This window comes from Fructobacillus durionis (assembly GCF_900112405.1).
Classification (GTDB): Bacteria; Bacillota; Bacilli; order Lactobacillales; family Lactobacillaceae; genus Fructobacillus; species Fructobacillus durionis.
This window is the reverse complement of sequence record NZ_FOLI01000004.1, coordinates 1-55,116: the sequence shown is the minus strand read 5'-3', so window position 1 is coordinate 55,116 and position 55,116 is coordinate 1. Positions and strand designations below refer to the sequence as shown.

62 protein-coding genes, 14 tRNA genes and 2 rRNA genes (1 of these 78 only partly in view) are annotated in these 55,116 nt (G+C 45.9%); 4 read left to right on the top strand and 74 right to left on the bottom strand.

Annotated elements, in window-relative coordinates; translation table 11 throughout:
• The 9 genes from BMZ93_RS04350 to rplM all read right to left on the bottom strand — a co-directional run.
• Window positions 1-1,285 carry the 5' portion of a TDT family transporter gene (locus BMZ93_RS04350; protein WP_091502552.1) on the bottom strand. Its footprint begins 95 nt before the window's first position, so 1,285 of the gene's 1,380 nt are visible here — the first part of the coding sequence; its start codon is at window positions 1,283-1,285; the stop codon falls past the left edge of the window.
• Between the two features lie 179 nt (window positions 1,286-1,464).
• On the bottom strand, window positions 1,465-2,802 hold the full coding sequence (locus tag BMZ93_RS04345) for a collagen binding domain-containing protein (protein ID WP_091502550.1): 1,338 nt from the start codon (window positions 2,800-2,802) through the stop codon (window positions 1,465-1,467).
• A 236-nt stretch (window positions 2,803-3,038) separates the two neighbouring features.
• Entirely contained in the window at window positions 3,039-4,484 is a 1,446-nt protein-coding gene (locus tag BMZ93_RS04340; protein WP_091502548.1) for a zinc ribbon domain-containing protein, read from the bottom strand.
• A 4-nt stretch (window positions 4,485-4,488) separates the two neighbouring features.
• Entirely contained in the window at window positions 4,489-5,391 is a 903-nt protein-coding gene (locus tag BMZ93_RS04335) for a hypothetical protein (protein ID WP_091502546.1), read from the bottom strand.
• A 185-nt stretch (window positions 5,392-5,576) separates the two neighbouring features.
• The gene (locus tag BMZ93_RS04330; RefSeq protein ID WP_091502544.1) at window positions 5,577-6,557 is read right to left on the bottom strand and encodes a hypothetical protein; all 981 of its coding nucleotides are present in this window, start codon (window positions 6,555-6,557) and stop codon (window positions 5,577-5,579) included.
• 373 nt (window positions 6,558-6,930) lie between these two features.
• Window positions 6,931-8,232: a Fic family protein gene (locus BMZ93_RS04325; protein WP_091502542.1), complete on the bottom strand. Its 1,302-nt coding sequence runs from the start codon at window positions 8,230-8,232 to the stop codon at window positions 6,931-6,933.
• 210 nt (window positions 8,233-8,442) lie between these two features.
• Window positions 8,443-9,534, bottom strand: a complete 1,092-nt coding sequence (locus BMZ93_RS04320; protein WP_091502541.1) for a zinc ribbon domain-containing protein — start codon at window positions 9,532-9,534, stop codon at window positions 8,443-8,445.
• 205 nt (window positions 9,535-9,739) lie between these two features.
• The gene (gene rpsI / locus BMZ93_RS04315) at window positions 9,740-10,135 is read right to left on the bottom strand and encodes a 30S ribosomal protein S9 (protein WP_091502539.1); all 396 of its coding nucleotides are present in this window, start codon (window positions 10,133-10,135) and stop codon (window positions 9,740-9,742) included.
• A 17-nt stretch (window positions 10,136-10,152) separates the two neighbouring features.
• Window positions 10,153-10,596 (bottom strand): 50S ribosomal protein L13, encoded by a 444-nt coding sequence (rplM, locus tag BMZ93_RS04310; protein ID WP_091502537.1) that lies wholly within the window; start codon window positions 10,594-10,596, stop codon window positions 10,153-10,155.
• Between the two features lie 368 nt (window positions 10,597-10,964).
• On the opposite strand from rplM, the gene BMZ93_RS04305 reads away from it, so the two are divergent.
• Together BMZ93_RS04305 and BMZ93_RS04300 are read left to right on the top strand one after the other, a co-directional pair.
• A complete protein-coding gene (locus BMZ93_RS04305; protein ID WP_091502536.1) occupies window positions 10,965-12,215 on the top strand; it encodes a collagen binding domain-containing protein in 1,251 nt (416 codons plus the stop codon).
• Between the two features lie 162 nt (window positions 12,216-12,377).
• Window positions 12,378-13,688 (top strand): LPXTG cell wall anchor domain-containing protein, encoded by a 1,311-nt coding sequence (locus BMZ93_RS04300; RefSeq protein ID WP_091502534.1) that lies wholly within the window; start codon window positions 12,378-12,380, stop codon window positions 13,686-13,688.
• Between the two features lie 524 nt (window positions 13,689-14,212).
• Here the strand turns inward: BMZ93_RS04300 and BMZ93_RS04295 are convergent.
• The 45 genes from BMZ93_RS04295 to rpsL all read right to left on the bottom strand — a co-directional run bounded on the left by BMZ93_RS04295 (window position 14,213) and on the right by rpsL (window position 43,079).
• On the bottom strand, window positions 14,213-14,872 hold the full coding sequence (locus BMZ93_RS04295; RefSeq protein ID WP_091502532.1) for a CPBP family glutamic-type intramembrane protease: 660 nt from the start codon (window positions 14,870-14,872) through the stop codon (window positions 14,213-14,215).
• Between the two features lie 121 nt (window positions 14,873-14,993).
• On the bottom strand, window positions 14,994-15,404 hold the full coding sequence (locus BMZ93_RS04290) for a pyridoxamine 5'-phosphate oxidase family protein (protein ID WP_091502530.1): 411 nt from the start codon (window positions 15,402-15,404) through the stop codon (window positions 14,994-14,996).
• 12 nt (window positions 15,405-15,416) lie between these two features.
• Window positions 15,417-16,199 carry a tRNA pseudouridine(38-40) synthase TruA gene (gene truA / locus BMZ93_RS04285; protein WP_091502528.1) on the bottom strand — a complete coding sequence of 261 codons (783 nt, stop codon included), beginning with the start codon at window positions 16,197-16,199 and terminating at the stop codon, window positions 15,417-15,419.
• Between the two features lie 64 nt (window positions 16,200-16,263).
• Window positions 16,264-17,064, bottom strand: a complete 801-nt coding sequence (locus BMZ93_RS04280) for an energy-coupling factor transporter transmembrane component T family protein (protein ID WP_091502526.1) — start codon at window positions 17,062-17,064, stop codon at window positions 16,264-16,266.
• Entirely contained in the window at window positions 17,057-17,965 is a 909-nt protein-coding gene (locus BMZ93_RS04275) for an energy-coupling factor transporter ATPase (RefSeq protein WP_091502524.1), read from the bottom strand. Before BMZ93_RS04275 ends, BMZ93_RS04280 begins: the two co-directional genes overlap by 8 nt.
• Window positions 17,941-18,762, bottom strand: coding sequence for an energy-coupling factor transporter ATPase (locus tag BMZ93_RS04270; RefSeq protein ID WP_091502522.1), 822 nt, complete (start codon window positions 18,760-18,762; stop codon window positions 17,941-17,943). The genes BMZ93_RS04275 and BMZ93_RS04270 overlap by 25 nt, the downstream gene beginning before the upstream one ends.
• A 190-nt stretch (window positions 18,763-18,952) precedes the next feature.
• Complete coding sequence (locus BMZ93_RS04265; protein ID WP_159427786.1) at window positions 18,953-19,372, bottom strand: DUF3021 domain-containing protein; 420 nt, start codon at window positions 19,370-19,372, stop codon at window positions 18,953-18,955.
• A gap of 10 nt (window positions 19,373-19,382) precedes the next feature.
• The gene (locus BMZ93_RS04260) at window positions 19,383-19,835 is read right to left on the bottom strand and encodes a LytTR family DNA-binding domain-containing protein (protein WP_091502518.1); all 453 of its coding nucleotides are present in this window, start codon (window positions 19,833-19,835) and stop codon (window positions 19,383-19,385) included.
• Between the two features lie 17 nt (window positions 19,836-19,852).
• Entirely contained in the window at window positions 19,853-20,707 is an 855-nt protein-coding gene (locus BMZ93_RS04255; protein WP_091502516.1) for an ABC transporter permease, read from the bottom strand.
• Window positions 20,707-21,585 (bottom strand): ABC transporter ATP-binding protein, encoded by an 879-nt coding sequence (locus BMZ93_RS04250; protein ID WP_091502515.1) that lies wholly within the window; start codon window positions 21,583-21,585, stop codon window positions 20,707-20,709. The genes BMZ93_RS04255 and BMZ93_RS04250 overlap by 1 nt, the downstream gene beginning before the upstream one ends.
• 152 nt (window positions 21,586-21,737) lie before the next feature.
• The gene (rplQ, locus tag BMZ93_RS04245) at window positions 21,738-22,121 is read right to left on the bottom strand and encodes a 50S ribosomal protein L17 (protein ID WP_091502513.1); all 384 of its coding nucleotides are present in this window, start codon (window positions 22,119-22,121) and stop codon (window positions 21,738-21,740) included.
• A gap of 35 nt (window positions 22,122-22,156) precedes the next feature.
• Window positions 22,157-23,101 carry a DNA-directed RNA polymerase subunit alpha gene (locus BMZ93_RS04240; RefSeq protein ID WP_091502511.1) on the bottom strand — a complete coding sequence of 315 codons (945 nt, stop codon included), beginning with the start codon at window positions 23,099-23,101 and terminating at the stop codon, window positions 22,157-22,159.
• 50 nt (window positions 23,102-23,151) lie between these two features.
• Complete coding sequence (rpsK, locus tag BMZ93_RS04235; RefSeq protein ID WP_091502509.1) at window positions 23,152-23,538, bottom strand: 30S ribosomal protein S11; 387 nt, start codon at window positions 23,536-23,538, stop codon at window positions 23,152-23,154.
• A 152-nt stretch (window positions 23,539-23,690) separates the two neighbouring features.
• Window positions 23,691-24,062 carry a 30S ribosomal protein S13 gene (rpsM, locus tag BMZ93_RS04230; protein WP_091502507.1) on the bottom strand — a complete coding sequence of 124 codons (372 nt, stop codon included), beginning with the start codon at window positions 24,060-24,062 and terminating at the stop codon, window positions 23,691-23,693.
• Window positions 24,063-24,138: 76 nt separating this feature from the next.
• Entirely contained in the window at window positions 24,139-24,258 is a 120-nt protein-coding gene (gene rpmJ, locus BMZ93_RS04225; protein ID WP_010691209.1) for a 50S ribosomal protein L36, read from the bottom strand.
• Window positions 24,259-24,303: 45 nt separating this feature from the next.
• On the bottom strand, window positions 24,304-24,519 hold the full coding sequence (infA, locus tag BMZ93_RS04220) for a translation initiation factor IF-1 (RefSeq protein WP_010691205.1): 216 nt from the start codon (window positions 24,517-24,519) through the stop codon (window positions 24,304-24,306).
• Window positions 24,520-24,614: 95 nt separating this feature from the next.
• A complete protein-coding gene (locus BMZ93_RS04215; RefSeq protein ID WP_091502505.1) occupies window positions 24,615-25,181 on the bottom strand; it encodes an adenylate kinase in 567 nt (188 codons plus the stop codon).
• Window positions 25,182-25,201: 20 nt separating this feature from the next.
• On the bottom strand, window positions 25,202-26,500 hold the full coding sequence (gene secY / locus BMZ93_RS04210) for a preprotein translocase subunit SecY (RefSeq protein WP_091502503.1): 1,299 nt from the start codon (window positions 26,498-26,500) through the stop codon (window positions 25,202-25,204).
• On the bottom strand, window positions 26,500-26,934 hold the full coding sequence (gene rplO, locus BMZ93_RS04205; protein WP_091502500.1) for a 50S ribosomal protein L15: 435 nt from the start codon (window positions 26,932-26,934) through the stop codon (window positions 26,500-26,502). The genes secY and rplO overlap by 1 nt, the downstream gene beginning before the upstream one ends.
• A gap of 27 nt (window positions 26,935-26,961) precedes the next feature.
• Entirely contained in the window at window positions 26,962-27,144 is a 183-nt protein-coding gene (gene rpmD, locus BMZ93_RS04200) for a 50S ribosomal protein L30 (protein ID WP_091502498.1), read from the bottom strand.
• Between the two features lie 11 nt (window positions 27,145-27,155).
• Window positions 27,156-27,662: a 30S ribosomal protein S5 gene (gene rpsE, locus BMZ93_RS04195; RefSeq protein ID WP_091502497.1), complete on the bottom strand. Its 507-nt coding sequence runs from the start codon at window positions 27,660-27,662 to the stop codon at window positions 27,156-27,158.
• A 19-nt stretch (window positions 27,663-27,681) separates the two neighbouring features.
• Window positions 27,682-28,035, bottom strand: coding sequence for a 50S ribosomal protein L18 (gene rplR / locus BMZ93_RS04190; protein WP_010691198.1), 354 nt, complete (start codon window positions 28,033-28,035; stop codon window positions 27,682-27,684).
• Between the two features lie 90 nt (window positions 28,036-28,125).
• The gene (gene rplF, locus BMZ93_RS04185) at window positions 28,126-28,662 is read right to left on the bottom strand and encodes a 50S ribosomal protein L6 (RefSeq protein WP_091502495.1); all 537 of its coding nucleotides are present in this window, start codon (window positions 28,660-28,662) and stop codon (window positions 28,126-28,128) included.
• Window positions 28,663-28,686: 24 nt separating this feature from the next.
• Window positions 28,687-29,085, bottom strand: a complete 399-nt coding sequence (rpsH, locus tag BMZ93_RS04180) for a 30S ribosomal protein S8 (RefSeq protein WP_091502493.1) — start codon at window positions 29,083-29,085, stop codon at window positions 28,687-28,689.
• Window positions 29,086-29,212: 127 nt separating this feature from the next.
• The gene (rplE, locus tag BMZ93_RS04175; protein ID WP_091502491.1) at window positions 29,213-29,755 is read right to left on the bottom strand and encodes a 50S ribosomal protein L5; all 543 of its coding nucleotides are present in this window, start codon (window positions 29,753-29,755) and stop codon (window positions 29,213-29,215) included.
• A gap of 35 nt (window positions 29,756-29,790) precedes the next feature.
• Window positions 29,791-30,099: a 50S ribosomal protein L24 gene (rplX, locus tag BMZ93_RS04170; RefSeq protein ID WP_091502489.1), complete on the bottom strand. Its 309-nt coding sequence runs from the start codon at window positions 30,097-30,099 to the stop codon at window positions 29,791-29,793.
• A gap of 22 nt (window positions 30,100-30,121) precedes the next feature.
• Window positions 30,122-30,490, bottom strand: a complete 369-nt coding sequence (gene rplN, locus BMZ93_RS04165; protein ID WP_010691192.1) for a 50S ribosomal protein L14 — start codon at window positions 30,488-30,490, stop codon at window positions 30,122-30,124.
• 51 nt (window positions 30,491-30,541) lie between these two features.
• Window positions 30,542-30,808 (bottom strand): 30S ribosomal protein S17, encoded by a 267-nt coding sequence (rpsQ, locus tag BMZ93_RS04160; RefSeq protein ID WP_010691191.1) that lies wholly within the window; start codon window positions 30,806-30,808, stop codon window positions 30,542-30,544.
• Between the two features lie 22 nt (window positions 30,809-30,830).
• Window positions 30,831-31,037, bottom strand: a complete 207-nt coding sequence (gene rpmC, locus BMZ93_RS04155) for a 50S ribosomal protein L29 (RefSeq protein WP_047975019.1) — start codon at window positions 31,035-31,037, stop codon at window positions 30,831-30,833.
• Window positions 31,037-31,450 carry a 50S ribosomal protein L16 gene (gene rplP, locus BMZ93_RS04150; RefSeq protein WP_091502487.1) on the bottom strand — a complete coding sequence of 138 codons (414 nt, stop codon included), beginning with the start codon at window positions 31,448-31,450 and terminating at the stop codon, window positions 31,037-31,039. Before rplP ends, rpmC begins: the two co-directional genes overlap by 1 nt.
• 14 nt (window positions 31,451-31,464) lie before the next feature.
• Window positions 31,465-32,133 carry a 30S ribosomal protein S3 gene (rpsC, locus tag BMZ93_RS04145; RefSeq protein WP_091502485.1) on the bottom strand — a complete coding sequence of 223 codons (669 nt, stop codon included), beginning with the start codon at window positions 32,131-32,133 and terminating at the stop codon, window positions 31,465-31,467.
• Window positions 32,133-32,489 (bottom strand): 50S ribosomal protein L22, encoded by a 357-nt coding sequence (rplV, locus tag BMZ93_RS04140; protein ID WP_010691186.1) that lies wholly within the window; start codon window positions 32,487-32,489, stop codon window positions 32,133-32,135. Before rplV ends, rpsC begins: the two co-directional genes overlap by 1 nt.
• Before the next feature lie 14 nt (window positions 32,490-32,503).
• Window positions 32,504-32,779 carry a 30S ribosomal protein S19 gene (gene rpsS, locus BMZ93_RS04135; RefSeq protein WP_091502482.1) on the bottom strand — a complete coding sequence of 92 codons (276 nt, stop codon included), beginning with the start codon at window positions 32,777-32,779 and terminating at the stop codon, window positions 32,504-32,506.
• 17 nt (window positions 32,780-32,796) lie between these two features.
• The gene (gene rplB / locus BMZ93_RS04130; RefSeq protein ID WP_091502480.1) at window positions 32,797-33,633 is read right to left on the bottom strand and encodes a 50S ribosomal protein L2; all 837 of its coding nucleotides are present in this window, start codon (window positions 33,631-33,633) and stop codon (window positions 32,797-32,799) included.
• 21 nt (window positions 33,634-33,654) lie between these two features.
• Entirely contained in the window at window positions 33,655-33,942 is a 288-nt protein-coding gene (rplW, locus tag BMZ93_RS04125) for a 50S ribosomal protein L23 (RefSeq protein WP_091502479.1), read from the bottom strand.
• Window positions 33,942-34,565, bottom strand: coding sequence for a 50S ribosomal protein L4 (gene rplD, locus BMZ93_RS04120; protein ID WP_091502477.1), 624 nt, complete (start codon window positions 34,563-34,565; stop codon window positions 33,942-33,944). The genes rplW and rplD overlap by 1 nt, the downstream gene beginning before the upstream one ends.
• Before the next feature lie 26 nt (window positions 34,566-34,591).
• A complete protein-coding gene (rplC, locus tag BMZ93_RS04115; protein WP_091502475.1) occupies window positions 34,592-35,275 on the bottom strand; it encodes a 50S ribosomal protein L3 in 684 nt (227 codons plus the stop codon).
• A 54-nt stretch (window positions 35,276-35,329) separates the two neighbouring features.
• Window positions 35,330-35,638 carry a 30S ribosomal protein S10 gene (rpsJ, locus tag BMZ93_RS04110; RefSeq protein ID WP_010691177.1) on the bottom strand — a complete coding sequence of 103 codons (309 nt, stop codon included), beginning with the start codon at window positions 35,636-35,638 and terminating at the stop codon, window positions 35,330-35,332.
• Between the two features lie 311 nt (window positions 35,639-35,949).
• A complete protein-coding gene (locus BMZ93_RS04105) occupies window positions 35,950-37,032 on the bottom strand; it encodes an ABC transporter substrate-binding protein (protein WP_091502474.1) in 1,083 nt (360 codons plus the stop codon).
• Window positions 37,029-37,832, bottom strand: coding sequence for an ABC transporter permease (locus tag BMZ93_RS04100; protein WP_091502471.1), 804 nt, complete (start codon window positions 37,830-37,832; stop codon window positions 37,029-37,031). Before BMZ93_RS04100 ends, BMZ93_RS04105 begins: the two co-directional genes overlap by 4 nt.
• A complete protein-coding gene (locus BMZ93_RS04095; RefSeq protein ID WP_091502469.1) occupies window positions 37,829-38,653 on the bottom strand; it encodes an ABC transporter permease in 825 nt (274 codons plus the stop codon). Before BMZ93_RS04095 ends, BMZ93_RS04100 begins: the two co-directional genes overlap by 4 nt.
• Window positions 38,640-39,779, bottom strand: coding sequence for an ABC transporter ATP-binding protein (locus BMZ93_RS04090; RefSeq protein WP_091502467.1), 1,140 nt, complete (start codon window positions 39,777-39,779; stop codon window positions 38,640-38,642). The genes BMZ93_RS04095 and BMZ93_RS04090 overlap by 14 nt, the downstream gene beginning before the upstream one ends.
• A 169-nt stretch (window positions 39,780-39,948) precedes the next feature.
• Window positions 39,949-42,060, bottom strand: a complete 2,112-nt coding sequence (fusA, locus tag BMZ93_RS04085; RefSeq protein ID WP_091502465.1) for an elongation factor G — start codon at window positions 42,058-42,060, stop codon at window positions 39,949-39,951.
• A gap of 117 nt (window positions 42,061-42,177) precedes the next feature.
• Window positions 42,178-42,648, bottom strand: coding sequence for a 30S ribosomal protein S7 (rpsG, locus tag BMZ93_RS04080; protein ID WP_091502463.1), 471 nt, complete (start codon window positions 42,646-42,648; stop codon window positions 42,178-42,180).
• Window positions 42,649-42,665: 17 nt separating this feature from the next.
• Window positions 42,666-43,079, bottom strand: coding sequence for a 30S ribosomal protein S12 (gene rpsL, locus BMZ93_RS04075; protein WP_091502461.1), 414 nt, complete (start codon window positions 43,077-43,079; stop codon window positions 42,666-42,668).
• 277 nt (window positions 43,080-43,356) lie between these two features.
• On the opposite strand from rpsL, the gene BMZ93_RS06705 reads away from it, so the two are divergent.
• Together BMZ93_RS06705 and BMZ93_RS04065 are read left to right on the top strand one after the other, a co-directional pair.
• The gene (locus BMZ93_RS06705) at window positions 43,357-44,025 is read left to right on the top strand and encodes a prepilin peptidase (protein ID WP_091502458.1); all 669 of its coding nucleotides are present in this window, start codon (window positions 43,357-43,359) and stop codon (window positions 44,023-44,025) included.
• A gap of 294 nt (window positions 44,026-44,319) precedes the next feature.
• Window positions 44,320-45,429: a PTS sugar transporter subunit IIC gene (locus tag BMZ93_RS04065; protein WP_091502456.1), complete on the top strand. Its 1,110-nt coding sequence runs from the start codon at window positions 44,320-44,322 to the stop codon at window positions 45,427-45,429.
• 94 nt (window positions 45,430-45,523) lie between these two features.
• Here BMZ93_RS04065 and BMZ93_RS04060 read toward each other — a convergent pair whose 3' ends face one another.
• From BMZ93_RS04060 to BMZ93_RS03965, 20 genes are all read right to left on the bottom strand, one after another.
• Window positions 45,524-47,998, bottom strand: coding sequence for an ATP-dependent Clp protease ATP-binding subunit (locus BMZ93_RS04060; protein ID WP_091502454.1), 2,475 nt, complete (start codon window positions 47,996-47,998; stop codon window positions 45,524-45,526).
• 112 nt (window positions 47,999-48,110) lie between these two features.
• Window positions 48,111-49,229 (bottom strand): peptide chain release factor 2, encoded by a 1,119-nt coding sequence (gene prfB, locus BMZ93_RS04055; protein WP_091502452.1) that lies wholly within the window; start codon window positions 49,227-49,229, stop codon window positions 48,111-48,113.
• 53 nt (window positions 49,230-49,282) lie between these two features.
• On the bottom strand, window positions 49,283-51,694 hold the full coding sequence (secA, locus tag BMZ93_RS04050; RefSeq protein WP_091502450.1) for a preprotein translocase subunit SecA: 2,412 nt from the start codon (window positions 51,692-51,694) through the stop codon (window positions 49,283-49,285).
• 153 nt (window positions 51,695-51,847) lie between these two features.
• The gene (gene serS / locus BMZ93_RS04045; RefSeq protein ID WP_091502447.1) at window positions 51,848-53,158 is read right to left on the bottom strand and encodes a serine--tRNA ligase; all 1,311 of its coding nucleotides are present in this window, start codon (window positions 53,156-53,158) and stop codon (window positions 51,848-51,850) included.
• Between the two features lie 314 nt (window positions 53,159-53,472).
• Window positions 53,473-53,546: transfer RNA gene (locus BMZ93_RS04040), tRNA-Ile, on the bottom strand.
• A gap of 3 nt (window positions 53,547-53,549) precedes the next feature.
• Window positions 53,550-53,620 (bottom strand) — tRNA-Gly (locus BMZ93_RS04035).
• A gap of 27 nt (window positions 53,621-53,647) precedes the next feature.
• A tRNA-Phe gene (locus BMZ93_RS04030) sits at window positions 53,648-53,720 on the bottom strand.
• 25 nt (window positions 53,721-53,745) lie between these two features.
• Window positions 53,746-53,819 (bottom strand) — tRNA-Asp (locus BMZ93_RS04025).
• Window positions 53,820-53,821: 2 nt separating this feature from the next.
• Window positions 53,822-53,895 (bottom strand) — tRNA-Met (locus tag BMZ93_RS04020).
• A gap of 34 nt (window positions 53,896-53,929) precedes the next feature.
• Window positions 53,930-54,019: transfer RNA gene (locus BMZ93_RS04015), tRNA-Ser, on the bottom strand.
• 16 nt (window positions 54,020-54,035) lie between these two features.
• Window positions 54,036-54,109: transfer RNA gene (locus tag BMZ93_RS04010), tRNA-Ile, on the bottom strand.
• Between the two features lie 12 nt (window positions 54,110-54,121).
• A tRNA-Met gene (locus BMZ93_RS04005) sits at window positions 54,122-54,195 on the bottom strand.
• A gap of 19 nt (window positions 54,196-54,214) precedes the next feature.
• Window positions 54,215-54,288 (bottom strand) — tRNA-Pro (locus tag BMZ93_RS04000).
• Between the two features lie 42 nt (window positions 54,289-54,330).
• Window positions 54,331-54,404: transfer RNA gene (locus tag BMZ93_RS03995), tRNA-Arg, on the bottom strand.
• A 6-nt stretch (window positions 54,405-54,410) separates the two neighbouring features.
• A tRNA-Leu gene (locus BMZ93_RS03990) sits at window positions 54,411-54,494 on the bottom strand.
• Between the two features lie 5 nt (window positions 54,495-54,499).
• Window positions 54,500-54,571: transfer RNA gene (locus BMZ93_RS03985), tRNA-Gly, on the bottom strand.
• A gap of 6 nt (window positions 54,572-54,577) precedes the next feature.
• Window positions 54,578-54,650: transfer RNA gene (locus BMZ93_RS03980), tRNA-Thr, on the bottom strand.
• Window positions 54,651-54,688: 38 nt separating this feature from the next.
• Window positions 54,689-54,761: transfer RNA gene (locus tag BMZ93_RS03975), tRNA-Val, on the bottom strand.
• 36 nt (window positions 54,762-54,797) lie between these two features.
• Window positions 54,798-54,914 (bottom strand): 5S ribosomal RNA (gene rrf / locus BMZ93_RS03970).
• Between the two features lie 76 nt (window positions 54,915-54,990).
• A 23S ribosomal RNA gene (locus BMZ93_RS03965) occupies window positions 54,991-55,116 on the bottom strand; the annotation flags it as partial.

Sequence of the window (55,116 nt, the reverse complement as noted above, 5' to 3'; positions counted from 1 at the left end):
TACTTGCTTGAATTTGCTCGGAAGCATCCTTCAAATCACTTTGAACATTTGAGAAACCAGATTGAACTGATATGTCGATTTGAGTTAGATCATCATGCGCTTGTTTTGCATTTTGTGCCATCTGTGCGCCAAGCGTTGCAAGTCCCTCCATCGTTTGCTCTTGATTGTGATGCAATTCTTCCATCAACTCTGTATGATGTTGAGCTTCAACAAAACGGTCTGTCGCTAATTCATTGGCATGCCCCCAGTTAGTGGCTTGCTGACTTTGAATAGCTTCAAGCATCAATTGGTAATATGGCAAAGTTAGACGATACTTGTCCGCCATTGGAAAGGCTTGGGGTAAGCTTTCTTTAATCTTTTCGATGTTTTCAGAAATCTTGACAAGTTCGTGTTCTTTAACATTTTCCATTTGTTCATCAACTTTACTAATAACCTGATCCAATGATTGCAAGTTATTGGTTAGCTTTTGTTGGACACCCTGCAATTCTTCAGTGGCATCTTGGACTTTCTTATCATATTGACGTTGATTTTTATCATTTAATGCTTTTCGTTCATTGGTAAAACGATCATCAACTTTTTGATTTCCACGCTTAATAGCATAAATAGGAAGAAAGAGATGTACTGCAAGCATCCCCCACGTAAGAATTGGATAAATAATAGATCCTTTTCCAGTATATGACGCACCCGATAAAATGATTTCAACAAAAAGAAAAGAATAAACCAGCAATGCTAAACGAGTCCAGTTAACGATAGGTTGAATTGGCAAATAATGATTAACCTTATCAAACATACTGTGATGTTTTTTTAACCAAAAAACAAGGAACCAAGCAACATAAACAGGTAACATCGAAATTATCATGAGGCTCATTGGTGGTGTTGGAATAACCCCGGTTTGTAGGTTTTCTTTCGCTTGACCAATAACAGCCATAGTAATTACTAGATAAATAATTGCAATCGCTGCACCAAGAACGAATAGAGTAGCGAAAATACCATGGCCAATCTTTTTTGATTCTGAAAGATCAACTTGTCCATAGTAAGAAGAATTGCTCCCAAGGAGGCGAGGCTTACTGATATCACCAACATCACCTAACTTAAGACGTCGTGCAATATTATTAATTTGATTGCTTGTTTTTGAGCGCTGACTCTTTAAAGCATCCGCCTTTGAATTTAAAGACCAATATTCATCGGTCAACTTGTCCTTACCATCAACAGCGTCTAAATACGCCCCAACGTACTGCATCTCACCTTTGACTTGATTCAGCATCTTCTCTTGATTCTCGTCCATCATTCTCCTCCAATAATCTGTTATTTTTATAATAACACTTTTATTACTTTTGTTAATATGAGATGTCAATAATTAATATTTTTAAAGTATTTTAATAAAACTGCTATTCCTCTTTTTACCTTCAAAGCACACAAAAAAGCCGCCCGCTCTTTCGAGCCAGCGACTTTTGAAGTTACTTATTAGTGCTTACGTCCAAACAATCCAGTTAAGCCTGCAGCAATTGCTGTTGCCATTGACATGAAGATTAAGCCGGCATGGTTATCCTGCTTAGCAGTTGATGGCAAAGCCGTGTAATTGCGGGTACGGTTCTTGCTTTGGTTCGTAGCCTTCTTGGTATTGGTGTTATCGTTTCCGTTACCACCATTGCCACCGTTGTCGTTATCACCGCCGCCCTTGTTAGGGGTTGGTGCTGGTGTAGGCGTTGGTGTAGGTGTTGGCGTAGGATTTGGCGTTGGGTTAACTGGTGTATCGTTGTTATCAGCGCCACCGCCACCCTTTGTTACAGCCTGCCAAGCATCGGCAGTAGGACCTTGAACACCGTTGTTGGTGAAGGTTGCACCATTACCATAAGCTGGTGAGATACGACCATCCGTGATGCGGGTATCGTATTCAAGGACAACACCTTCATTAGAAGGAAGGTTACCGATGTTAACGGTAAAGCTGTTGGTACCAGTTTGGTGAACCTGGCTAGCTGGAATTTCAGAAACCACGTTGTAGTGCTGTGCACCAGCGGTATAGTTTACCACGTAGGCATGGATTGAACTAGCAACCAAGGAGTGGTTCGTACCATAAACCGTATCGGTCATCGTTCCGTTGGTTGTCGTCATGTTGCTCAAAGCATTGTAACGAACACGCCAGTGGATTAGGTTCTCATCAGTTTGATCGAAGTATGACCACTTGAAGATTTCTTCTGTGGCATCAGGTGTGTCATTTGGATCAATGTGAACTGGTGTTACCCAACCGTTAATTCCCCAGTCGATGTTGTTGTTAGCACCTGGTGTTACCGCACCGCCCTTAAAGGTCAGTGGTAATTCCATGTCACCCTTGACCGCGTGATCCTTGTTGGCGATGGAAGCTGGTTCTTCAAAGGTCAACTTAACGGTTCCAGATTCCTTATCCACGACAACGTGGGCAAAGACGTCACCATTTGGTGACTTAATATCGAAGGAATCATCAGACAAAGGTGTCAATCCGCTAGGGATTGGAAGCGTCAAAGTATCACCGGCCTCGATGTCTTGGTCGGTTGGAATGTTAAAAGTCCACTTTGCTTGCACCGTATCGTAATAACTATAGGTCGTATCAGATGGGTGAGAAAGATCGGACAGTTTAACGCCGCTCACACAGTCATTTGGGTTTAAGGCCTTAGCAGATACCATACTATCCGCATTTGTCAGACCCTTCATCCCCAAAGTGGCCATTGAGAACAGTGCCAAGAGAACAACGACTGGCAAGATAAAGAACTTTGCCATCATCGCCTTCTGTTGGCTCTTATATTGTGAATGTTGATTAACTGTCATAGCAGTGCTCCAAAACGGTTGCTTAATTCTAAGCTGACCTGCCACTCTGTTCCGGTAGCTATTCAGTTTAGTTCCTTAGCACTAGGCTAGGACAACCCTTTTTCTAACTTTATTTTGCACCTTTATTTGGAATATGTCAAAGGTGTTTCGACAAAATCTCGATTATCTCGAATGAAGATTTAACAAAAATAAAAAATCCCCCGGAGAGGGGGATTTTTATATTTAAGAAATATCAATTACTTGGTATTGTCTTGTTCAGAAATCTTCTGTTGATTAGAATCGATGCTATCAATCAACCACTTACCAGCGTCCTTGTCATACTTCATGTGGGCCTTGAGCAAGAATACCTGCGTCAATGTTCCAGAAGTGTGCTTGTCAGGATCAGTGTCTGCCGTGTAGTTGAAGTCTTCTTGCATCTTGAAGGTAGCATCCGCTGTCTTCTTACCAGTTGACTTCACGTCTTGAACGTCGATTGAACCGAAGTTAATGGAATCAGCCGTACGCTTTGACGTCGTCTTGTTGTTCTTAATCATCTCAGTGAAGTCCGTGTAGGCCTTGTTATCAGAACCGTCCGTGAAGACGTCTGATGCGGTCGTTGAACTTGAGCTATCTGAGTCGCTGCTTGCACCGATTGATGAAAGCAAAGAAGCCATTGATTGAAGGGTTTCTGTGGCATCATCCTTCGTCATCTTGTTCTTTGATGAAGAAGATGAACTAGATGATGACTTCTCAGTGTAGATGTAGACACGGGCAGTTGAGCTATCACCCAATTGTTCGCTGTCTGTACCCTTGTATGAGTCACCGTCTGATGTACCAGATGCTGTAAACTCGTAGAGTCCAGGTGCTTGGTGCTTAACCGTAATCACGCTGTCTGAATCCGAGTCGTTGTCCAAGACTTTACCGTTGGCCTTCACTGTTAATCCAGATTGGTCGGTATAAACCTTAACCGTCACTGGACGAACAACCACCTTGTAGTCGTCAAAGATTAGGAACTTCTTACCAGACTTCTTCAACTGAACGCCGTAGGCGTTTGACTTCAACAAGTCCTTCACATCGGACTTGCTGTTGTACTTGCTTGACTTCATGAGGTCAGCCAATGGAGCCGCTTCACTACCAGTCAACTTCTTCTCGTTATCCGCCCAAACTACGTTCTTGCTATACTTGTCCAAGCTGTGGCTGTTCAACATTGTGGCGGCACGATCCATTGATGAATCGTATGAGTAGTAGTTCTGGCCAAAGAAGTAGCCAGCACCCAAGAGCACGATGATGATAATCAATGAGCGAACACCCCACTTCTTACCCTTACCAGACTTCTTCTGATTCCGGTGTGGCGTTGCCGGTGTCGCTTGTTGAGCAGACTTTTGACGGCGTGGTTGTACAGGTTGCTGAGTCTGTACTGGTTGTGTTGCTTGAGTTGGCTGCTGAGCTTGAACAGGCTGAGTAGGCTGCGATGGCTTAGCATCCCCCAAGAAACGACGTTGCTTCACTTCGTCGAATGAAGGCTTACGGTTATATTGCTTTTCGAATTGGGCGACCCAGTTCTTTAGTTCGTTTTGAGGCGAAACCGATTGAGCTGGTTGAGACAAGGCAAAACCATTTTGCTTTGCTTGCTTGAATTCGTCAAGCGAAGGTTCACGACCATTTTGACTTTTAAAGGCGTCGAGCCATTCTTGTTGCGTCATGGTATTAGTACCAGATTGATGACTTCATGAATGTTGTGGCAGCTGAGTCCAACATTGGTTGGAAGACGCAGCTTACCAAAACAACAAAGACAACGGCAGTGATAACAAATTGAAGCAACTGCCACCAGATGATGTCCATCTTCTGGTTTGAAGCCAAGTTCTTTTGGATGAATTGGAAGGCAACGATCATTGTAATGACGAAGACAACGATACCTGCAATTGACATGTTAAATGACATTGGGTCATCGATTGCTGACTTGAAGGCGCTGTAGTCTGACAATGATGGTGTGCTTGCAAAGAATGAGTACAAGAAGCCGATGAAAGTCAAAACAGTAGCGGCTGGGAAGATCACCAAGTACTTGTTCAACATCACTTGGAAGTTTTCTTTCTTGTTCAACAAAATGGCCATTCCAACGAAGGCAGCCAAGAAAAGAACAATGCTAATCAAAGCAGAATCGATGAATGTTGAGTTCAAGAATGAGCTCATCGCTGACTTAGTTGATGAACTAGCACCACCTGATTGGCTGTTCAATTGATCCAAGACACGGCGCAAGTAGTTCCATGGTGTCAAAGCTGCAAAAATAACAGCCAATGCAAATGAAATCCACAAGAACATCTTGTTTGGCTTTTCATCGTTCATGAACTTTGTTGGTGCCATCGCACGTTCCTTGAACCAAGCAAAGTAGTTACCGGCTTGCTTCTTGAATTCTTCAACCTTTTCGTTTGGTTGTGCTTGTTGTGCCTGTGCAGCTTGAGCTGGTTGAGCAGTTTCCTGTGCAGGTGCTGCTTGTGCTGTTGTAGCTTCTTGGAATTCACCCTTTTGCAAGGCTTCTGCTACTTCCGCATCATTTGGCATGCGGTCGTTAACAGCTTGGAAATATTCTTCCCATTCTTTACGAGTTGACATATCTTCTCTCCTATTTCATTTATATTAAATAACAGTTAAAATTGTACCACTTATCAGAGTTTTATTAAAAATATAACCGACATTTTAGGCCAATTGTTCGACTTTTTATGAAAGCTTAACTTTTAGGGCAGTAAAAAAGCCGGTCTGACCGGCTTTTTCTAAATAAAATCGAATGATTCTAATAATTAGTACGAGTATGAACTTGATGATGTCGCATTCGAAATCGTGTTGGCAATCTTATTACCCAAAGAACTAAACTGTGGGTCCACGATAACAGCCATCACAATCATCGTAATCACAACTGTAATCACGATTTGGATGATGAACCACCAAAAGGCATCAAACTTTTGTCCCTGGATGCGGGCTTCGATGACCATTTGGAAGGCCTTATAGTAGGTCAAACCGATGGCGAAAGATGGGATGGCAATCAAAGGCAAGATGGTAAGAAGCACGCTTGAAATACCGTTCATCAATGGTGTGAAGTTACCGTTTTCGAAGGCGGATTCCAACATGTTTTCCCATTCGCTAGTCGATGGCATGGCAGCAATGTATGAATAAACAAAGCCAATCAAGGCAATCAATGAGATGGCTGGGAACCATGACAGGTAGTCAGCACAAAGGTTCTTGAATCCCTTACCATTTTTAGCTGTCAGGAATAGTCCTGGCAAAGCCACTAAGAACAAAAAGATAAAGGTAATAAAGAAGGTTGTAAAGATTGGCGATGTCACTTGATCAGAAATCTTGTTAATCAGTGAAGTATCCGCTCCCTGCTGTTCCTTCGCCCAGGCAAAGATACGGCGAGTGATGTTCCAGAAGATACCAGCTGACAAAAGCACCGTAATCAAATAAGAAATGATGGCATAGCCAAAGTGTGGCTGCTCTGCTCGGCTAGCTGCATTCACTGGATGCAAAAGCGCATCCTTATACCAGGCCAAGAAGCCCTTAAACTTGCCTTCTTGGTTAGCAGCTGGTGCTGCTGCGGTTGGTGCTGCCGCTGCTTGTGATGGCTGTGCCTGACTAACTTGCGCTTGTGGCTGGCTAACCTGTGCTGCTGGTTGCTCCGCTTCAAATTCACCCTTTTGTAAGGCTGCTGCAACTTCATCAGGGGTTGGCTTTCGACCGTTCAATAGTTCGAAATAGTCTTCCCAATCTTTCTTACTTGTCATGTTCTCTCCTCTGCTTTCATAAAAGCTCTATAAACAGTGAAAAGTCTACCACAAAAACGGTCATTTATTAAATTATTGGCTCTTTTTACGTGCAAATTACGTATTTTCCTACTTATTTAAATGATTTCAATCGAAATAAGTGAACGTTGTTGAAAAATAAAAAAGCCTGCTATCTAAGCAGGCTCTGTACTTAATTAACCCTTAAGTGCTGATGGCGCAATGGCAATAATGGCCACCAATAAAATGACCACAATAATCCAAGTTAGTGGACGAATTTGTTTGCAGTCATTGACGATTCGATTGATTAATCTCATGCTATTCTTTACCTAATTTCTTTTTCTACTAATAATAGTCTAGCACATCCCCTCCGGCATCATGAATGCAAATCATCGGCCAATGTATAACGGACGGGACGGTTTTGCTGTCGAATCAGTAGCCCCTTCTCTTCGAGAAAGTGACAGATGCGCCGAACCTGCACTTCCGGAAAACGATAGTCCTTCTTCAATCGTGTCACAATCTTTTGTAGCTTCAGTCCTTGATTAAAGTCGTTTTCAAACATCTGAGACTGCAAAAGAAGGGATAAGATTCCCGCAACGAACTCTTCTTCACAATCCGATAAAGTCCAGTTTTGAAAATACGATTGCATTTTCATCATTAACTTTTTCCTTGCTTCCTCTAACTCCTGTTTCCGCTGTTTTAAATCTGTGATGACTCGTTCCTGACCTGACACAATAATCGCTAATAAGCCTTCAATAAACATGGTTAAATCAGCAAAATTTAATACATCGCCCGCTTCTTTAAATAGCGTGTAGTAACGGCTTCGTTCAAAGAAAATGGCGGAAGAAATCGCCATCCCCGTATACATATCGACTTGTTCGGATAGGTAAGCAGACAGTAAGTACCTGCCTATTCGACCGTTACCGTCCAAAAAGGGATGAACGTTTTCAAAAATAAAATGACTGACAATCCCCTTGATGACAGGAAAAGATTTATCCTCTTTCATATAATCAATCAATGAAGATAACCCCTGTTCAATCTCACCTTCTGAGCTGACTGGCACGTGCCGAACCTGTGTTGCGGAACCCACGTAGACTTCGCTGTTTCGAAAAAGTCGACCATCTGGTTGGCTTTCTTCTGGAATCTCACCCCGGAGCAACTCATCGTACAGTGTTCGATAATCCGTCGTCTCATGAATTGAAATTGGTCGACCCTCAATACTGTCTAGGTAGAGAAGAACCGTTGACAATAAACGTCGCCCCCTTTTGACTGGACCAGTCCCTTCTACCAATTCACTGGCAATCGTGTTCAATTCATAGCGGTTTGTTTTCACTCCCTCAATTTCATTTGACCGATAGATTTCTTCAACTAAGTTTTGTCGGATGTAGGTTTGTTGAGCAATCACCGGTAAATACTGGATTAACTCCTTGATTTCCAAGGAGTTATCCCCAAAATCAGTCAGTAGACTCTCCATTTTCTTTGTCAACGTATAAAAGAGTGGATAACGTTGGCTTTGATCATAACGGTTTCGATAGTTATTCAGGACTGGAAACATTTCCGTTCGATGGGCAGACCAAGACTGGTAACGTCTCTGATACTCTTGGTGAATTTCGTTATCGGACAACGTTCTTCCCCGGCCGTTATACTTCATCTTTAATAATGACTGATATTTTGCCATAGAATCTCCTTATTTCCATTTCCAGTACTCGTCTTTATACAAATAATAGCGATATTGTCATAAAGAGCCCACTTGCAAGATGGGTAATGGCAAAATCCGTCACTTTTTTAACATATCCATCCTTAACTTCAAAGATAAAACCTTTTTTCTACAAAATTTCACCAACAAAAAAGACGCTCCCTGACCGGAGCGTCTCTTACTAATCGCAATTTAATTCACACCATTCTTTTCGTCTGTTTTTTGAAGGTTGGGGTCGATGCTGACAATGAGCCAACGACCAGAACTAGCATCGTACTTCATCTTACTTTTTACTAGGTAAGTTTGCACAACGGAACCAGAGGTATGAACATCCCCACTTGGCAAGTAGTCCGATTCAACCACTACTTCGAAATTAGCATCAGCGGTTAACTTACCGGTTTGCTTATAGTCCTTAGCAGCGTAGTTTGAAAAGCCAACGGCATCCGGCGTACGGCCGTCAATTGCGACTTTCTTACCATCCTGAAGCAGCTTAATCATTGTCGTATAAGCCTTGTTCTTCTTTCCCTTTTCAAAAATCAACGACAATTCACTATTACTATTGTCTTTTGTATCACCATCAACGTGGGAATCCTCGTTCACCGCTTGTTCCATGTCCGAAACGGTTGAGGTAATATCACTGCCAGAAATATCGGTATCCACGTTATCAAGCTCATCCGAGCTATCTTTCGATGAGGAGGATGAATCGGAGTCGGAATCGGACGAAGAAGAGTCGCCACTCGTCCGGTCCTTATAAGAAGAGGACAAAACCACCTTGTAATCAGGGAAGATGACGAACTTCTGACCGACTTTCTTAAGAGTCAAATCGCTGTTCGAATCATCGAGTAGGGAGCGAATCTTACTCTTGCTGTAATCCGCATCCTTCAGGTCGTCCGCCAAGGTGCTGGCTTCCTTTGATGATAGGCTCTTATTCGAGCTAGCCCAGACCGCCACCTTCTTCAACTGATCACTGTCGCGGTCTTGTAAAGTCACCGTCGCCCGGTCCAGGGATTCACTGTAAGAATAGTAGTGAGCGCCATAGAAGTAGCCGGCAGCTAGCGACAAAATGATAATGATGAATACTAGCTTGCCCTTCTTTTTCTTGGCCTTCTTGACCTGCTGTCGAGCTGGCATCGCTGCCGATTGCTCCTGCACACCATCCGGCATGGCATCGTAGTTCACGATGGGCGTTGGAAAGCCCTGTTCCTTGGCCATCTTAAACTCATCAAATGATGGTTCGCGACCGTTTTCTTGTTTGAAGGCAGCACGCCATTCCTGTTGATTCATAAAAAGGTAACCCCGTAAAATTCATTTCTTTTAAAGATGCGAAGTGCGAATATCTTGTAAAAGCATAACACATGCTCCGGAAAAATGCTGACACCTGCTGACGATTTTTCTGGACCCGTTCGTTAGCATTCCCTGCGCCTTAATCATTTTTAGACACAAAAAAAGCCCGCGAATGCGAGCTTTTTGTAAAGAGATAATCCGTAGATTAACGCTTTGAGAACTGTGATGCCTTACGGGCCTTCTTAAGACCTGGCTTCTTACGTTCCTTCATACGAGCGTCACGAGTCAAAAGACCAGCTTGCTTCAATGCAGTACGGAAGTCAGGGTCAACAGTCAACAAGGCACGGGCGATACCGTGACGAGTTGCACCAGCTTGTCCTGAGAATCCACCACCGTTAACGTTAACAAGTACGTCGTAGTTACCCAACGTATCAGTAGCGTTAAATGGTTGCAAAACAACTTCACGCAAGTTAGGGAAAGGAATGTAGTCTTCGATAGACTTACCATTCATCGTAATTGCGCCAGTTCCGGGTACCAAACGTACACGGGCAACTGAGTTCTTACGACGACCGGTTCCACGATATTGAGCTGATTCAGTCATATTCTTGGTCTCCTTTCTTAAACTAACTTGTTGATGTCAAGCACTTCAGGCTTTTGTGCAGCATGGTTGTGATCTGCTCCAGCGTAAACGTGGAGGTTCAAACCTTGCTTGCGACCCAAAGTAGTCTTAGGCAACATACCCTTGATTGACAATTCCAACAACTTTTCAGAATCGTATTGACGGTAGTTACCAGCAGTACGTTCCTTCAAGCCACCTGGGTGGTTTGAGTGATGGTAGTAAATCTTGTCCGTTGCCTTCTTACCAGTAAACTTCACTTCTGAAGCGTTGATGATGATAACGTTATCACCCATGTCAACGTTTGGTGTGAAAGTTGGCTTGTTCTTACCACGCAAAATTGCAGCAACAACAGTTGACAAACGTCCTAATACGACGTCCTTTGCATCAATGATGTACCACTTCTTTTCGATTTCGCCTGGCTTTGCTAAAAATGTTGTACGCATAGCGCGCTCCTTTAATTAGTTGTTTACAATGTTCGAGCGTTCCTTCTCGAACGGTTACAATAAGTTTCCGGGGCTTATCGTGAGGTAAACAATACCGATGTTCAGTATATAAAATATAGGGGCCCCTGTCAATGAAAAAAGCAGTTTTTGCTGGGCTTTTTTACCATTTGTTAATATCTTTTAAGTTAAGACTTTTGGAATAGAATCGCAAACTTTTCTTCTATTATATGCACCCGTTTTTTAGGGGGTCCTATAAAAGTCAAAACCAGCAGCCGGACTTTTCCCTGCTACAAGGCTACTAAGGATTTTGGAATAAATTTGAAATATTTTCTAAATAGGGAGTACAATATCACTTTAGGAGAAAAATTATGATTAAAAATAAGGTATCATTCCGCCAGCTGCTTCTCCTTGTTCTGGCCGCCCTTACTCTGACCGTATGGGGGCTCAGTCAAAACAAACAGATTTCAGCAGCCAACAGCGATAACCAGTGGATTACAAGTGCCAGCTTAGAAGACACTTCAAATAACAACACACAGCCCTATGGGCCAACCGACAACATGAAGGTGACCTACGGATTCAAAATCCCTCAGGGAGCGATTACCGAAGGGAACCGTGACAGTTCCGTTGTACTGCCTGAGCAGTTCAACATTTTGTCCAACTTTACCTTTGAGATTAAGGATAAGGATGGCAAAGTCGTTGCAGAGGGAACAACCGATTCAGCCACTCGCCGCATCACCATTCACTACACGGATTTGGCCATTTCCATGAGTACGAAAAATTCAATCGAGGGTTCTTTCAACATTACACTCCATTGGAATTTGGACAAGGTCAACGTGAAGAAGAAGACCGTCATTGATTGGAACTTACCTGATAACGACGGTACAAAACCAAACAGTGACACTGTCATTGTGAACCCAGCTACCACGCCGGATTCTGATGAAAAGCTCAAGAAGTGGTCTTGGTACGATCCCCAAAACCCAACCTACCTGCACTGGTGTGTCCGTGTTAATTATTCACGCACGCACATTGATAATGCGGTTGTAAAGGATGTTTTGGCGGCAAACCAGAAGCTCATTGGAACCTTCAAGATTATCAAGGTCAAGTACCATGAAGATGGAACGAACTTTGATACCTTGGCAACCATTGATCCCGCCACTTTCGTGAAGGATAGCGACACGACTTTCCATGGTCGATTGGGTGATATCGATGACACTTACCTCATCTACTATGAATCACAGTTGACTGACGGTGGTGCACAAAAGGTTTACGGTAATACCGCGACTTTGACCGGTGACAATATCAAGACCGAATCACACTATGTGGATTCACCTAGCTACTCAGCTGGCGGTAATGCCGACTACCACGGTGGTGGCGATACACCAAGTACACCAGACGTGCCAAATACACCGGCTGTACCAAGCACACCAACACCGGCCACCCCTGCCACGCCGGAGAATTCGAACAATTCAAACGGCTCACAGGCACAGTCTGGTACTTCTTCAAACGCTAAAGCACAGCCCCTTCCTCAAACAGCCAAAACTGCTGCTTCCTGGTTATCAATTAGCTTGATTGCAGTCGTCGCTTCGTTTGGCCTCTACAAGATGTCAAATAAGAAGTAAAACAACTCGATAAAAAAATAAAAGGCGACAACTCACGAAAGTGACTTGTCCCTTTTTCTTTTACTCAAAAGTTTTAAAAATAAAAGAGAATTCCAGACATATTTCTCACAAAATTGAAACATTTTTAATATAAAGTGTTAGAATGGAACCGAAGGAGATGAGATGATGATTAAGAAATTAAATCGTCAACGCCTATTCTTCCTTATTTTGGCTGTCCTAACGATGGGTGCCATCGCATGTAGTCAAAATATCCAAGCATCCGCGAACGATAATCAATGGATTACGAGCGCCGAGCTAAAGGACTTGACTAATCCAAACGCAACAACAAATTATGATCAACACGATTCACTGCGTGTTGATTATACGTTCAAGATTCCAAAGGGCTCTTTGAGTGCTAGCAACAACAGCTTTGATGCTGTTCTACCAAGTCAGTTCTCAATGGCCAATGGTTTAACCTTTAATATCACGGACAGTAGTGGAGCCGTTGTGGGAACAGCGACAGCTGACCCATCAAACAACCACGTCCATGTTATCATGAAGGATAACGCCATTGCTGCTAATGCAAACGGTGACTACTCAGGTAACTTGTTTGTGGCCTGCAATTGGAATATGTCAGTTGTTCCAGTAAATACTCCAACAACGATTTACTGGAACCTTCCAGACAGTGACCACACAAAGCCTGGACAAATTATTGTAAATATTAACCCTGATAACGGACCTGGTAAAGATGAAAAGTTAGCCAAGTTTGGTTGGTATGACAAGGACGATCCAACCTTGGTTGACTGGACCGTTCGTGTCAACGTTGCCAAAGAACACATTGATAATGCCGTAGTAACCGATCAATTAGCTGCTAACCAAAAGCTTGAGAACACTGCAACTCATCCATTCGTTGCGCTTAAGGTTTCCTACTATGCCGATGGTAGTGATCGCTTCACTACCTTGGGCAATGTCAGCGACAAGATTGTGATGGATTCAGATACGAAGTTCCATCTTAACCTTGGTAACATTGACGATACCTACTTGATTTACTACTACAGTCGTTTAACTGACGGTGGTAAAACAAACGAAGAATACGGTAACAATATTCACGTAGATGGTACAAACAACTATCACCAAGACCTTACCGTTTGGACCGCTAAGTATGCTGGTGGTGGAAACGCCGGTGGTGGTGGTAACACACCTTCAAACAACAACGGTGGTGGAAACAACAATAACGGCGGAAACAACACACCAGCCAACAACAATGGTGGTAACACACCATCAAACAACAACGTTACACCAAGCGCTGATACACCAAAGAGTTCTAACTCAACTGATGGATCTAGCTCAAACAACACAGTAAAGCCTTCTACAAAGAAGAGCAACGCTGTCTTGCCTGCAACTGGTGCAACTGCTCGTCCAGTCTTGTTGACAGGTTTGGCTTTGACATTCGTTGCTGCAACAGGTGCCTTTGTACTAACCCGTAAGTACTAATCACTTGTTCAAGTAGCGCAAAGCTAAAAAAGAAGTAACTCTGAAAAAGAGTTGCTTCTTTTTTTGTTTGCTTTTATTTTGATAAAGAAAACCGACGCTGAAACAGCGCCGATTTATTGCGAGAACAAGTTTCCCCGTTATTCTCAGGAATCCTATGCTTACAACAAGACAAGTTTAGGAGTAGGGTCGGTTGTAAGAGAAATACATCATAACGATTCCCCAAACAGAAAGTACCAACTACTAAGTAACTCATCCCACAAAGTCGAACAGGTCTATAGCCGGAGTTGCTAATAACCCACTGGATCATCACGCCAATGCTCAATTAGCACTTTGAGAGAGTTTCAAGGAAGCGCCAAAGAATGCTCGACAATTACTCAGCGCTAGTGACCAATCCGTTTGGTGAGAGTAAAAGGTAATTTGTTCTCGCCTATTTATACCATGATTAGTGGTAATTGAGCAAGAAAATTATTTAAAATATTAAATATAATGGATATAATATACAATATTTAAATAAATGTATTGTATTAATTAGAGCCGGCTAATAGAATCAGAACTTGAAGGGCATCCAGCACAAAGTGCAAGTACATACTCGCGCGAATAGACTTTGCCAGCCAAAAAACTTGATTCAATATGAGTCGACTCACAAAGAGTGGTACAAAAATCCAAAAGGCCATCTGGTAGGCCGAAAAGTGTAGTAGCGCAAAACCAACAGCCACTATAAGACTGGCACCGTAAAAGGCTGCTTTCCCCCTACCAAATGCCTGATAAAGAACCAGCAGAATCGGTATCATGACCAGTTCCTCGTTGACGGCTGAGAAAAGAAAACGGCCGTTCACAAAGATTAACTGCCACAGGCTGTGTTGGCTATTAAAAAATTGATCAAAGCTATGGCCGAGCTCTTCTTGCTTTACGCCCAAAGAAAAGCTAAACAGTCGCCATAAAACGTCAAAAATATAATTGATTAAAAAGAAGAAAAAAACGAGCCAGCCGGATTCTTGCATCGGCTGAAAAATCCTTTTAATCGTCTTTTTATCATAAAAAGTACCAAGTAAAATGAGGCCAATGACGAAAGTATCCAAATGGCTAAATTGTCCAAACCAGTTTTGCTTTAAATCCAATGCCAAAACAACCAGTAGGATAATGATCACTGGGAAACGGTTTAGGTGCCGACTCTTAATGTTCATAAAAGCTCTCCTTCTTTAGTATTCGCTCCTTTCTTTATACCAGAATTCCATTGAATCGGCCAAGTCCTATTTGTAATCAAAATAAAAAGCGAGGCTAAAACCCCGCTTTTTTCTATTTATTTTATGCTTCAAAAGTCATCACTTCGTTCCCTGCGTAGGATGCCAAGCGAGCCGCATGAATCGTCAACTCAAGTAGCACTTCCTCTTCGGGGTGTGGATGGTTCTTATGGAAGACAGGGTTGGTAAAGAAATCCTTTACGTCGTCCCAGACTTTATCGGAAGGTTTCAACGTCGCACGGTTTGACTCGATGCGGGCCCCGTTCTCGTTCATGACCGTCATGATAGCCACCTTGTCGTTGGCCTTCAAGTCGGCCATCTTACCCGTATTAGGCTGACTCACTAGGTACCAGTGGTTGGGATGCTCAGGGTCCAAGCCAAAGCCCATGATACGTAGGCTGGGCTGGCCGTCCTTTTCAGTGGCAACGTAGAGCAGACCGCGTGCGGCCTGGGCGTACTCTTCAAATAAAGTCATAACACTCTCCTTTTAGATATCGCTACTTCCATTATAGTCAATGTGGTCCAAATATAAACCAGCAGCTGGTGCCGTGTACCGTGCTTTTTCACGGTCCTTAGCAGCAATCAGCCCTGGAATACAGTCAGGCTCCCGACGACCGGTCCCAATTTCGAGGAGGACGCCGACCATGATGCGAATCTGATTGTATAGGAAAGCGTTCCCCTCAAAGGTGAAGACCAGTTCATGCTCGTCTTCTTTAACCTGCACTTCCGCCCTAGTAATGGTCCGGACGTTTGTGGCCGTTTGATTTCCTGATGCTGCAAAAGTCGTGAAGTCCTGCTCGCCAATTAGGTCCGGCAGTGCCTGTTCGATACGGGCGGCATCCAACTTCCAATGGAAGTGGCCAGTATAACGACGCTTGAAGGGATCGACATAGTCCTGGGTCGAAACCCGGTAGTAGTAGCGCTTATTGTGGGAGGAGAAGCGGGCGTGAAAGTCATCGTCCACCTGACGGACCTCGTGAATCAGGATGTCACGGGGCAGAATGGTGTTGAGCCCCTTACGAACCCCTTCACCCGGAATGTCATAGGGCAAGTCAAAGTGAATAACCTGACCGTTGGCATGAACACCGGTGTCGGTGCGGGAAGCACCGACGACTTTGATTCGTTCGGCTGGATTCTTCCCCATCTGGTTGACGGCTTTGATGAGTTCCCCTTGCACCGTTCGGTGGCGCTCAACGCCGTTTTTCGATTGAACTTGAAAGCCCAGAAAGTCCGAGCCATCGTAGGCAACAACTGCACGGTAACGTGGCATGGCGTTGCCTCCTTTCTAAGATGATTGGAAGTAAAAAGGCTGACTGAGAGCGCCAGCCTTTTTCTTATTTAATGAATGATAGTGCGAGGAAGCCGACAGCGAAGACGGCGATGGCGATGAAGGCCAGGACGTCGTCTCGTCCATAGGAGAGCTCACGATAACGGGTACGCCCTTCGGCGGACTCGAAGCCCCGGACTTCCATGGCGTTGGCCAGGTCTAGTGCTCGCTGGAGGGCCCCCACGAAGAGTGGCACCAGCAGTGGAATCACGGCCTTAGCACGCTTGATTAGAGAGCCAGTTGACAGGGACATCCCCCGCGACTTTTGCGCCTTCATAATCTTGTCGGTCTCGCCCATCAACAATGGGACGAAACGCAGTGCGATGGAGAGCATCAGGGCTAGTTCAGCGACCGGCACTTTGATGGCCTTTAACGGCTTCAACAAGGATTCGATGGCTGAGGCAATCGCCGTTGGTGGCGTCGTAATCGTCAGAATGGTCGACATCAAAACGATGAGGACGAAGCGAACGATGACGTAGAAGGCGTTAATCAAGCCCGGTTGGGTCACTTTGATGGCCCCCCATTGGAAGAGCACCGGTGTACCGCCCGAGAAGAGTAACTGCAGGACAACCGTAAAGAGAATCAGCCAGAGGATTGGCTTAATTCCCCGCCAGTAAAGCCCTAACCCCTGCTTGGTGAGAATCAGAGCTGCCAGTAGGAAGATGGCCGCCCAGAGGTAGGTTGGCCAGCTATTGGCAAAGACCAGCAGAAAGACGTAGACAATGGTCATTAAAATCTTGGTACGGGGGTCCATCCGGTAGAGAATACCAGAGCCCGGTACAAATTGACCAATAACGAGGTTATTCATGCTGAGAACCTCCTGTCTGCTTTTGAACAGTTGACTGGTCGGCCAGTGCGGCCGGATCCAATTGACCAGCCAATTGCTCGGCCAAATTATCCACCGTCTTGGCTAGGTGTTCAAAGGTAAAGCCCTGCTTTTCCATCTGCTTTTGGAAGGCGATGGTTTCCGGCAGGTCCAAATGCTGGTCGGCAAACCAGGCCTGTGGGCGGGCGAAGAGTTCTTCGACCGGCTCATGGGCAGCCACCTGACCGTCCTTCATGACCACGACCTGGTCGGCTAGTGCGAGCACCTGCTCCATCTGGTGGGAAATCAGGACAATGGTCTTGCCCTCGTCTCGCAAAGTCTTCAAGAGGTCGAGTAGTTCGGCCTGTCCCTGTGGGTCAAGTCCGGCCGCTGGTTCGTCAAAGACCATGGTCTGAGGATTCATGGCGAGCACACCGGCTAGGGCGACACGGCGCATCTGCCCCCCGGACAGGTTGAAGGGCGACTGCTCAAACAGGCTCGCGTCAAATCCGACTTTGGCAAGGGCCTCTTCGGCCGCTTGCTTGGCTTCTTCTTCAGTCGCACCAAAGTTCTTAGGTCCGTACATCACGTCTTCTAAGACCGTTGGGGCAAAGAGTTGGGATTCAGGGAACTGGAAGACCATCCCCACTTCCGCACGGATGGGCGTCAGCGCCTTTTCCTTGGTCTTGCTAGTCACAACGTGGTCGCCAATGTGGACCTCGCCGGCTGTTGGCTTCAACAGGACGTTTAGCTGCTGAACCAGTGTGGACTTACCAGAACCAGTCTGACCGATGATGGCCGTAATCTCCCCTTCCGGAAAGTTTAAATTAATGTTTTTCAGCACGGGAACCGTTTGCTTCCCGGCCCCGTAGGCAAAGTCTAAGCCTTCAATGTTGATAACCATGTGGCTAGCTCCTGCTTTGTTCGATAGGTTGCGGGTGTAACGCCCAGGGCCGACTGTAAGGCCATGGCGAAGGGCTGGGCCAGTCCCAGCTCTTCAAGTTGTTTTCCCTTTAAAAAGAGTGTTTCCGGTTGCTCATCAAAAACAAGCTGCCCGTCGTTAATCACGGCGACACGGTCAGCCAAAGCCGCCTCTTCCATGTCATGGGTAATCATGATGAGGGTCAGCTGATCTTGATAACGGGCCTTCAGTTCCTTGAGCGTGGCCATGACCGCCTGCTTTCCCTCTGGGTCCAGCATGGCTGTTGCCTCGTCTAAGATGATGACACGGGGCTTTAAGGCCAGGATGGAGGCCAGGGCTACTCGCTGCTTCTGGCCACCAGAAAGAGTGTGCGGCTCGCGTTCAGCGTAGGCTTCCATGCCAACCTGCTGCAGCGCTGCCTCAATCTTAGCGGGCATCTCCTTGGATGGCACCTGTCGGTTCTCGAGTCCAAAAGCGACGTCGTCAGCGACCGTTGCCCCCACGAACTGGTTGTCGGGGTTCTGGAAAACCATCCCCACTTGAGCGCGGATGCTTGCCAGCGTGTCTTCCGAGAGCCGTTGGCCAAAGACATCGATTTCACCCTTGTCAAAGTCGAGTAGGCCGAGAACCAGCTTTGAAAGCGTGGACTTACCGGATCCATTATGACCAACGATTGCCAGCCACTCCCCCTCTTGAACGGAGAAGTTAAAATCCTTGAAAAGCTCACCCTGTTCGGGGTAACCATAATTTAAATTTTTGATTGTAATTGCGTCTGTCATTAACTGCTATTTTACCATATTGCTGGGATTGAGACGACTAGACTAGAGCCTTAGGGTTACAGATGGGCGGATTGTGCTAGCTGGGATATCGGCCAGCAGGTAGGTCGGTAGAGAAAAAGCACGGTGGTTGGTCAACCAGACAACTACTCTCAGGGTAAGAAAAAAGACCCGCGCAATGGCCGGGCCCTTTTTAATTCTTTAAATCTTGATGGCGCTTTTTCAAGGCCGCATTAATTGCTGCCACCTGTTTCTCCTGGTTCAAGCGGATGATACCCCAGATAATGGCATAGGACAGCAAGAAGTAGAACCAGAGCAGAGGATTATTCATGTTGGTGTGGAAGCAGTTAGTTAACTGACCGGTGACCCAGAAGAGGACAGACGTTCCCAGCAAGTGAATGATGAATTCAGTCAGAAAAGTCAGCCGGTCGCTATCAAAGATTAATGACAGTAGACCAATTAGGACCGACATGGTCAGCACTGCCAGCATATCTTCAAGTGGTAGGTAGACCCCGTCCAAGTGATACGCTGCCGCATTCATCATCAAGATAATGAGATAGGAAGCCGAACCAAATCCCAGCCCGGCTATCATGTGTTGCAAAATCTTTTTCATCGTCATGCTCCTAGACCCCCAGATGCTCAATTAGTTTCTTCACGTAGCGGCGGCTGACCATGGTTTCGTTACCCTGGCTCAACTTAGCCAACATCGAACCTGAAAAGGAATTCTCCAGGCGGTCGAGATGGTTAATATTGACGGCCGCGTGCTTGGATACCTGAACAAAGTTGGTATTCTTGATTCTCTCTAAGACTTTGCTAAGGCGGCCCTTGGTGACCATTAACTCCTGCTTGGTATAAATCAGAAGATCATTTTCTGAGACATCGATATAGATAATGTCCTTAATCTTAATCAGCTGAATCCCCTCCTCCGTTTTGAAGGAGAGCACCTCCGGACTGCTTTTTTCCAACTCGGATAGCGCGTTAATCACCCGGGCGACCTGCTGGTTCTTTTCAGCGGCGGCAACGGTCACTTCCACTTCGCCATCTGGCATTTCTTTTGTAATGAATTCGACTTTCAAGACTTCTAAAACCTAACTTAGGCGTAACGCCCCTTCTTTAAACTTTGGATGCTGAGAATGCCAGCCGAAACAATCAGGACGGCGATGACGATCAGGTAGCTCTGGCCCTGGGTCAGAAGGCCTGACCACTCTATTTTAACACCCATCGACCGTTCGAACTGAGTCAGTTGCGTTGAGGCATGGGCGAAGACGTCATTGAGCTTTGGCGTCATCAGTGTTTGCCGGTAGAGGGAGGCGATGTAGGTGCCGGGTGTTAACTTCATCAGTAGCTGGGCAAAGTCGGGCAGGGTTCCAATTGGCACGTAGGTGCCAACAAGAAATCCGGAAGCCGTTCCGACGAGTGAAGCCAGTTTACCTAGTGAATCCACCGAATGAATGAAGTTGACGATGATGGCGTTGATAGCTGTTGATAATAGGGCAGAAAGTGCCATGATGAGAATGAGCTCGGGCAGCACTTGAATTTGGAAGGCCAGTGAGTCCGTGACCGCGAAATAGGCTACCATCACCACGTAGACAATGGCTTGCATGATGAAAGCGATAAAGGCTGCCGCGATCAAGTAGGAAGACCGAACGGCTAATGGCCCAATGTCCGTTAATCGAAGGTCCAAATCAATCTTTTGTTCCTCGTCTTTTACCATCTGAGACAAAGCAGTCAAAGATGTCGTGATAGCGGTAATGGTTAAGGTACCGGCAATCAACCAGTTGTCTAATAACTGAAAGGCGTCTGGGATTGCTGACCAAGAGCTCTTAATTGTCTGCTTCAAGAAGACCAGATAGAGCACAAAGGAGATCAGCGCGCCAAAGAGCGAGAAGAAGACCCCCGACCTGTTGCGGAAGTATAACATGAGGTTTCGTTTTACGAGTGAAAACATTAGCGCATCTCCTTTCCTGTCAGTGCGACAAAGGCGTCGTCCATCGTTCCCGGACGGTATTCAAAGTTCTCGATTGCTTGGCTGTTTTGATTCAGCAGCTTGAGGACGGCCGGAGTCGCGAGGCCGGCTATTTGTAGCGAACCGTCGGAGAGAGTATTACAGTTGATCTGTTCCTGTTTTAGGGTTGCTTGAAGTTTAGCTAACTCGGCTGACTTCTTAGGCCAGATGATTAGCTGGTTCTCTGCGTACTTGTCTTTGATATCAATGGCGGAACCGGAGGCAATCAACTGTCCGTGGTCGACGACAAAGACTTTATCGGCGTGGTCGGCCTCGTCCAGGTAATGGGTCGTTAGGACGATGGTAAGCCCTTGCTTCTTTTGCAGGTTATGCAAGAGCGTCCAAATAGCATTACGGGTCTGAATATCCAAACCGGTCGTTGGCTCATCTAAAAAAAGCACATCCGGCTGATTCAAGAGCGCACGGGCAATGTCGACACGGCGCTTTTGTCCACCGGAAAGGGAGCCGTACTTCTGATTTTGGAAGTTACTCAAGCCGAGTTCTTGGATTAACTGAGGAATCCGAGAGGCAGCAACGTGTCGGTACTGCTTAGCCCGGATTTCCAGGTTCTCTTTTACCGTTAGGTTAGCATCAAGCACTGACTCTTGGAAGACAAGACCAATCTTGGTATGGGGTGCATAGATAACCTGACCAGATGAGGGCTTCTTCAACCCGGTTAACATCCGCATTGTGGTGGACTTACCCGCACCGTTTGGCCCAAGCAAGGCGACAAGAGAACCCTTATCAATTTCAATATTTAAGTTTTTAACTGCCTGGTAATCACCGTATTGCTGGCAGAGGTTTTTGGTTTGAATTAACATATGTATTGCTCCTTTACATTCACTAGTATAGGAGCCTTTGACTTTTTAAAAGTCGATTTAACGCTAAGCGGTAAAATGACTGCACTAAGCGGTAAAAAAGAGCAAAAGAAAAACCCCTGACCGGATGGTCAGAGGTTTTTGGTTACTAGAAATTAGTCAACTAACTCCAAGATAACCATTTGTGCAGCGTCTCCACGACGTTGAACAGTCTTCATGATACGCGTGTATCCACCATTGCGTTCTGCAAAGCGTGGTGCGATATCTTCAAACAACTTTTGCAAAGCAGTTTGGATGCGGATGTTGTCGCCATCTTCCTTGACGTCAGCAACTTCGTTGCGAACGTAGGCAGCAGCCTTACGACGAGCAGCCAAATCACCCTTCTTACCAAGCGTGATCATTTGGTCAGCTGTCTTGCGGATTTCCTTAGCGCGGGCTTCAGTGGTCTGAATCCGGCCGTTAATCAACAAGTCAGTAGTCAAATCACGCATCATTGCCTTACGTTGTGATGAAGTACGGCCTAACTTACGGTATGACATCGGTTAATCCTCCTTTTTTCTAAACTTTTGATGAATTAATCTTCTTGACGGAAGCCCATGCCCATCTCAGTTAACTTTTCTTGAATTTCGTCTAATGACTTACGGCCCAAGTTACGAACCTTCATCATGTCGGCTTCTGAACGGTCGGTCAACTCTTCAATAGTGTTGATACCGGCGCGCTTCAAGCAGTTGTATGAGCGAACTGACAAGTCCAAGTCTTCGATAGGAGCGGCATCAGCAGCTGCGTTAACAGGAGCTTCAGCTTCAACCATCACCTTGGTTTCTTGTGCTACTGGGGAAATATCCGTGAACAAGTTCAGGTGTTCTGTTAGAATCTTTGAACCAAGACTCAAAGCGTCAGATGGCTTAATTGAACCGTTAGTCCAAACTTCCATCGTCAACTTATCAAAGTCATCACGAGAACCAACACGCTTTTGTTCAACGTGGTAGTTTACTCGCTCAATTGGCGTGTAAATTGAATCAACCGTTAAAACACCGATTGGCATTTCATCACGTAATTGCTTGTTTTCTTCAGCTGAAGCATAACCGCGACCCTTTACTACCGTAACAGTCATGTGCAATGACTTACCGGCAGCCAAGGTTGCAATATGCAAATCAGGGTTCAACACTTCGATGTCAGCTGAACCGACGAAGTCGGCAGCAGTAACATCCTTTGGTCCTTGAACATCAATTTCCAAAGTGTGCTCTTCAGCAGAATCCGTAGCAAAAACAACTTTCTTCAAGTTCAAAATCAACTGTGTAACGTCTTCTGCAACACCATCAACGGTGGAGAATTCGTGAACAACACCGTCAATTTGAACTGTGTTGATTGCTACGCCAGGAAGCGATGACAGCAAGACACGACGTAGGGAATTTCCCAAAGTCGTCCCATAGCCACGCTCAAGAGGTTCTACGATAAACTTACCGTAGTTGGCATCCTCTTCGATGTTATGAATATCTGGCTTTTCAAATTCAATCATCTGTTAACTCTAACCCCCCTCTTTTCAAAGCAAAGCGCAATGAAAATCAATTAAACACGACGACGCTTTGGTGGGCGTGATCCGTTATGGGGAACTGGGGTAACATCCTTGATTGACGTTACTTCAAGACCAGCTGCGGCCAATGCACGAATTGCTGATTCACGACCTGAACCAGGGCCCTTAACCGTAACAGCAACGGTACGCATGTTAACGTCCAATGCTGACTTTGCGGCTGCTTCCGCTGCCATTTGGGCTGCGAAAGGTGTTGACTTACGGGATCCCTTGAATCCAAGGGCACCAGCTGATGACCAGGCAACAGCGTTACCTTGTGCATCGGTAATCATGACGATTGTGTTGTTGAAAGTTGCGTGGATATGTGCCACACCAGATTCAACGTTCTTCTTGACACGACGCTTGCGTGTAGTACGAACTGCCATAATATGCCTCCTTCTTTTTCTTATAATTTCTCGGATGAGCGAAACTCATCAACATTACACAACTTTGGTTGTGATAATCATTTCTCACGAAAGTGAGGCTCTTTTAAAAAATGGCTTAAGCCGCTTTTTTAGTAAAGAGATGGTAAGAAAAATTACTTCTTCTTACCTGCAATTGCCGTAGCTGGGCCTTTGCGTGTACGGGCGTTGTTCTTCGTGTGTTGTCCACGAACAGGCAATCCCTTACGATGACGAATACCACGGTATGAGGCGATTTCTTGCAATCCCTTGATGTCAAGAGAAATCTTACGACGCAAGTCACCTTCCAACTGCAAGTTCAATGAAGCGATTGCTTCACGGATCTTGTCTTCGTCATCAACTGACAAATCGCGAACACGGATGTCTTCTGACACACCGGCCGTCTTCAAGATCTTTTGTGCAGTGTTTGCACCGATTCCGTAGATGTATGTTAAGCCAATGACAATTCGCTTGTCACGTGGCAAATCGATACCTTCAATACGAGCCATAACAATTTACCTCCTTTTGATATTTTGAAAGAACTTTTAAGTTCATTTTCAAGCATTAATTAATGTTTGGTAAGTTTTACTTACCTGCGCGTTGCTTGTGCTTAGCGTTAGCTGGGCAAATAACCATTGTCCGGCCGTTACGCTTGATTACGCGACAAGATTCACACATCTTTTTTACTGATGGACGTACCTTCATAATCTATTCCTCCTATTCGGTTAACTGATTATAGACCGCTCCGAATTAACGGAAACGGTAAGTAATACGACCCTTTGTCAAGTCGTAGGGTGACATTTCAACTGTGACGCGGTCACCAGGCAAGATACGAATGTAGTTCTTACGAATCTTACCGGAAACATGCGCCAAGATTACCGCCCCGTTTTCAAGTTCGACTTGAAACATTGCGTTTGGCATCGTCTCTTTGACTTTGCCTTCAATTTCAATGACATCGTTGGCCACGCAGATTACCTCCTATGTAACCATACTTCAACATAATTGATAAGTGCTTAACCTATCAAATTATACCAGAATTATCAATAGCTGACAAGAAAGCCTTAGTTCAAGCCATCCAAGACAGTCTTAACGTTTGAATAGATTGTATCCAAATCGCCTTCACCGTCAATGGTATGCAAGACATTGTGCTTCTCATAGTAGTCAACCAATGGTAAGTTTGCTTTCTTGTTGACTTCCAAGCGATGTGCGATAACATCTTTCGTGTCATCAGCACGTCCACGACCCAAGAGTCGTTGAACCAATACATCGTCTGAAACCTTGAAGTACAAAGTAGCGGAAACCGCTTCTTCATGCTCAGCAAGGAATTGATCCAAGAACTTCGCTTGTTCTTCGTTTCGGGGATACCCGTCCAGCATAAAGCCGTTCTTCACAACGTCAGGTTGAGTCAAACGATCAGCAACCATGGCGTTTGTGATTTCATCGGGTACCAAGTTTCCAGCGTCCATGAAAGCACGGGCCTTTTCGCCCAACGCTGTCTTATCACGGAGGTTAGCGCGGAAGATGTCACCGGTTGAGATGTGAACCATCGGATAATCGGCAACAATCTTTTCTGCTTGTGTTCCCTTACCTGCACCAGGCAGGCCCAAAAGAATTAAGTTTTTTGTCATGATGAGACTCCTTTTTCAAACTAGTGGATGAATCCAACGTAGTTCTTCTTTTGTAGCAAACCATCGATTTGACGAAGCAAATCAAGGGTAACTCCAATCGTGATTAGCAAGGAGGTTCCTCCAAGACCAATCTTTTCGTTCAATCCCCATACATCGGAGGCAATCAATGGTACCAAGGCAACAAAGCCAAGGTACAAAGAACCTACGAAGGACAAACGAAGCAAAAGCTTCGTAATGAACTTCTGTGTTTCGATACCAGGTCGAACAGACACGATGTATGCTCCCTGCTTTTGTAAGTTCTCAGAAAGCTTTTCTGGGTTAACTTGAACAAAGGCGTAGAAGTAAGTAAAGAGAATAATCATAACCGTGTAGAAGATAGCTCCGGTTGTCGTCTGCATTGAGAAGACTTCCTTCAATACCTTAAACCACTGATCATTGGCGTACTTACTCTGGAAGGCAAATAAAATTGTTTGTGGTGTTGAAATCAATGATGAAGCGAAGATAACTGGAATAACACCAGAAACGTTCAACTTCAATGGTAGATATGCCTCTGATCCATAGGATGCAGCGGAACGTGTGTATTGAATTTGCAACTTACGAGATGCTTCGTAGAACCAAGTCGTAATCCCGATAACGAGAATAATTGCCAAAATCAAAACAGTAACGAAAATCCAACCATTCAACGTCTGTGACTTTGAAGCCTGCAAAACGTTTTCATTAAAGATTTCCTTAAATGAACTAGGAGCCTGAGAAATAATTCCAGAGAAGATGATCATGGAAACACCGTTTCCCAATCCCTTTTCAGTAATCATTTCACCGAGCCACATGGCAAAGAAAGTACCCATTGTCATGACCGACCCAATCAATAAGAAGGAGGTCACGTTATTGGTCTGCTGGACCAAGCCATAGGCGGCTAAGGAGTTGAAACCTGCTGTAATACCAACAGATTGCAAAAAGGCAAAGATAATGGTCAAATAACGGGTTGCTTGATTAAGCTTCCGTCGACCAACTTCACCTTGTTTACTCCATTCGACAAAACGTGGCACGATATCTAATTGCAGCAACTGCACAACAATTTGCGCAGTAACATAGGGTGAAACTCCCATCGCAAAGAGGGAGAAGTTCAACAATCCCCCACCCGAGAAGATATTTAAGATGTTCAAAAGGCCAGAGTTAGCAACTGACTGCAAAGCAGCAGCGTTAACACCTGGCACCGTGATATGCGTTCCAATTCGGTAAACGAAGATTAGGAACACAGTCCAGAGCAACTTTTTGCGAATATCTTTTTGTCGGATGGCATTAAATAACGTGCGAAACATTAAATCACCTCGGTCTTACCACCAGCTTGTTCGATTGCCTTTACAGCAGATGCAGAGAACTTGTTAGCCTTAACAGTCAACTTCTTATCAAGTTGTCCGTTACCCAAGATCTTAACACCATCTTTTTGGTTCTTAACGAGACCAGATTCAATCAACAAAGCTGGAGTAACTTCAGTACCGTTATCGAAGTTGTTCAACTTTTCCAAGTTAACAACAGCGAATTCCTTACGTGAGATGTTAGTAAATCCACGCTTTGGAATACGACGGTACAAAGGCATCTGTCCACCTTCGAAGCCAAGACGTGTCTTACCACGAGCCTTTTGACCCTTTTGACCACGACCAGCAGTCTTACCATTTCCAGATGATGTACCACGACCAACACGGTTGCGTACAAAGCGTGAGCCTGCAGCAGGTTGTAATTCGTTCAAATCCATGGTTTGGTCCCTCCTTTTTTATTTTTTTTACTTTACTTCTTCAACAGAAACTAGGTGAGCAATATGGAAAATTGCACCACGTGTTGCTGCGTTATCAGGCTTCACCACTGAGCTTGACACACGGTTAAGTCCAAGTGACTTAACAATGGCACGTTGCTTAGGCAAGCGATGAGCCGCACTCTTAATCAAAGTGATCTTCAAATCAGCCATGTTATCGCTCCTTATTCAGCCAAGTGTTCCAATGAAACACCACGTAACTTTGCAACGTCGTTAGCATCCTTCAACTTTGACAAACCATCAAAAGTTGCACGGACAACGTTAACTGGAGTTGATGAGCCAAGTGACTTAGCAGTCACATCAGCGATTCCAGCCAATTCCATTACGGAACGAGTAGAACCACCGGCGGCAACCCCGGCACCTTCTTCAGCTGGCTTGATCAAGATCTTACCACCTGCGTGTTCTCCAAGAACATCGTGAGGAATAGTCGTACCAACCATTGGGACTGTGATCAAGTTGCGCTTTGCATCTTCGACAGCCTTACGGATAGCTTCTGGCACTTCTTGTGCCTTACCAGTTCCGAAACCAACGTGTCCTTGCTTGTCACCAACGACAACCAAAGCACCGAAACGCAAACGACGTCCACCCTTAACAACCTTGGTAACACGGTTAATTGCGACAACGTTTTCTTCTAATTCACCTAATTCTTTAGGGTTTACGAATTCAACCATTTGTTTATTCCTCCTTTCCTTAGAACTTCAAGCCGTTTTCACGAGCTGAGTCGGCCAAAGCCTTCACACGTCCGTGATATACGTAACCACCACGATCGAAGACAACTTCTTCGATGTTAGCAGCCTTAGCGTTCTTGGCGATCAATTCACCAACCTTAACGGCTTGTTCAACCTTAGTACCGGTAACATCGGCAGATTGTGATGAGGCACTTGCTAGCGTTACACCCGCTACGTCATCAATCAATTGAGCGTAGATGTTTACATTAGAACGGAAAACGTTCAAACGTGGGCGAGCAGCAGTACCAGAGACCTTTCCGCGGACGCGCTTGTGGCGACGTGCACGGAGCTTGTTCTTATCTGGTTTTGAAATCATAGCTGTGCTTTCCTTTTCTAGGTGACCTTAGTCACCTTTTCAAAATAATTATTAATTAATACGGTTAAAACGAATAAGTGAGCCTTAAGCTTACTTACCAGTCTTACCTTCCTTACGCTTAACAACTTCGCCTTCATAGCGAATTCCCTTACCCTTATATGGTTCAGGAGGGCGTACGGCGCGAACTTCGGCTGCAAAGTCACCAACGGCTTGCTTAGAAATTCCAGAGATCTTGATAGTCAAAGCATCAGGTACTTCAACAGTCAAACCTTCGCGGTCTTCAAAGTCAACTGGGTGTGAATATCCAACTGACAAGTTCAATACTGAACCCTTCTTAGCGGCACGGTAACCAACACCGACCATCTTCAAAGTCTTTGAGAAACCTTCTGTAACTCCTTCAATCATGTTGAGGAAGTTAGCAGTGGTTGTACCGTGCAAAGCACGGTGCTTCTTGTCTTCGGCTGCACGAGTGAAACGAACTTCAGTTCCGTCCATGTGCATCGTGATTTCAGGGTTGATGTTGTATGACAACTCTCCCTTAGGTCCCTTAACCGTGACGTGTTGTCCGTCCTGCTTAACTTCAACGCCAGCAGGAATCGTAACTACTTTATTACCAATACGGCTCATGGTAAGTCTCCTTTCTTAGATATATTACCAAACGTAAGCCAGCACTTCGCCACCAACTTGGTTAGCGCGTGCGACTTTGTCAGTTACAACACCCATTGATGTTGAAACGATCGCGATACCAAGGCCATTCAAAACCTTTGGCATTTCTTCGGCCTTGGCGTACTTACGCAAACCTGGCTTAGAAACACGCTTGATACCAGTGATAACACGCTGTTGATCTTCCCCGTACTTCAAGAATACGTTGATAACACCTTGCTTGTTGTCTTCAACGAATTCGTAGTCGCGGATGAAACCTTCTTGCTTCAAGATCTCAGCCATGCTCTTCTTCATTTTTGATGCTGGAATTGAAACGGAAGCGTGACGCGCCAAGTTGGCGTTACGAATACGAGTCAAAAAATCAGCAATTGGATCAGTCATAGACATCTATCGATATCCTCCTTATATATTTTGAACGTAGCAACAATTGTTACGCTCTTAAGTCAAGCAGACCGAAGTCTACCGGACTTAAGAACGTGCCACCCGAATGAGTGGCCGTCCTTAAATCGTTGTCTTACTTAGCAAATGGCATGCCAAGTTGAGCCAACAATTCGTGACCTTCTTCATCAGTTTGTGCAGTCGTTACAATAACGATGTCCAAACCGCGAACCTTGTTCACCTTGTCAAAGTCGATTTCTGGGAAAATCAACTGTTCACGGATACCCAACGTGTAGTTTCCGCGACCGTCAAAGGCCTTACCAGAAACACCGTGGAAGTCACGAACACGTGGCAAAGAGATGTTAATCAACTTGTCCAAGAATTCGTACATACGTTCTCCGCGCAAAGTAACCTTCGCACCGATTGCCATACCTTCACGCAAACGGAATCCGGCGATTGACTTCTTTGCTCGCGTAATCACTGGTTGTTGTCCAGCGATTTGCTTCAATTCTTCAACCGCTTCATCGAGGTTCTTTGAGTTTGACACAGCATCACCAACACCCATGTTCAAAACGATCTTTTCGATCTTAGGTGCTTGCATTGATGATGTGAAGTTAAACTTCTTGATTAAAGCAGGTTGAACTTCATTAACATATTTTACTTTTAATTCATTTGCCATGATAATGATTTCTACCTTTCAAATGGTTAGCTTAATTAGCCTAGCTTGTTGCCAGACTTCTTGGCAAAACGTACCTTCTTGCCGTCTTCAAACTTGAATCCAACCTTAGTTGGTTCGTTAGTTGAAGGGTCAAGTACTTGCACGTTTGATGCATGGATAGGTGCTTCAGTATCGATAACACCACCCTGTGGATATTCGTTAGAAGGCTTTTGATGCTTCTTAACGAGGTTTACGCCTTCGACAACGACACGGTTCTTGGCAGCAACAGTCTTTGTAACTGTTCCTTCCTTACCCTTGTCCTTACCAGCAATGACGCGAACCTTATCACCTGTTTTTACAAACATGATTGGCTCCTCCTTGTCAGTATTAGAGCACTTCTGGTGCCAATGAAACGATACGCGTGTAGTTGTTGTCACGCAATTCACGTGCAACAGGGCCAAAGATACGCGTACCAACTGGTGACTTGTCATCCTTTACGATAACAGCAGCGTTTTCATCGAAGTTGATGTATGAACCGTCAGTACGACGTACGTCAGAAACAGTTCGTACGATGACAGCCTTAACGACGTCACCCTTCTTTACTGTACCACCAGGGATAGCTTGCTTAACAGTAGCAACAATCATGTCACCGATGCCAGCAACCTTACGGCCAGAACCACCGAGCACTTTAATCGTCAAGATTTCACGTGCGCCAGAGTTATCAGCCACTTTCAAACGACTCTCTTGTTGAATCATGGTTCATCCTCCTTGTTAGCAATAATTTACGACGATTGGTTAATCCTAAGATTAAAGGATAACGGCCTCTTCAATGACCTTAACCAAACGGAAGTGCTTCGTTGCAGACAAAGGACGAGTTTCCATGATTTGGACGATGTCACCTTGCTTGGCAACATTCTTTTCATCATGGGCCTTGAACTTCTTCGTATAGCGAACTCGCTTACCATAAACTGGGTGGTTGACGTATGTGTCAACAGCAACAGTAATTGTCTTTTCCATCTTGTCGGAAACGACACGGCCACGGTAGACCTTACGAGCGTTACGTTCTTCACTCATTTTTCAGCTTCTTCCTTTCGTCTTATTTGTTGGCTTCTGCCAACTGTTGTGCACGAATGACAGTCTTCACACGTGCAATGTCCTTACGAACTTTTGAAATACGGGCCGTGTTTTCTAATTGACCAGTAGCCAATTGGAAACGAAGGTTGAACAATTCTTCCTTGAATTCGGCTTCGCGCTTTTGCAAATCCGCAAGTGACAAAGCCTTTAATTCGTTTGCTTTAGTCATTATTCAGCCTCCCGAGCAATAATCTTCGTACGTACAGGCAACTTGTGTGAGGCAAGACGCAATGCTTCAACAGCAACTGGCTTATCAACGCCACCTACTTCGAACATTACCTTACCACGCTTAACTGGGGCAACCCATCCTTCAGGTGCACCCTTACCGTTACCCATTCGAACACCAACACCCTTAGATGTATATGACTTGTGTGGGAAAATCTTGATCCAGACCTTACCACCACGCTTCATATAACGGGTCATTGCAATACGGGCAGCTTCGATTTGCCGGTTAGTGATCCAGCTTGAAGTTGTTGCTTGCAAGCCGTAGTCACCGAAGGCAACCGTCTTTCCACCCTTTGCTTCACCACGCATGTGGCCACGGTGTACACGACGGAATTTAACACGCTTTGGTACTAACATGTTTGCTTCCCTCCTTACTTGTTCTTCTTCTTTGGCAACACATCACCGCGGTAGATCCAAGTCTTGATACCCAAGTTACCGTAAGCAGTAGCTGCTTCGTCCCATGAGTAATCAATGTCGGCACGGAGTGTGTGGAGTGGAACAGTTCCTTCAGTGTACTGTTCGATACGTGACATATCTGCCCCGTTCAAACGACCTGAAACAACAATCTTGATACCCTTAGCACCGGCACGGCGGGCGCGTTGAATAGCACCACGCATTGCACGACGGAAGGCAACACGACGTTCCAAATCACCTGCAACTTGTAGACCCACAAGGTGAGCTGACAAGTCAGGCTTCTTGATTTCAACGATGTTGATGAATACGCGCTTGTGACGGCCACGTGCATCGACATCAGTCAACTTAGCTAATTGAGTACGTAGCTTTTCAACTTCTGAACCACCCTTACCAATTACCATTCCTGGCTTGGCAGTGTGCAAAGTCAAATCGATACGTGACTTCGTTGAACGTTCAATTTCAACACGGTCAACTGAAGCATCCGTCAAGTTTTCTTCGATGTACTTACGAATACGCAAGTCTTCGAGAAGTTGGTTTGAGAAGTCTGCCTTGTTAGCAAACCACTTTGCATCCCAATCACGGATGACGCCGACACGGAAGCCAGTAGGGTTAATCTTTTGACCCATTACTTTTCCTCCTTCTCAGCTACCACAATAGTAATGTGGCTTGTGCGCTTGTTAATTGCAGAAGCAGATCCCTTCGCACGTGGACGGAAACGCTTAAGCGTAGGTCCTTCGTTTGCGAATGCTTCCTTAACAATCAAATCTTCACGGTCAAGTGAAAAGTTGTTTTCTGCGTTTGCAACTGCTGAGTTCAATACCTTGTAAATATCTTCAGTTGAAGTATTTGGCAAGAACTTTAGGATTGCAAAGGCTTCGTTTACATTCTTACGACGAATCGTATCAAGAACTAAGCGCGCCTTACGAGGGGCAACGCGAACGATCTTGGCAGTCGCCCGAGCTGATGTTACTTGTTCAGCCATTTTGCATTTCCTCCTTACTTAGTCTTCTTATCGTCTACTTTGTGTCCACGGAAAGTACGTGTTGGAACGAATTCGCCCAACTTGTGACCAACCATGTCATCTTGAACATAAACAGGAACGTGCTTACGTCCATCATAAACTGCGATTGTGTACCCGATAAAACTTGGGAAAATCGTTGAACGACGTGACCATGTCTTGATCACTGACTTCTTTTCTTGGTCCGCTTGGGCCTCGATCTTCTTAAGCAAGTGTGGGTCCGCAAATGGTCCCTTTTTCAAACTACGAGCCATTAGTTATCTCCTTTCCCTTACTTACTCTTCTTACGGCCACGAATAATGAACTTCGTTGAAGCCTTCTTCGCGTTACGAGTCTTCTTACCAGCAGTCTTCTTACCCCATGGAGAAAGTGGACTTGGACGACCAACAGGGGCCTTTCCTTCACCACCACCGTGAGGGTGATCGTTAGGGTTCATAACTGATCCACGAACGTGTGGGCGCTTTCCACGCCAACGGTTACGACCAGCCTTACCCCAGTTAATCAATGAGTGTTCTGCGTTTCCAACTTCACCGATAGTTGCACGTGCAGTTTCAATAACCAAACGTACTTCACCTGAAGTCAAACGAACGATAACGTACTTACCGTCACGTCCCAAAACCTGTGCTGAAGCACCGGCTGAACGTGCCAATTGACCACCCTTACCAGGCTTCAATTCGATGTTGTGAATCAAAGTACCTTCAGGAATAGCGCTCAATGGCAAGGCATTACCGATCTTAATATCGGCATCAGGACCAGATTGAACTTTATCGCCAACCTTCAATCCCTTAGGCGCCAAGATATAGCTCTTGATTCCGTCTTCATAGACGATCAAAGCAATGTTAGCCGTACGGTTTGGATCGTATTCGATAGCCTTAACTGTTGCAGACTTAGTGTCCTTAACACGCTTGAAATCGACAATACGGTAGGCTTGCTTGTGTCCACCAGCCTTGTGGCGAACTGTCATGTGACCTTGTGAGTTACGTGCACCGGTCTTTGACTTCTTTGCCAACAAACTCTTTTCGGGCGTTGACTTCGTGATTTCTGAGAAATCAGAAGAAGTCATGTTACGACGTCCGTTTGAGGTTGGCTTATACTTCTTGATAGCCAATGTCTTATCCTCCTATTAAAATTAACCTTCGTTAAAGATTTGAATATCTTTTGAGTCAGCCTTCAAAGTAACTGTAGCCTTCTTCATCTTACGAGTGAATCCAACATAGCGACCTTGACGCTTCTTCTTTCCGCTTACGTTAGCGGTGTTCAAGTTAGCAACCTTAACGTCGAAGACTTCTTCGATTGCTCGCTTGATTTCTGGCTTAGTTGCCCGTACGTCTACTTCAAAGACATAGCGCTTCATTTCTGTTTGCGCCATTGAAGCTTCGGTAATGATTGGGCGACGGATAATATCGCGTGCATCCATTAGGCGAGACCTCCTTGGATTTCTTCGATCGCTGATTGAACAACCACCAGCTTGTCCGCGTTAACCACGTCCAAGACGTTAACACCTGCAGCAGTCATCACTTGAACGTTAGCCAAGTTACGAGCAGCGCGCAATGCGTTTTCGTTGTTTTCGTCAACGATTACCAAAGCCTTTGAGTCAACAGCCAAGTTAGCAAGAACTTGCTTGAAGTCCTTTGTCTTAGCTTCTGAAAAGGCCAAAGCGTCAACTACAACCAACTTGTTGTCAGAAAGCTTTTGTGACAAAGCTGACTTCAAGGCCAAGTTGTAGGCCTTCTTGTTAATACGGTAAGCGTATGAACGAGGAGTAGGACCGAAGACGATTCCACCACCACGCCATTGAGGTGAACGGATTGAACCTTGACGTGCTCGACCAGTACCCTTTTGCTTCCAAGGCTTACGTCCACCACCAGAAACCGCTGAACGGTTCTTAACGGCGTGCGTACCTTGACGCATTGAAGCACGTTGCATCAATACGGCTTCCGTAATCACAGCGTTGTTAGGTTCTACGGCGAATACTGCTTCGTTCAAATCCAAATCAGCAGCCTTTGAACCGTCTTGCTTTAATACAGCAACTTTAGTCATGATTGATTGTTCTCCTTTCTATTAGTTTAGTTTTCTTCTGAATCAGCAGCTGGCTTTGAACCGGCCATCTTGATTTCAGGGTGATTTGCGTTTGTCTTAACAGTTGACTTGATTGTCAACAATGACTTGTTGGCACCAGGGACATTTCCCTTCAACAACAAGAGGTTGTTTTCAACGTCAACGTGAACGATAGCGATGTTTTGCATCGTACGCTTGTTGTTACCCATGCGACCAGGCAAAAGCTTACCTGGGAATACACGGTTAATGATGGCACCCATTGAACCTGGGCGACGGTGGTAACGAGAACCGTGGCTCATAGGTCCACGTGATTGTCCAAGTTTCTTGATTGCACCTTGGAAACCGTGTCCCTTAGTAACACCGGTAACATCAACATATTCACCGGCTTGGAAAGTGTCAACAGCAATTGCATCCCCAACGCCGTATTCGCCTTCCGCATCACGGATTTCACGAATGTAGCGCTTAGGGGCTGTGTTGGCTTTTGCAACGTGGCCTTGTTCAGGTTTGTTTGACAAAATCTCGCGCTTGTCTTGGTAACCTAACTGCAAAGCGTTGTAACCATCAGTTGCTTGCGTCTTTACTTGCAAAACAACGTTTGGTGTAGCTTCAACAGCAGTCACGGCGATCAATTCACCAGATTCAGTGAAAACCTGAGTCATACCGACTTTACGGCCTAAGATACCTTTAGTCATGACTTATCTCCTTCATTTCGTCGCTAAGCTTATGCTCAGCGGGATGGTACTTAATTAGAGCTTGATTTCAATTGCAACACCTGCTGGCAATTCAAGCTTACGCAATGCGTCAACTGTCTTGTCAGTAGGGTTCACAATGTCGACCAAACGCTTGTGTGTCCGCATTTCGAACTGTTCGCGGGCATCCTTGTACTTGTGTGGTGAGCTAAGCACCGTGTACAAAGAGCGTTCAGTTGGCAATGGAATTGGGCCGGCGATTTCTGCGCCAGTCCGCTTTGCCGTTTCAACAATCTTGTCCGCTGATTGGTCCAAGATGCGGTGTTCGTATGCCTTCAAGCGGATACGGATCTTCTTTTGTGCCATTTTCTGCCTCCTCGTTGATTTTGTAAATCAGCTAACTCCGATCAAAAACCGACAACACATGTTGTGTTTGCGCGCCCATGGCAACGCGGCCGCGCGTGTCGCAACCTTAATCATCATCGCTAAACGTTGATACACCAGTCTTTTTAGGGGGTTTGCATCGGCAACCCCAAAAGGCGTACTTGAATATAATAGCAGAAAAACCCTTGGTATACAAGGGTTTTTCAGTATTTTCTATTAAATTTTCGATTAATTTATGACAGAACTTTTATTGAATATCTACTGCTATTTTACCATGAGTTTCTCAATATTTTTTACTGCTTCCCCAACTTAAACTCCAAAAAGGCATCATTATATTTCTGAGTCCAATATTGGTTAAAGTTTTGGTAAACCTGCAGCTTGTCTAAAATACTTTGCTTTGGGTAGAAGGCTTGCTCAGACTTCACTGAGTTTGGAAGTAACTGATAGGCCTTCTGGTTTGGTGTGGCATAGCCAATGTACTCGGCGTTCTTTGCAGCCACTTCCGGACGGTTCAGATAGTTAATCAATGCATAGGCCGCCTTCTTGTGCTTAGCGGACTTCGGGATGACCAAGTTATCTAACCAGAGATTAGAACCGTCTTCCGGCACCGTGTAGGCCAGGTCCGAGTTCTTTTCCATGGCGTTCTTAGCCTCACCAGAATAGGTCACGGCGATGTTCGCCTCCCCCTGGGCCATGTAAAGCTTTAACTCATCCCCCACAATCGCCTTCACGTTTGGCATCAGAGAAGATAACTTTCCCTGTGCCGCCGCTAGGTCCGCTGTGTTCTGATCATTAACGGACTTGCCTTGGGATATCAAAGTCATCCCCAAAATATCACGGGCAGAATCCACCAACAGCAATTGGTGCCGGTACTTGCTTGACCAGATGGAGGACCAGTCCTTTAGGTCAGAACCATTCACGACTTTTTTATTGTAGAGAATACCCAGTGTTCCCCAGAAGTAAGGAACCGAATACTGATTGCCCTTATCAAAGGACTGGTTCAGAAACTGCTTATTCAGATTATCCATCCCCGTCAGCTGACTCTTATCGAGCTTGGCCAATAGGCCACCATTCTTGAGCTTGGACACCATGTAATCAGACGGAACAGCCAAATCAAAGTTCGTTCCACCCTGCTTAATCTTGGTGTACATCGCCTCGTTGGAATCAAAGGTCTGATAGTTTACCTTGTAGCCAGTCTCCTTGGTGAAGTCCTTTAGGATACTTGGGTCGATGTAGTCCCCCCAGTTATAGAAGGTTAAGGTGTCCTTGCTGGATGAACTGTCCTGATTACGAGAGGCCGAAAGCCCCCATTGCAGTCCAAGCAAAACCAAAATCAATAGAAAGACACCGGAAAAAGTCATCAGAATTTTTTTCATTTAACTTTCTCCTTTATCTTATTTGCTTTCTGCCCCTTGTGTCGCTGGCCGTAGGCATAGTAACCCAACACCAGGACAAAGGCCACAAAGAGCATCAAAGTAGATAGCGCGTTGATTTCGAGCGAAACACCGCGACGGGCGCGGGAGTAAACTTCAACCGCTAGCGTTGAAAAGCCATTACCGGTAACAAAGAAAGTCACGGCAAAGTCATCCAAGGAATAGGTCAAAGCCATGAAAAATCCAGCAAAGATTCCCGGTGAGATAACAGGCAGCGTGACTTTCGTCAGTACCTCCGTCGGCGTGGCGCCCAAATCCTGAGCGGCCAAGACCAGGTCCCGGTTCATTTCCTGCAGCTTAGGCAAAACCATCAAGACCACAATTGGAATTGAAAAGGCAACGTGGGCGAGCAATACCGTAAAGAATCCAAGCTGCAAGCCCAGAGCCGTCATCAAAATCAGGAAAGAAGCCCCAATAATGACATCAGGTGAAACCAGCAAGACGTTGTTCAAACCCAAGAGGGACTGCTTCAACAACTTACGTGGTGTTCGGTAAATGGCTAAGGCACCGATTGTTCCAATGGCAGTCGCAATCAGAGACGACGTGAGTGCTAGTACCAGTGTGCCCAGCACAATCTGCAACAGGCGGGTATCCTGCCAGAGTTCCTGGTAGTGAACCCAGGAAAAACCTTCAAAAGTCTGCATTGTCTCCCCTGAGTTAAAGGAGTAAACAACCAAAAAGAGAATGGGTGCGTACAAAAGGAAGAAACAGAAGGTCAACCATGAGCGTTGAATGATTTTCATTTGCGGCGACCTCCCTTCTTCTTTCGGTCAGATGTTAAGGCCATGGTCAAAGCCATGGCAATAATGAGCACGACCCCAATGGTCGACCCAAAGGACCAGTTCTGTGTAACTAAGAAATGTTCCTCAATGGCCGTTCCCAGCGTAATGACTTTATTACCACCAATCAGACGGGTAATCATAAAGAGTGAAAGGCTGGGGATAAAGACGGTCTGAACACCGGTTTTTACACCGGGCATTGATAAGGGCCAAATGACTTTTTTAAGCGTTTGCCAGCGGGAAGCACCCAAATCCCTCGACGCCGCTGGCAGCAGCGGGTCGATATCCAGGAGGGCGTTGTAGATTGGCAGCACCATGAAGGGCAACTCAATATAGGCAGCAACCAGCAGGAAGGCCCCGTTTGTAAAGAGCAGCTGACTAGGGCCAAAGCCCATGCCGGTGATGGTCTGGTTTAAGAGTCCACCCTTTCCAAGTAGCCCGATAAAGGCGTAGGTCTTCAAGAGCAGGTTAATCCAGGTTGGCAAAATGACCAAAAGCAACCAGAGTTGCCGGTGCTTTAGGGTCGTCAAGACCAAGGCCAGCGGATAGGCAATCGCCAGTGTCACCACCGTAATCAAAAAGGCGTACCAGACGGAGTTCACTGTCATGGCCAAGTAGGGGCCAGACGTAAAGAAGTCCTTGTAGTTAACCAGCGAGAACCCATGCCCCGGCACGTTGACCGATTGAATCAGCAGCAATAGCATTGGTGCCACAACGAAGGCCAGCAACCAAAGGCCGTAGACACCCAAGTAAGCCTCGGTGTAACGTTTCTTAATCCGATTCATGAGTACCCTCCCCTGAACCGGCTGCCTCAGCATTGTCCTCTTCATAGGCTTCCAAGCGAGCGTCGAACTCTTCTTCTGATTCGTCGTAGCGCATGATGTGGATGTCTTCCGGGTCAAAAGTCAGGCCAACTCGTTCACCAATTTTAGCCGGATTCGTGACCTGAACCTGCCAGATGTTCAAATCATCGTCCTGAGCCATGATTTCGTAGTAATCACCACGGAAGGACTGGTTTTTAATGGTCACGACCAGCTTTCCCTCTTCAGGTGTGGTGAAATCCAAGTCTTCGGGACGCAAAACGACTTCAACCTGCTCGTTTGGTCGCATGCCAGCATCCACGTTTTCAAAGTCCTTACCGACAAAGTGGACGAGGTAGTCAGACTTCATGATGCCGGGCACAATGTTCGATTCCCCGATGAAATTGGCAACAAAGTTGTTAACGGGTTCATCGTATATATCTTCAGGTGTTCCCTGCTGCTGGATGACACCGTCGTTCATGACGAAGATCCAATCTGACATGGCCAACGCTTCTTCCTGATCGTGGGTAACGAAAACAAAGGTGATGCCCAAACGGCGTTGAATGGTCCGCAGTTCAGTCTGCAAGACCTTACGCAACTTGTAATCCAAGGCTGACAAAGGCTCATCCAGTAAAAGCAGCTCTGGGTCGTTGGCCAAAGCACGGGCAATGGCCACACGCTGCTGCTGGCCACCAGAAAGCTCGTTAATATCGCGGTTTTCGTAACCAGAGAGTTTCACTAAAGAAAGCATCTCTTTCACCTTTTCTTCAATCAAAGGCTCGGCCATCTTCTTCAAACGGGGGCCGAAGGCCACGTTATCGTAAACGTTCATGTTTGGAAAAAGAGAGTAGTTTTGGAAGACAGTGTTCACACGGCGCTTCTCAGCAGGTAAGTCGTTGATGACCTTACCGTCAAAAACCACCTGTCCAGCGGAGGGTTGCAACTGGCCGGAAATCAGCTTCAAAATCGTCGATTTTCCAGAACCAGATGGTCCCAAAAGGGTGTAAAACTGGCCAGAATCCAGTGATAAATCAATGTTCTTCAAGACCTCTGTCTCTCCGAATGATAAGGCAACCTGCTTAAATTCTAGAATCTTCTCGCTTGCTTGCATACCTGTTCTCCATTTCATTCAGTCTTTCTATTTTACAACGGTAACCCTGCAGCGTATAGCCTTTTCCCTCGTTTTTTCCTGAACGGTCTAGCCCGACTTTTCTAATGTTTTTAGGCAAAAGAAAAACCAGACTAGTAAACTAGTCTGGTTATCAATTAAGGGGTAGGAATTAAGCTTCCTTACCTTGTGCCTTAACGATTTCTTCTTGAACGTTCTTAGGAACGGCCTGGTAGTGGTCGAAGACCATCTGGAACGTTCCACGTCCTTGCGTAGCTGAACGCAAAGTCGTTGCATATCCGAACATTTCTGACAATGGAACCTGAGCCTTAACAGCCAAAACAGGTCCACGGTTTTCTTGTCCTTCAATCAAACCACGACGTGCTGAGACGTGTCCCATAACATCACCAAGGTTTTCTTCAGGAACAACGATGTCAACGGCCATGATTGGCTCCAAGATAACTGCACCAGCAGTCTTGGCAGCTTCCTTCAATGCCAATGAAGCGGCAATCTTAAAGGCAGCTTCAGAAGAATCGACATCGTGGTAAGAACCATCGTACAACTTGGCCTTCAAGTCAACCAATGGGAAGCCAGCAACAGGACCAGCGTTCAAAGCATCCTTCAAACCTGCTTCAACTGAAGGGATGTATTCACGAGGAACAACACCACCGACGATGGCGTCTTCGAATTCGAATCCGGCACCTTCTTCGTTTGGTGAGAATTCGATCCAAACATCACCATACTGTCCCTTACCACCTGACTGACGCTTGAAGAATCCACGGGCCTTAACGTCCTTAGTGAATGCTTCACGGTAAGCAACTTGAGGGGCACCAACTTGGGCTTCAACGTTGAATTCACGCTTCATACGATCAACCATGATGTCCAACTGCAATTCACCCATTCCGGCGATCAACGTGTCACCAGTTTCCTGGTTCGTTGTAGCACGGAATGAAGGATCTTCTTCAGCAAGCTTCTGCAAAGCAGTAGCCAACTTGTCTTGATCGGCCTTCGTCTTTGGTTCGATGGCCAATTCGATAACTGGTTCTGGGAATTCCATTGATTCAAGAATCAATGGGTGGGCAGTATCAGTCAATGAATCACCAGTAGTAGTGTTCTTCAAACCGATAGCAGCGGCGATATCACCAGAGAAGACTTCTTCGATTTCAGTACGTGAAGTAGCGTGCATTTGGAGCAAACGTCCAACACGTTCACGTGAGTCTGAAGAAGTGTTTTGTACGTATGAACCGGCCTTCAATGAACCAGTATAAACACGCATAAATGTCAAACGTCCAACGAATGGATCAGTCATGATCTTAAATGCCAAGGCCGCGAATGGCTTTGAGTCATCGGCGATCAAGTCAACTTCTTCATCAGTCTTTGGATCAGTTGCCACGTATGGGCGAACTTCCAATGGTGATGGCAAGTAGTCAACAACGGCATCCAACATCATTTGAACACCCTTATCCTTGTAGGCTGAACCTGCAAGAACTGGGTAGAATTCAAGTGCCAAAGTGGCACGACGGATAGCTGCCTTCAATTCGTCAACTGAAATTTCTTCACCTTCAAGGTACTTGTCCATCAAGGCTTCATCGACATCAGCAACAGCTTCAATCAACTTTTCACGACGTTCAGCAACGATATCCTTGTATTCGTCAGGAATTGGCTTTGGTTCCCAAGTTGAACCAAGTTCATCAGTTGGGTAGTAAGCTTCTTCCTTAATCAAATCAATAACACCGGCGAAGTCATCTTCGGCACCAATTGGCCATTGGATGGCTTCGGCGTTAACGCGAAGACGTTCGTGCATTGATTCAACTGACATTGCAAAGTCAGCACCCAACTTATCCATCTTGTTAACGAAGACGATACGTGGAACGTTATAAGTTGTGGCTTGGTGCCAAACAGTTTCGGTCTGTGGTTCAACACCAGCAGCACCATCCAATACGGCTACGGCACCATCCAAAACACGGAGGGCACGTTCAACTTCGATAGTGAAGTCCACGTGACCTGGGGTATCGATGATGTTAACACGGAAAGGATCTTTTTCATATTGGTCAGTGAACCCACGCCATACGGCAGTAGTAGCGGCTGACTGAATCGTAATTCCACGTTCCTTTTCCTGGTCCATGAAATCCATTTGTGAAGCACCATCGTGTGTTTCACCAATCTTGTGGATTTTACCAGTATAGTACAAGATACGCTCAGTCGTAGTCGTCTTACCAGCATCGATGTGGGCCATGATACCAATGTTACGAGTACGGTTAAGCGGATATTCACGCTTTGCCATTGTGATCTCCTAATTTTTTTCGTTTATTGCAATAAAAAGCGACCTAGGTTCAGTTCGCTTTTTAAAAAAAGTATTCATTGCTAAGAAGCAATCGGTCAGCAAGCTAACCGGTAAATCCTACCAACGGTAGTGTGCAAAGGCACGGTTGGCTTCAGCCATCTTGTGCGTGTCTTCGCGCTTCTTAACTGATGCACCGTTTTCGTTGGCTGCATCGATGATTTCCTTGGCCAAACGTTCGTCCATTGTGTGTTCGTTACGCAAACGTGCGTAGTTAACCAACCAACGGAGTCCCAAAGTCGTACGACGGTCTGGGCGAACTTCGATAGGCACCTGGTAGTTAGATCCACCAACACGGCGGGCCTTAACTTCCAATACTGGCATGATGTTTTCCATTGCTTGTTCGAAAACTTCCAATGGTTCGTTACCAGTTGTTTCCTTGATACGGTCGAACGCATCGTACAAGATTGTAGATGCAGTTCCACGCTTACCATCGACCATCAACTTGTTGATCAAACGGGAAACTAGCTTTGAATTGTAAATTGGGTCAGGCAAAACTTCCTGACGCTTTGTATAACCTTTACGTGGCATGAGTTTTCCTTTCCTTATTACTTCTTAGGAGCTTTCGTTCCATACTTAGAACGTGATGTCATACGGCCGTCAACACCGGCAGTATCAAGCGCACCACGGATAACGTGATAACGCACACCAGGCAAATCCTTAACACGACCACCACGGATCAAGACAACAGAGTGTTCTTGCAAGTTGTGACCGATACCTGGGATGTAAGCAGTAACTTCGTACAAGTTTGACAAACGTACACGAGCGTACTTACGCAAGGCTGAGTTAGGCTTCTTTGGTGTCAAAGTTCCAACACGGGTAGCAACCCCACGCTTTTGTGGCGCAGCATTCTTAGTTGCTTTCTTCTTCATTGAGTTGTAGCCGAAGTTCAAAGCGGGTGAGTTTGACTTAGTCGCTTGAGACTTACGAGACTTACGAACCAATTGGTTAATTGTAGGCATCCTACTATTCTCCTTCGTTTCTTTTCACAGTTCCAGGTGTATCATTTTTGTCATTAAACAAAAGTGCTCCCGGAAGTCCTGCTTAGACTTGCCTTTACACCGCCCTTTGTCGCAACAATAGCGACATTCAGAGCATATGTCTTAAAAGCACGTCAAATATAATAACAGTTTCTAGGGTAAAGTCAAGGGATTTTACCGGCTTTTTGAGCAAAAAAATCTTAAGAATTATTAATGGAAAAGTCGACAACTCTTGCCAACTTTCTTCGTATAACTTGGCATGAAAGAAATATTATTAATTATCACACAATTTACGCTCGCTTCATTCATTTGCTGTTTAGCAGATCGGGCAATATCAGGACAGGCTCTTTGGACAAGCCGCTCCTATTGTTTTAACTGTGGTCATCCCCTCGCCTGGTATGATCTCATTCCTTTACTATCCGCTCCAATATTGAAGTTTCGCTGTCGTAACTGTGGCCAAGTCTTTACCTCAGTTTCGGAGTGGCTTTTCTTCGAAGGACTCTTTCCCCTTTTGATGCTAACCATCCCCTTTCAATGGTCTGCTGCCTACTTCCTCCACTTCTTCCTATTCTTCTTAGCTAGGGAAGACAGTCAAAAAGAGCGAGCACACACCGATATGGTCTGGCTACTTATTCCCTACTTCCTATTTTTCAATGATGGAATATCACATGACGAACCAGTATTCATTCTGCTCAAAGTTTTCTTTCTTCTACTAAACTTTCCTCTAATTTATTTACGAAAAATGGGCGTTGGCGATTTTCCCGTCTTTGTTTTGGCCGCAGTTATGTTTGACGGAGAAGCTTTTACCAACTTCATTTTCGCCTCTACTTTTTCGACATTAATTTGCGTTCCTTTAATGATAAAGAAAAGGAAAATACCTTTTCTTCCTTTTCTCTTATTTTCATGGATAATAACAGAGTTGATTTAATGAGAATAAAAATATTTTTATTAAAATGTTGACATTTAATTTTAATCTTAGTATAGTTAAGACAACCAATCGAGGAGAATTGATTATGACTACTACAAAGCAATCAACTCAATTGAATAACGTCATTGTGATTAGCATTATCATTATTTGATAAATGCTGGTCACCTTTTTAGCTGCCAGCAAAGACAACACCGGCTGGCAGCCCTCTTTTTTCGTATTAACCACGACTTTAGACCAACGCCAGCTGCCTGGCGTTTTTTTATTGGCATGAACGAATTTTCGGAGGAAGTAACAATGGATGCAACATTAACAAAGGCGGATACGCGCCCGCAAGAACCTGCGCAAGAAAAGAAGAAGTCAGCGGTATACGCTGTTTCACAAGGTGTCTCATACGCCATCTTGTCCGTTTTGGGAATGGGCCTCTTGCTCAGCTCCCTTGGTAACATCTTGCACTTGCCTGCCTTGGTGCAGGCCGGTGCCATGGGTCAAAAGATGTTGGCCCCAGCCCTTGGGGTCGGCGTTGCCATGGCCTTGGACTCAACCGTTTTGACAACCGGTGCCGCATTGATTGCCGCAACGGTTGGATCAAACGCCGTTTACTTTGCTAGCACAGCCGTTGCGAACACACACACTGCGACCCACTGGGCAGCCAACCAACCAGCTGGTTCAATCATCATGACTTCTGGTCAGCCAGTTTCAGCCGTTTTGGCAGCCGTTGTTGCCGTTTTGGTTGGTAACTACTTGACTGGTAAGACAGCCTTGGACATGCTTTTGGTGCCATTCGCAGCCGTTTTGACTGGTACATTAACTGGTTTGGTTGCTGCTACTTATACAACGCCTTTCTTGAACTGGATCTCAGAAAAGTTGGCTGACACAATGTCAGTGAACCCATTCTTAGGAGCCTTCATCGTTTCCTTCTTCTGGTTCGCCTTCTTGATGACCCCTGCTTCATCTGCCGCTCTTGCCATCGCCGTTATGTTGGACCCACTTTCAGGTGGAGCCGCATTGGTTGGAACAACTGCCGCTTTCGTTATGTATACGGTTATGGGTTACACGCAAAACGATTTGGGTGCTAACGTTGCCCAAACAATCGTTACCCCTAAGGTTCAATTTGCCAACATGTTGAAGAGCCCATTACTCTTCTTCGGTCCAGCCCTTATCGCTGGTGTTTCTGCCATGGTTGCCGTTGGTGTCTTCGAATTGAAGGTTCCTTACGCCATCGCCGGTCTTGGATTGAACTCATTGATTGCCCCATTGGCATTGCTTGGTACTAACGTACACGCTTTGATGCTTGTTATGGTCTTCGGTGTTCTTGTACCTGGTGTTGCCGCTTGGTTCTTCTACTTCTTCTTGAAGAAGGCAGGATTAACTAAGGAAAACGACCTTCACCTTGATATGATGTAAAAATAAAAAGAACTCGCCTTGGCGGGTTCTTTTTTTATGCAGTAAAAAAGTCTTGGAAGCATTCTTCCAAGACTTTTCTTATTTAATCATTTAATTAGTTACTGACTTTTTCGGCTTCCTTTTGTACCTTCAAGGTAATCTTACCCTTCGTGGCACCAATCGTTACCATGTCAGCAGTCGTGATTTCACCAGATAGCAAAGCTTCTGACAACTTATCTTCGATTTCAGTCTGGATCAAACGGCGGACTGGACGGGCACCGTATTCACGGTCGTACCCTTCCTTGGCGATGGCCTGAACGGCCGCCTTTGTAATCTTAATTTTTACGCCCTGTTCAGCCACACGCTCCAAGAGGGACTTGGATAGCAAGCGAACAATTTGTTCAACCTCTGGCTCTTCCAGAGCATCGAAGACAAGTACCTCGTCAATTCGGTTCACGAATTCAGGACGGAAGGTTTCCTTAACCGTCTCACGAATCTTGTTAGCCACGGCCTCGTTGTTTTTCGCCAAGTCAACGGAACCAAAGCCAACCGTCTTTTCATCACGCAAACGGGTTGCCCCAAGATTTGAAGTCATGATGATAATGGTATTTCGGAAGTTGACGCGACGTCCCTTGGCATCCGTCAAGAATCCATCGTCAAAGACCTGCAGCATCAAGTTGTAGATGTCCTTGTTGGCCTTTTCCAACTCATCCAAAAGAATGATTGAGTATGGGTGCTTGCGGACCTGTTCAGTCAATTGACCACCCTGGTCATAACCAACGTAGCCAGGCGCTGAACCAATCAAGCGGGAAGCAGAATACTGCTCTTGGTACTCGGACATATCGATTCGAATCATGTTGTCTTCAGAACCGAAAACCAGTTCAGCCAATGCCTTGGCCAACTCCGTCTTTCCAACACCAGTTGGTCCAAGAAAGAGGAAAGTGCCCATTGGCCGCTTAGGGTCAGCTAAGCCGGAGCGGGAACGACGGATGGCACGGGCAACGGCAGATACCGCATCCTTTTGGCCAATCACGCGCTTACCCAATTCCTTTTCCAAGTTCATCAACTGGTCGGATTCGCTTTCTTGAACCTGAGTCAAAGGGACCCCAGTCTGTTCAGAGATAACATCGGCAATGTCTTCCGGCGTGACTTTCATTTGATAAGAAGCCTGCTTGGCTTCCTTCTTCTGTGCCCGAACCATGGCCTTGTCAATCTTCTGACGGAGGGCGATTTCTTTCAAGCGCAAATCGGCAGCCAGTTCAAAGTCCATCTCAGCGATGGCCGCATCCTTGTCTTTGACAATTTCTGCCAAATCAGCACGGTCGTTGTGCACCGGTGTTGCTCGGTCCACGGCATCGATTTGGACTTTGGCAGCCGCTTCATCCATCAGGTCAATGGCCTTGTCTGGTAGGAAGCGGGCCGTGATGTAGCGGGCTGACAGCTTAACCGCTGCTTCGACAGCAGCATCTTCAATGTTGACCCGGTGGTAGCTTTCAAACTTTGGACGAATTCCCTTCAGAATGGCAATCGCTTCTTCGGTTGAGGGTTCGTTAACCGTGACTTTGGCAAAACGACGTTCCAAAGCGGCATCGGATTCAATCGATTGCTGGTATTCATCAAAAGTCGTCGCCCCAAGCATCTGCAAATCACCACGGGCCAAAGCCGGCTTCAGGATGTTAGCTGCGTCAATCGCACCTTCCGCTCCTCCGGCCCCGACAAGCGTATGAAGCTCATCCACGAACAAGATAACCTGGCCGTCCGCCTCGATTTCATCGATAATCTGCTTCAACCGAGCTTCGAATTCGCCTCGGTACTTGGTCCCAGCGACCAAAGAACCCATGTCTAAGACCATCAGGCGTTTGTGCTTCAGGTTATCAGGCACTTGTCCTTTGACAATTCGCTGGGCCAATCCCTCAGCAATGGCAGTCTTTCCAACCCCCGGCTCGCCAACCAAAACGGGGTTGTTCTTTGTACGACGTGACAAAATCTGGACGACACGACGAACTTCGTTGTCACGGCCGATAACGGGATCCAAGTGCTCTGTTCGAGCAACCTGGGTCAAGTCACGCCCCAGCTTATCCAAGGTAGGTGTGCCTTCGATTGGCTTTTGGTGTGGCTTTGCCCGCTTCAACTGCTTACGCAAGTCAGAAATACCCAGACGACGGAGAATAGCCTTCTGCAGGTCAGTCAAATTAACATCAAGTGCCAACAAAACACGACCGGCCAAAATACTCTGGTCCTGGATCAAAGCCAACAGAATTAACTCCGTGCCGATTTCCTGCTGGCCGAGCGTCTCTGCCTGTTCCCTTGCCCAGTTCAAAACAGAGCCAGCTTTTGGTGAGTAGGGCAAGTAGAGGTCAGGGTCAAAGTTCTGCTGGACCCCAAAGCCCGTGTAGTGCTCGATTTCTTCTTGCACATCCTTGGCCGTAACGGAGAATTCGGAAAGAATCTTTCCAGCAACTCCCTGTCGTTCCATAGCTAGTGCGAGAAGCAGATGTTCCGTCCCAACGGCTAAGTGGCGGAAATACTTGGCTTGGTCCTGGGCAATTGCCAGGACAGTCTTTGCTGAATTTGTATATTGATCTGCCATATTCTGCTCCTTTTTTACTTTAATACGTCTTCTAATTGGCTACTATTATAACGCAGTCCGGCCCCTTCATAAAGGGAGACGTAAAAAGCAGGGGAATATCCCCTGCTTTTTCTTAATCTGGATTCTTTAATGATAATTGCCATTGCAAGTAGGCGTTAATGAATGGATCCAAGTCCCCATCCAAAACATCCTGTGGCTGGTTGGTTTCGTAACCCGTACGGTGGTCTTTGACCATCTGGTAGGGGTGCAAAACGTAAGAACGAATCTGGGATCCCCAGCCGTTCTCCTTCTTTTCACCAGCCAAGGCAGCACGTTCGGCTTCCTTCTTTTCCAACTCAAGCTGGTACAACTTGGCCTTCAAAAGTCGCATGGCGTAATCACGGTTACCGTATTGTGTACGTTCAACCGTTGATGACACAACGATACCCGTTGGTTCGTGGGTCAAACGGACACCAGTTGAAACCTTGTTGACGTTCTGTCCACCGGCTCCACCGGAACGGAAGACATCCATCTTAATATCATCATCACGCACTTCAACTTCAATTGAGTCATCCAATTCTGGCATGACATCAACGGAAACGAAAGAGGTATGACGACGTCCGGCTGAATCAAATGGTGAGATACGAACGAAACGGTGAACACCCTTTTCTGAACGTAAGAAACCATAGGCGTTGTGACCAGAAATCTTCAATGTCGCTGAATCAATTCCGGCTTCATCACCGGCGCTGTAGTTCAAGACGTCGACTTTGAAGTCATGGGCATTGGCCCAACGAGTGTACATACGGTAGAGCTTTTCGCCCCAATCCGTTGATTCCGTCCCACCAGAACCTGGATGAATTTCCAAGATGGCGTTATTAGCATCGTACTCACCCGTCAACAACTGTTCCAAGTTATAAGCTTGAACGGCATCGTTTGTCTTTTCGACAAGGTTACCCAATTCTTCTGCAGAATCAGCATCCTCAGGATCATCGTTAACGATTTCAATCAACATTTCGATTTCATCAGCGGCTTCGCCAAGGGCTAAGAATGAATCACGACGTTTCTTCAAGACGTTCGTTTCATCAATCACACCCTGAGCCTTTTGCTGGTCATCCCAGAAACCCGGTTCGGTCATCTGGTTTTCAAAGTCAGCGATTTCTTCCGTTAAGGCATCTAAATCCAATGTTTTTTCAAAGCGAGCAACTTCTTCGCGAATTGCCGCCAGTGCCTGTTTGGCTGCCACTACTTCCATGGCGATCCTCCCATAAGAAAAGCGAACTCATCGTTCGCTTTATCCTTCATTACTTAAGCTGACATGTTGGTGCGAATCTCGGCCTTCATGAAGGTACGAGTTGCATCGTATTCGATATCAGCAATCATTTTGTTAAAGTTTTCAAAGGCTTCGTTTTGATATTCAACCAATGGGTTCAACTGTCCGTATCCACGGAGTCCAACTCCCTGACGCAAACGGTCAAGGGCATCGATATGGTCCGTCCAGTGTTGGTCGACAGCTCGAAGGATGACAACTCGTTCGAAGGCCAACAGTTGGTCAGCATCGTACAAGTCCTTCTTCTTGTCTTCCATGTTTTCTTTGGCAATCTCATAGAGCTTGTCCTTAATCTCATCACGGTTCAAGTTTTGCAAACGCACTGAACCGTGCTTTGGTGAGGTCAAAGATGACTCAATGAACTTGTTAATAGCATCCAAGTGCCACTTTTCGGAATCCTTACCTGGTGTTTGCGCATCAACCACACGGTCGATGGTGCGCTTAACCATTGGCATCAAAACGTTATCCAAAGACTTCTTTTCATCCAAGACTTGGTCACGTTCACGGTAAATCAATTCACGTTGTTCACGGACAACATCATCATACTGCAAGACGTTCTTACGAGTATCGTAGTTGTTTCCTTCAACACGCTTCTGAGCTGATTCAACCGAACGAGTAATCCAACGGTGGGTAATCACTGTGTCTTCATCGTCCATGTTCATGCGTTGCAATAGCGCACGGACTTTTTCGGCACCGAAACGAATCATCAAGTCATCTTGCAAAGACAAGTAGAACTGTGAGAATCCGTGGTCACCCTGACGACCGGCACGTCCACGCAACTGGTTATCGATACGACGTGATTCGTGTCGTTCCGTTGCAATGACAGCCAAGCCACCAAGTTCATCAATACCAGGGCCCAACTTGATGTCGGTTCCACGACCAGCCATGTTGGTGGCAACCGTAACGGCACCCTTTTGACCAGCGTTGGCAATGATTTCGGCTTCTTTTTCGTTGTTCTTGGCGTTCAACACGTTGTGAGGAATGTTGTGCGCCGTCAACAACTTATCAACCAATTCAGAAGATTCAACTGATCCAGTTCCCAAAAGAACGGGTTGTCCCTTCTTGTGCAATTCAGCAACACGCTGAACCACCGCGTTATACTTGGCCTTCAATGATGGATACAAGAGGTCAGGCATGTCGACACGTTGAATTGGACGGTTGGTTGGAATTTCGATAACTTCCATGTTGTAGATTTCAAGAAGTTCTTCTTCTTCCGTCTTAGCCGTACCAGTCATACCAGACAACTTCTTGTACATACGGAAGAGGTTCTGGTAAGTGATTTGGGCCATCGACTTGTTTTCTTCTTTAATCTCAACGCCTTCCTTGGCTTCAATCGCCTGGTGCAAACCATCAGACAAACGGGTACCTTCAGAAATACGTCCAGTTGATTGGTCAATCAACTTTACTTCACCGTCTTGCACAACGTAATCCTTGTCGCGCAAGTAGTTGAAGTTGGCACGGAGTGCTTGATCAATGTGATGAGTCAAGGCCGTGTTTTCACTATCGTAGATGTTATCCAAGTTGAAGAAGACTTCAGCGTTCTTGATACCTTCAGGCGTCAAAGAAGTGTTCTTTGCTTCTTCATCGACTTTATAATCCTCGTCGCGCGTCAAAGTCTTAACAAAACGGTCAACACGTTGGTAGAGTGGTGAAATTCCTGAACCAGGTCCAGAAATAATCAAAGGCGTACGGGCCGTATCAATCAAAATTGAATCCGCTTCATCAATCAAAGCGTAGTTCAAGCCACGTTGCATGACGCGGTCTTCGGCACGGGTCACCATGTTATCACGCAAGTAATCGAAACCGATGTTGAAGTTCGTTGAGTAAGTGATGTCAGCGTCGTAAGCAGCACGCTTCTTTTCAGGTGAATCGTCACCAACGTTGATACCAACAGAAAGGCCCAACCAGTTGTAAAGTTGTCCCATCTGCTCGGCATCACGCTTTGACAAGTAGTCGTTAACCGTGACAACGTGAACACCGTTGCCAGCCAAGGCGTTTAAGTAAACCGCCATCGTGGCCGTCAAAGTCTTACCTTCACCAGTCTTCATTTCGGCGATGTTACCACCGTGCAAAACGATGGCACCCATAACCTGCACGTGGTAAGGGTAAAGTCCAAGCACACGCTTGGCCCCTTCACGGGCAACGGCAAAGGCTTCTGGCAAAAGTTCATCAAGAACCTTGGCCGTTGCCTTTTGCTGTTCCTTTTCAGTCTTAACACCAGCTAAGGCCTTTTGGATACGAATTTGGAATTCTGGGGTCTTCTTTTGCAAGGCCTCATCGGACATAGCAGCCATTTGCTCAGAGAGAGCTTCAACTTGGTTAGCTACCTTGTCAATTTTCTTTAATTTGTGCTTGGAGTTATCAACAAGCTTACGAATTGGATTTGCCATCGAATGTTCGGTACCTAGTTTTCTAGATACGCCCCTTTCATTAAAGTTATTAATGTCAAAATTATTTTAGAAACTAAGTCTAATTATAGCAAAAAAAGCTTGAAAAGGACAGATAGCAGCTAGTCCAATTACAAGCTTTTTAAAAGCGTAATTTTAGTGGTGAGGCGTCTTGTTCAACTTTTCTTGACCGCCCATGTAAGGACGCAAAACTTCAGGAATTGTAACCGTTCCATCTTCGTTTTGGTAGTTTTCCAAGATGGCCGCAACCGTACGACCAACAGCCAATCCTGAACCGTTCAACGTGTGAACCAATTCAAGCTTTCCTTCGTCGTTACGGTAGGTGATGTGCATACGACGGGCTTGGAAGTCGCGGGTGTTTGAACATGAAGAGATTTCACGGTAAACGTTTTGGGCTGGAATCCAAACTTCAACATCGTGTGTCTTAGCAGCTGAGAAGCCCATGTCCCCAGTTGACAAAGTGATGATGTGGTAAGGCAAACCAAGCTTTTCCAAAATGTTGGCAGCGTTGTTTGTCATGATTTCCAATTCGCTGTCTGAATCTTCAGGCTTAGCGAACTTCACCATTTCCACCTTGTTAAACTGGTGCAAACGAATCAAACCACGGGTGTCACGTCCAGCGGCACCGGCTTCCTTACGGAATGATGGTGACAAGGCAGTGAATGAGATTGGCAAATCTTCGGCTGGCAAAGTCTCGCCTGAGTAGTAGTTAGTCAAAGGCACTTCAGCCGTTGGAATGTAAGTTTGATCAAGGTCACGAACACGGTAGGCATCATCCTTAAACTTAGGGTACTGACCAGTTCCAAACATCGCTGAATCGTTAACAACGATTGGGGTAATCATTTCCGTGTAGCCTTCCTTACGGTGTTCGTCCAACATAAAGTTGTACACGGCACGTTCCAAACGGGCGCCATCACCAACGTAGTAAAGGAAACGGGCACCTGAAACCTTGGCGCCACGTTCGAAGTCCAAAATACCCAAGTCTTCACCGATTTCATAGTGAGGCTTCAACCAGGCAGGTGCTTCAGTCAAAGCGTGAACACGACCTTCATAGTCTGTTGGTTCCCACTTACGCATTTCAATGTTCGCTGATTCATCAGGACCAACAGGCACATCTGCTTCAGCAATGTTTGGCAAGTGAGCAGCGGCTTCTTGTACTTCGGCATCCAAATCGGCCAAAGTTTGGTCCATTTCCTTAATTTCTTTAGCAACCTTTTGCATTTCTGCAATGGCTTCGCTAGCATCTTCCTTTTGACGCTTTGCAAAGGCAATCTTGTCAGAAGCTTCATTACGCTTTGCCTTCATCTCTTCGACTTTGGCAATCAAGGCACGGCGTTCTTCATCCTTAGCAAGCAATGCTTCTAAAGCACCAGCTTCAACACCGCGGTCCTGCAACTGCTTTGCAGCAGTTTCCTTGTTCTTACGTAAATACTTCAAATCAAGCATAATAATCTCCTTTTATATAAAAAGCGCCTTTTCATCCGACAAAAGTCAGGGACGAAAAAGACGCAATCCGTGGTACCACCCAGTTTCTGCATATACATGCAGCACTCATTTTCCGATAACGGTGGGACCCGAGCGGCATTGCCCGCTAAACGTGACTCATTGGAGTTTCAGCCTGGTAGCTTACAGCGACCGCTACCTTTCTGAACTGGCTTACTTATGATGAGCTCTTGCCTATATTCTATGCTAGAAAGTAGCTTTTGACAAGTAAAAACTAAAAGAAAGCACAAAAAAAGCCGACCGAAGTCGACTGATGATGGGCCATCCTGGATTCGAACCAGGGACCTCTGCGTTATCAACACAGCGCTCTAACCAACTGAGCTAATGGCCCATAAGCGAATGACGGGAATCGAACCCGCATAGCCAGCTTGGAAGGCTGGAATTCTACCATTGAACTACATTCGCATTATTTTTCCCTAAGGGTCTCCCCTATGGCGCTGGACGGAATCGAACCGCCGACACATGCAGCTTCAATGCATTGCTCTACCAACTGAGCTACAGAGCCATCTCTTTTATTTCCTAAAAGAAAACGGTCACAACGGGGTTCGAACCCGTGATCTCCTGCGTGACAGGCAGGCGTCCTAACCAGCTAGACCATGCGACCAATTGCGGGAGTAGGATTTGAACCTACGACCTTCGGGTTATGGGCCCGACGAGCTACCGAACTGCTCCATCCCGCGATAATATTAATTGTATTGTGGGGCTTGCGCCCTAAGGAGGATGAGGGATTCGAACCCTCGCGCCGGTTTCCCGACCTGACGGTTTTCAAGACCGTTCCCTTCAGCCAGACTTGGGTAATCCTCCGAAATATATGTGGTCATGGACCATGTTGGACTCGAACCAACGACCGGACGGTTATGAGCCGTCTGCTCTAACCAACTGAGCTAATGGTCCGGTACGAGTCTATCGCGGCAGGGGGAATCGAACCCTCGACCTCTCGGGTATGAACCGAACGCTCTAGCCAGCTGAGCTACACCGCGATTCCGCTGTTTCCAGCCATCGGGACGACAGGATTCGAACCTGCGACCCCCTGCTCCCAAAGCAGGTGCTCTACCAAGCTGAGCTACGTCCCGTTCCTTTTTAAGACCTGAGTCTTGTCTTCTGGAAGAAGACGATGCACCTAGCAGGAGTCGAACCTGCAACCTTCTGATTCGTAGTCAGACACTCTATCCAATTGCGCTATAGGTGCATAATATGCCGGCGACCGGGATCGAACCGGTACGATGTTTCCATCGCAGGATTTTAAGTCCTGTGCGTCTGCCTATTCCGCCACGCCGGCATCCAAGCGAACAACGGGATTCGAACCCGCGACCCCCACCATGGCAAGGTGATGTTCTACCTCTGAACTATGTTCGCATAATATGCCGACTAAAGGATTCGAACCTTCGACCCCCGCTTTACAAGAGCGGTGCTCTACCAGCTGAGCTAAGTCGGCTGGATGTTGCCCGACGCGGCGCTTTTGACCTTAGTCAATGGACGATACAGGGATCGAACCTGTGACCCCCTGCTTGTAAGGCAGGTGCTCTCCCAGCTGAGCTAATCGTCCAAAATAAAAACGAGTCTCCTCGTTTTCTATGTACAGGCATCGCATCGTCCTATCCTCGCAGCCAGCGTTCCGGCAACTACTTTTGGCGCTAAAGAGCTTAACTTCTGTGTTCGAGATGGGAACAGGTGGTTCCTCTTTGCCATCGACACGACACCTTTTGAGCTTTTACACTCAAAACTAAATAATCCTTACTTCTCTTTTTCCTTAAACAAACCACTCATTTGACTCTTTGGTTAAGTCCTCGACCGATTAGTACTAGTCCGCTCCATGCCTCACAGCACTTTCACTTCTAGCCTATCTACCTCATCATCTCTGAGGGGTCTTACTCTATTAATTAGATGGGAAATCTCATCTC

Excerpts from the sequence above, each read along its gene's own strand:
- BMZ93_RS04345 (WP_091502550.1), bottom strand. The coding sequence starts at position 2,802 with ATGACAGTTAATCAACATTCACAATATAAGAGCCAACAGAAGGCGATG.
- BMZ93_RS04340 (WP_091502548.1), bottom strand. The coding sequence starts at position 4,484 with ATGACGCAACAAGAATGGCTCGACGCCTTTAAAAGTCAAAATGGTCGT.
- BMZ93_RS04335 (WP_091502546.1), bottom strand. The coding sequence starts at position 5,391 with ATGTCAACTCGTAAAGAATGGGAAGAATATTTCCAAGCTGTTAACGAC.
- BMZ93_RS04330 (WP_091502544.1), bottom strand. The coding sequence starts at position 6,557 with ATGACAAGTAAGAAAGATTGGGAAGACTATTTCGAACTATTGAACGGT.
- BMZ93_RS04325 (WP_091502542.1), bottom strand. The coding sequence starts at position 8,232 with ATGGCAAAATATCAGTCATTATTAAAGATGAAGTATAACGGCCGGGGA.
- BMZ93_RS04320 (WP_091502541.1), bottom strand. The coding sequence starts at position 9,534 with ATGAATCAACAGGAATGGCGTGCTGCCTTCAAACAAGAAAACGGTCGC.
- rpsI (WP_091502539.1), bottom strand. The coding sequence starts at position 10,135 with ATGACTGAATCAGCTCAATATCGTGGAACCGGTCGTCGTAAGAACTCA.
- rplM (WP_091502537.1), bottom strand. The coding sequence starts at position 10,596 with ATGCGTACAACATTTTTAGCAAAGCCAGGCGAAATCGAAAAGAAGTGG.
- BMZ93_RS04305 (WP_091502536.1), top strand. The coding sequence starts at position 10,965 with ATGATTAAAAATAAGGTATCATTCCGCCAGCTGCTTCTCCTTGTTCTG.
- BMZ93_RS04300 (WP_091502534.1), top strand. The coding sequence starts at position 12,378 with ATGATGATTAAGAAATTAAATCGTCAACGCCTATTCTTCCTTATTTTG.
- BMZ93_RS04295 (WP_091502532.1), bottom strand. The coding sequence starts at position 14,872 with ATGAACATTAAGAGTCGGCACCTAAACCGTTTCCCAGTGATCATTATC.
- BMZ93_RS04290 (WP_091502530.1), bottom strand. The coding sequence starts at position 15,404 with ATGACTTTATTTGAAGAGTACGCCCAGGCCGCACGCGGTCTGCTCTAC.
- truA (WP_091502528.1), bottom strand. The coding sequence starts at position 16,199 with ATGCCACGTTACCGTGCAGTTGTTGCCTACGATGGCTCGGACTTTCTG.
- BMZ93_RS04280 (WP_091502526.1), bottom strand. The coding sequence starts at position 17,064 with ATGAATAACCTCGTTATTGGTCAATTTGTACCGGGCTCTGGTATTCTC.
- BMZ93_RS04275 (WP_091502524.1), bottom strand. The coding sequence starts at position 17,965 with ATGGTTATCAACATTGAAGGCTTAGACTTTGCCTACGGGGCCGGGAAG.
- BMZ93_RS04270 (WP_091502522.1), bottom strand. The coding sequence starts at position 18,762 with ATGACAGACGCAATTACAATCAAAAATTTAAATTATGGTTACCCCGAA.
- BMZ93_RS04265 (WP_159427786.1), bottom strand. The coding sequence starts at position 19,372 with ATGAAAAAGATTTTGCAACACATGATAGCCGGGCTGGGATTTGGTTCG.
- BMZ93_RS04255 (WP_091502516.1), bottom strand. The coding sequence starts at position 20,707 with ATGTTTTCACTCGTAAAACGAAACCTCATGTTATACTTCCGCAACAGG.
- BMZ93_RS04250 (WP_091502515.1), bottom strand. The coding sequence starts at position 21,585 with ATGTTAATTCAAACCAAAAACCTCTGCCAGCAATACGGTGATTACCAG.
- rplQ (WP_091502513.1), bottom strand. The coding sequence starts at position 22,121 with ATGTCATACCGTAAGTTAGGCCGTACTTCATCACAACGTAAGGCAATG.
- BMZ93_RS04240 (WP_091502511.1), bottom strand. The coding sequence starts at position 23,101 with ATGATTGAATTTGAAAAGCCAGATATTCATAACATCGAAGAGGATGCC.
- rpsK (WP_091502509.1), bottom strand. The coding sequence starts at position 23,538 with ATGGCAGTTCGTACTACACGCAAGCGTCGTGTCAAGAAGAACGTTGAA.
- rpsM (WP_091502507.1), bottom strand. The coding sequence starts at position 24,062 with ATGGCTCGTATTGAAGGTATCGATTTGCCACGTGACAAGCGAATTGTC.
- rpmJ (WP_010691209.1), bottom strand. The coding sequence starts at position 24,258 with ATGAAGGTACGTCCATCAGTAAAAAAGATGTGTGAATCTTGTCGCGTA.
- BMZ93_RS04215 (WP_091502505.1), bottom strand. The coding sequence starts at position 25,181 with ATGACAAAAAACTTAATTCTTTTGGGCCTGCCTGGTGCAGGTAAGGGA.
- secY (WP_091502503.1), bottom strand. The coding sequence starts at position 26,500 with ATGTTTCGCACGTTATTTAATGCCATCCGACAAAAAGATATTCGCAAA.
- rplO (WP_091502500.1), bottom strand. The coding sequence starts at position 26,934 with ATGGATTTGAACGAATTACAACCTGCTGCAGGCTCACGCTTTGTACGC.
- rpmD (WP_091502498.1), bottom strand. The coding sequence starts at position 27,144 with ATGGCTGATTTGAAGATCACTTTGATTAAGAGTGCGGCTCATCGCTTG.
- rpsE (WP_091502497.1), bottom strand. The coding sequence starts at position 27,662 with ATGGTTGAATTCGTAAACCCTAAAGAATTAGGTGAATTAGAAGAAAAC.
- rplR (WP_010691198.1), bottom strand. The coding sequence starts at position 28,035 with ATGATTTCAAAACCAGATAAGAACAAGCTCCGTGCACGTCGCCACAAG.
- rplF (WP_091502495.1), bottom strand. The coding sequence starts at position 28,662 with ATGAGCCGTATTGGTAATAAAGTAGTTACGATTCCTGCTGGCGTTGAA.
- rpsH (WP_091502493.1), bottom strand. The coding sequence starts at position 29,085 with ATGTCTATGACTGATCCAATTGCTGATTTTTTGACTCGTATTCGTAAC.
- rplE (WP_091502491.1), bottom strand. The coding sequence starts at position 29,755 with ATGGCAAATGAATTAAAAGTAAAATATGTTAATGAAGTTCAACCTGCT.
- rplX (WP_091502489.1), bottom strand. The coding sequence starts at position 30,099 with ATGTTTGTAAAAACAGGTGATAAGGTTCGCGTCATTGCTGGTAAGGAC.
- rplN (WP_010691192.1), bottom strand. The coding sequence starts at position 30,490 with ATGATTCAACAAGAGAGTCGTTTGAAAGTGGCTGATAACTCTGGCGCA.
- rpsQ (WP_010691191.1), bottom strand. The coding sequence starts at position 30,808 with ATGAGTGAAGAACGTAACGCTCGTAAGGTCTACCGTGGCCGTGTCGTT.
- rpmC (WP_047975019.1), bottom strand. The coding sequence starts at position 31,037 with ATGACTAAAGCAAACGAATTAAAGGCTTTGTCACTTGCGGATTTGCAA.
- rplP (WP_091502487.1), bottom strand. The coding sequence starts at position 31,450 with ATGTTAGTACCAAAGCGTGTTAAATTCCGTCGTGTACACCGTGGCCAC.
- rpsC (WP_091502485.1), bottom strand. The coding sequence starts at position 32,133 with ATGGGTCAAAAGATTAACCCTACTGGCTTCCGTGTCGGCGTCATCCGT.
- rplV (WP_010691186.1), bottom strand. The coding sequence starts at position 32,489 with ATGGCTGAACAAGTAACATCAGCTCGGGCGACTGCCAAGATCGTTCGC.
- rpsS (WP_091502482.1), bottom strand. The coding sequence starts at position 32,779 with ATGGCTCGTAGTTTGAAAAAGGGACCATTTGCGGACCCACACTTGCTT.
- rplW (WP_091502479.1), bottom strand. The coding sequence starts at position 33,942 with ATGGATGCACGCGATATTATCCGTCGCCCAATCATTACCGAAGCTTCA.
- rplD (WP_091502477.1), bottom strand. The coding sequence starts at position 34,565 with ATGACTAAAGTTGCTGTATTAAAGCAAGACGGTTCAAAGGCTGCTGAT.
- rplC (WP_091502475.1), bottom strand. The coding sequence starts at position 35,275 with ATGACTAAAGGTATCTTAGGCCGTAAAGTCGGTATGACTCAGGTTTTC.
- rpsJ (WP_010691177.1), bottom strand. The coding sequence starts at position 35,638 with ATGGCACAAAAGAAGATCCGTATCCGCTTGAAGGCATACGAACACCGC.
- BMZ93_RS04105 (WP_091502474.1), bottom strand. The coding sequence starts at position 37,032 with ATGAAAAAAATTCTGATGACTTTTTCCGGTGTCTTTCTATTGATTTTG.
- BMZ93_RS04100 (WP_091502471.1), bottom strand. The coding sequence starts at position 37,832 with ATGAAAATCATTCAACGCTCATGGTTGACCTTCTGTTTCTTCCTTTTG.
- BMZ93_RS04095 (WP_091502469.1), bottom strand. The coding sequence starts at position 38,653 with ATGAATCGGATTAAGAAACGTTACACCGAGGCTTACTTGGGTGTCTAC.
- BMZ93_RS04090 (WP_091502467.1), bottom strand. The coding sequence starts at position 39,779 with ATGCAAGCAAGCGAGAAGATTCTAGAATTTAAGCAGGTTGCCTTATCA.
- fusA (WP_091502465.1), bottom strand. The coding sequence starts at position 42,060 with ATGGCAAAGCGTGAATATCCGCTTAACCGTACTCGTAACATTGGTATC.
- rpsG (WP_091502463.1), bottom strand. The coding sequence starts at position 42,648 with ATGCCACGTAAAGGTTATACAAAGCGTCAGGAAGTTTTGCCTGACCCA.
- rpsL (WP_091502461.1), bottom strand. The coding sequence starts at position 43,079 with ATGCCTACAATTAACCAATTGGTTCGTAAGTCTCGTAAGTCTCAAGCG.
- BMZ93_RS06705 (WP_091502458.1), top strand. The coding sequence starts at position 43,357 with ATGAAAGAAATATTATTAATTATCACACAATTTACGCTCGCTTCATTC.
- BMZ93_RS04065 (WP_091502456.1), top strand. The coding sequence starts at position 44,320 with ATGGATGCAACATTAACAAAGGCGGATACGCGCCCGCAAGAACCTGCG.
- BMZ93_RS04060 (WP_091502454.1), bottom strand. The coding sequence starts at position 47,998 with ATGGCAGATCAATATACAAATTCAGCAAAGACTGTCCTGGCAATTGCC.
- prfB (WP_091502452.1), bottom strand. The coding sequence starts at position 49,229 with ATGGAAGTAGTGGCAGCCAAACAGGCACTGGCGGCAATTCGCGAAGAA.
- secA (WP_091502450.1), bottom strand. The coding sequence starts at position 51,694 with ATGGCAAATCCAATTCGTAAGCTTGTTGATAACTCCAAGCACAAATTA.
- serS (WP_091502447.1), bottom strand. The coding sequence starts at position 53,158 with ATGCTTGATTTGAAGTATTTACGTAAGAACAAGGAAACTGCTGCAAAG.